Source organism: Hufsiella ginkgonis (assembly GCF_009834915.1).
Classification (GTDB): Bacteria; Bacteroidota; Bacteroidia; order Sphingobacteriales; family Sphingobacteriaceae; genus Hufsiella; species Hufsiella ginkgonis.
On sequence record NZ_WVHS01000001.1, the window covers coordinates 57,672 to 115,342 of the forward strand.

The following is a 57,671-nucleotide window of genomic DNA, read 5'->3' on the forward strand; positions in this document are numbered from 1 at the left end:
CGGGAATACCACCCAAAAACGGTACTCTTTCTAGGCGACCTGTTCCATAGCGACATGAACAACGACTGGGAGTGGCTCATCCTCTGGCGCGACCTGTTCCCCGGAGTACGCATGATCCTGGTAAGAGGCAATCACGATATCCTGCACGACCGTTATTACCATGCCGCACAATTCGAAGTGGTGGAAGATTATGTATCAGGCCCTTTCCTGTTCAGTCATGAACCGGTGGAGGACCCTGGAGACCTGTACGCCATCAGCGGGCATATTCACTCGGGGATCAGGTTATATGGCAAAGGCCGGCAGTCTGTGGTATTACCTTGCTTCTTCTTCGGGTTAACACAAGCCATCCTGCCAGCGTTCGGCAGGTTTACGGGCCACGTGGCGCTAAAACATACGGAGACCGACCACGTATTCGGTTTGCTTAAGCACAAAGTGATCCCCCTGTCTCTATAAGGTATTCAATTGGCGCAGGTACATGGGGATGGCGTTCCCGAGCCCGTAAACCAGCGCATCGCATACCAGGGCATGGCCGATGCTCACCTCGAGCAGTCCCGGAACACGGGAAGCAAAAAAATGCAGGTTATGCAGGTCGAGGTCGTGACCGGCATTAATACCCAGGTTAAGCTCCAGGGCTGTTTCTGCGGCGGCAATATAAGGAGCCACAGCATTTTCCTTACCTGCATGATACGCGGAAGCATATGCCTCGGTGTACAGCTCGATGCGGTTAGTACCGGTGGTGGCCGCGGCTTCCACCATTTCTTTCACCGGGTCCACGAAGATGGAAACACGGATTCCGGCCAGCTGGAACTCAGAAATGATCTCCTTTAAGTAGTCCTGGTGCTTGATCGTATCCCAGCCATGGTTTGAGGTGATCTGTCCCTCCGCATCGGGCACCAGCGTAACCTGCGCTGGCCGCGTCGATAACACAAGGTCGACGAAACGCGGTTCCGTAGGGTTGCCTTCGATGTTAAACTCGGTAGTGAGGACCTTTTTAAGGTCGTAAACATCCTGGTAACGGATATGCCGCTCATCAGGACGCGGGTGTACGGTGATGCCCTGTGCACCGTAGCGCTCCGCATCAAGCGCCACTTTTAACAGGTCGGGGTTATTGCCGCCCCTCGAGTTGCGCAGGGTAGCGATCTTATTGATATTGACGGATAATTTTGTACTCATCTTTTTTGCTATTGGCTAACGGCTGGTAGCAGCTATCCTCTCAGCCTGTCGGCGGAACGGACCAATTTCTGGTCGTTACGGATCCCTTTTGCCGCCAGTATCATAAAAATGACGGCTAAAGAGGGAAGTACCGCGCCGATCCCAAAGTTCTGGATCCCCGGCTCTACATTTCCGGCGACATTTTTCGCGGTTTGCGCCAGCCAGAAACTAAAAGCCAGGATCGCCACTATAGTTAAATAGCAAAATGCCATTTGCTGTTTCCGGTTCTTATAAAAAAAGATGAGCACCAGGGGGATCAGCGCAACAATTACCCCCACAACGGTAAGCAGGATAAAGCTCTGCGCCTGCACGACCTGTGCACCTGCGGTATCATATGCGCCGGTAAGCCTGATCGACCTCGCTACGCCATCGGTATTGGACAGTTGCAGCGTGGGCAGGAAAAACAGTCCGAATAATGCCACGGAAGCCAGGAACAACCAGATAGTTTGTATTCTTTGAATCATAAAAATCGATTTTGGACAAATATAACGCCCCTGTTAAAAGTTAGGTGATATTTTACAAATTCTGTACTTTCTTCCAGGCATCCTCGTTCACCGGGATACCTTCCGCCATGTTTTGTTCCCGTGTTTTCAGCATGTTCTCTCCGGGGTAAGTGATTGGTTTTCCTGTTCCGCCGGCGCCGGTTTGCGTATACCCGATAATACTGTTCATTAATGACAACCGTTCTGTCTCCTCCTCGCGGTAGATACAGATAAACACCTGTGAACAGCCTGTTTCATACTTTGCTTCGGTGATCTGCCCGGTAGATTGCCCTTTGCTCAGTATGCTTGCCAGCAAATCGAGCACCAGGGCAAGACCGGCGCCTTTCCACAACCCGATGGGAAGCGGGCGCCAGCTCTCCAGGATGGCCGCAGGATCTTTGGTGAGGTTACCCGCCGTATCGAACCCGCCATCGTACGGCAGCATCTCACCGGCTGCTTTATACATACCCATTTTCCCGTAGGAATATTGCGACATCGCCATATCCAGCAGTACATGCCCGTTGGGATAAGGCGCCGAAATAACCATCGGGTTATTTCCAAGGCGGGGAAGCGTACCTCCCCAGGGAGGCATGTTCGCCATGGTATTGGTAAAACAGATCGAGATACAACCGGCGTCGGCCGCCTGCAAGCCATACGTTCCGCCGCGCATCCAGTGGTTGGTATTGCGCAGGGCGACGCAACTGATGCCATGTATTTTGGCAAGTTCGATGGCACGGTTCATGCATGTTTCGGCATTCAAAACACCGGGGCCGGATCGGCCATCCCAGCATTCGATGGCGCCGTGGGCCTCAAAACAAAAGGGATCGGCGTGTATGTCCACCAATCCCTTTTCAATATAGTCTATAAAACCAGGGAACCTGTTGAGCCCGTGCGAGTAGATGCCATCCCGGCTGTTTCCTGCAAAGATGCGGGCGCAGCGTTCGGCCTTCTCAGCGGTAAATCCCACCTTGGTTAGTACTCTCAGAAACCCGGCCCTTAATTCCTCAAAAGCGATGCGCATCGGCAGTTATTTCCTGCTAAAGTACGGTTCCTACTTTAATTCGAAAACCGCACGTACCTGGTAGTTCAGTTTGATCTTTTGAAAATCGATCTCGGGCGAAGCCGCATCCGCAGCCATCATCTCGGTTTTCATCATCACGTTGGACTGGCGGTACACCGGCTGAGGATAATATTCGTTGTTTATTTCCTGCAGTTCCAGCGCGCTACCTACCTTTTCGCCTATGGCTTCGGCCATGTAAGCAGCTTTTTCTTTTGCTGCCTGTACCGCTTTTACCTTAAGTTCACGCTTGAGCGTCTGGATCTTCGAATAATCAAATTTCTCGATATTGGTTGACTCGATGCCTCTAGGATCCACTGCGCTAACAAGATCGTTAAACCTGGAAAGATCGGTTACCTTAATGGTATACTGCTTCCTTGCCAGGAAACCGGGATCTTTCTTCTTTACCTGGTAGCTGTAGCTGGAAACGTTGTTGATCATAAAATTCTCTTTCGGGATCCCCGCAGCGATCACTGCCGCCTGGAGCTGTTTCTCCAGTTCTTCGATCTCTACCTTCTTTTTGTTGCTGCTGTCTTTAAAATACTCTTTCAGCGAAATGCCGAAGTAAATGATGTCCGGTGTTACTTCCGCCTCCGCGTTGCCGTTCACTTCAATTTTACGGCGCAGGTCTGCGTTCTGCGAAAACGCCGTAAATGAGATAATGCTTAAACAAATTATTGCTGCTAATCTTTTCATGTTCTTTTTTGTTTAGTCCCGTTTCCCGGGCACGTGTTCGTATTAACTTTTTAATTAAGATGAATGTTTTTACCGCTTTCCATAACGGATATTAGTTATCCGTGACCAGTTGTCGGTTCTATAGCGGCCATGCCTGTAAATGATAGACGATCAAAACGACCGGATCGTAACTACCCTCCCGATTAATTCCGCTCATTAGCTATCACAACCAATAACTGACGACTGATCATTGACAACTAAAAATATTTCTTGCGAAACTCAATTATATCTCCTTTCTTTACGGCCACAAAAGAAACATGCATTTAAACCAGTCGATTATTACAACCATTATTACCACCATCGGGAAGAGCCCGGAGGAAGGATAGATCATGGTTAAATAAAGCATATAAAACCAGAAAAAGCCTTCCTCCGAAATGAGGAAGGCTTTTTTGTTAATCACTCACAGCTCAATGAAAGTTTTAAAATTTGGAGGCACTTCCGTCGGATCGGTTCAAAGCATACTCACCCTGGTCGACATCCTGAAAAAAGAATCCGCCAACGCCGAACCGCCGGTAGTCGTTTTATCGGCCATGAGCGGGGTTACCAACCTGCTGCTCGACATGGCCGAACGTGCCAGCCGCGGCGATGGTTTTAATGAACAACTGAAAGAGCTGGAGGAGCGCCATTTCGCTACCGTGAAGTCGTTACTCGATGTACAGCGTCAGAACCCCGTATTCACGAAATTAAAACTGTTTTTTAACGAGCTGGAGGACTTGCTGCAGGGAGTGTACAGCCTCCGCGAGCTCACCCTGCAAACCAAAGACCTGATCCTGAGCTTTGGCGAACGATGCTCCACATTCATGATCAGCAAAGTAGCCGAGCAGCGGTTGGGCGCAACGATATTTCTCGACGCTTCGGAAGTGATCAAAACCGACAGTTCTTTCGGCAATGCCCGTGTATTAACAGAAGAGACCGAGTTACTGATCCGGAACTTCTACCGCGAAAACCCCGGTAAGCTGATCTTCGTAACCGGCTTTATCGCCAGTAACCATGCCGGGCGTATAACTACGCTGGGTCGCGGCGGAAGTGATTATACGGCCGCCATCTTCGGCTCGGCGCTCAACAGCCGGGAGATCCAGATCTGGACCGATGTGAACGGTATGATGACCGCAGACCCGCGCCTGGTTAAAAAGGCATTTCCGCTGGAGGAGCTTTCGTATACCGAGGCCATGGAGCTTTCGTTCTTCGGTGCAAAAGTGATCTACCCTCCTACCATGATCCCGGCGTTCCTGAAAAAGATCCCGATCGTGATTAAAAACACCTTCCAGCCGGATTTCCCCGGGACGGTGATCCGCCATGATTGTCATTCATCGCACCTGCCCATCAAGGGGATTTCTTCGATCAACCAGATCAGCATCATCAATGTGCAAGGCAGCGGCATGGTGGGCAAATCGGGCTTCAGCGGCCGGTTGTTCTCTTTACTTGCCCGCGAGCAGATCAATGTGGTGCTCATCACGCAGTCGTCGTCAGAGCACAGCATCACGTTCGCCGTGCATCCCGCGGAAGCGGTAAAAGCACAAAAGATGATCGAAGCAGAATTTGAACTGGAACTCGAAGCCAGGAAGATCGACAGGCCGCAGATAGAAGAAGGTCTTTCAGTACTCGCCATCGTCGGCGAAAACATGAAACAAACGCCGGGGATATCCGGCAAGCTGTTCCACGCGCTGGGGCGTAACGGCATTAACGTGCGCGCCATCGCACAGGGCTCATCCGAGTATAATATCTCGGTGATCATCTCTACCGTCGATATGGCAAAAGCACTCAACGCGGTTCATGATGCGTTCTTTACGGAGCTCAAGAAAACCCTCAACGTGTTTTGCCTTGGCACGGGAAATATAGGGAGCACCCTTTTCCGGCAGCTTTCGGAACACAGCGAGTTCCTGAAGCAAAATAACGGCATCCTGGTGAAGATCGCAGGGATCAGCAACACCCGCAAGATGGTGTTCGACGAGAACGGGCTCTCCACCGAAAACTGGCGGGCGGCGCTCGAAGGCTCGGAACATACCGCCGACCTGGCTGGTTTTATTGCCAGGATCAAGGCCATGAACCTGCCCAACTGTGTGTTTGTAGACAATACCGCGAGCCCGAAACCGATCGATTTCTACGAAGAGCTGTTCCGTTCCAGCATTTCAGTGGTCACCTGTAACAAGATTGGCAACTCGGGCACCTACGAACAATATAAACGCTTTAAAGACACCGCCCACAGCCATGGCGCCGATTTCTTTTATGAGACCAACGTGGGGGCAGGCCTCCCGATCGTACGTACGCTGAAAGACCTGATGGTGAGCGGCGACCGGATCGTGCGCATCGAAGCGATCCTCTCGGGGACGATCTCCTTCATCTTTAACAACTTTAACGGCGACGCTTCCTTTTACGATGTGGTTAAGCTTGCCCAGGAAAAAGGGTACACAGAACCCGATCCGCGCGACGACCTGCGGGGAACTGACTTTATGCGCAAAATGCTGATCCTTGCACGTGATGCAGGACATGTGATCGAACCGGCGGATATCTCGATAGGCGCGATTTTGCCGCAGTCGTGCATCGATGCAAATACCGTCGACGATTTTTACGGGGAGCTTAAAAAAGCCGGGGAGTATTTCAATAACCTGAAAAAGGAGGCCGCCCGTTCCGGAAAAGTGCTCCGTTATATCGGGAAACTCGAAGACGGCAGGGTGGCGACCACGCTGCAGATGGTGGATGAAAACCACCCGTTTTACATGCTATCTGGCAGTGATAACATCATCTCCTTCACCACGGACAGGTATAAAGAACGGCCAATGGTGGTCAAAGGACCCGGGGCAGGCGCCGAAGTTACCGCTGCAGGCGTATTTGCGGATATTATTAATGTGGGGGCGCAGTAGAGGGGATGGGGAGAATAGAGAACAGAAAATAGAGAATAGAAAATAGATAGAGAGGAGCTGATGGCTGACAGCTGATAGCTAAACAAAATGAAAGATTCCATAAACGTTTTTGCCCCTGCCACGGTAGCCAATGTGGTATGCGGTTTTGATATACTCGGCTTCGCGGTGAACCAGCCGGGCGACGAAGTAGTGATGCGCAGGACGGAGAAACCCGGCATCACGATCAGTAAGATCACGGGCGACGACGGTCGTTTACCGCTCGATCCTGCACGGAACACGGTAAGCGCGAGCGTAAAGCATTTCCTCGATCACATCAACCGGCCTGATATCGGCGTCGACATCGAGCTTCATAAAAAAATGCCCATCGGCAGCGGGCTGGGATCCAGCTCTGCCAGCACGGTAGCAGGACTGTTCGCCATCAATTCGCTATTAGGCAATTTATTAACCCTTGAGCAGCTACTCCCTTTTGCTATGAAAGGCGAAGAACTTGCCTGCGGTTACGGGCATGCAGACAATGTGGCTCCTGCCCTATTCGGTGGTTTTGTGCTGGTGCGGAGCTACGAACCGCTCGACGTGATCAGGCTTCCTTTCCCTGAGTCGCTGTATTGCGCCATCGTATTCCCGGAGGTGGATGTACCCACCCGTGATGCGCGGCAGATGATCCGCAGCAAGGTGTTGCTAAAAGATGCCGTTATCCAATGGGGTAATATTGCCGGCCTGGTAAGCGGGCTGTTTATGCAGGATCCCGACCTGATCGGCCGCAGCATGAAAGATGTGCTGGTAGAGCCTGTGCGTTCCATCCTTATTCCTGATTTTTATAAGCTCCGCGAAATAGCGCTCGAAAACGGCGGAATCAGCTTCGGCATCTCCGGATCGGGGCCATCTGTGTTTTCCTTTACGAAAGACCGGGAGTCGGCAGGCAGGGTAACTCAAAAAGTTGCAGCGCACCTTGCCTCGCTGAATATCGGGAGCAAGACCTTCGTGTCGGCAATTAACAAAAACGGCCCGATCGTACTGGGATAATCCACCCGTTTTTTAGCAAGGAATGTTTTTATAACTTATAACAAGCTATCAGCCAACAGCTATTAGCCATTAGCCAAAACACAGTGAAATTATACAGCACCAACAACCCCATTCTTGAAGTCGACTTTAAAGAGGCCGTTTTTAACAGCTTACCCCAGGATAAAGGGCTTTATATGCCGCACGCGATCCCGAGGCTCGACGATGTGTTTATCAGCAATATCGGGCAGTACACGCTTCCTGAAATCGCCTTCATGGTGGCACGCAACGTGCTGCAGGGCGCTATTCCTGATTTCGACCTGCACACCATTATCAACGATGCCATTAATTTCCCGGCACCGGTGGTTGCGCTGGAGGACGGATCTTATGTACTGGAGCTCTTTCACGGCCCTTCACTGGCTTTTAAAGATTTCGGTGCACGGTTTATGAGCCGGGTAATGAGCTACTTCCTGGAGGAGGGCGAGAAAGAGCTGCATGTGCTGGTGGCCACTTCCGGTGATACCGGCGGTGCTGTAGCCCTTGGATTTCTCGGCGTTGCAGGCACCAAAGTAACCATCTTGTATCCCAAAGGGAAAGTGAGTCCCGTCCAGGAGCTGCAATTAACTACCAATGGACATAATATACATGCCATTGAAGTCGATGGCACGTTCGACGATTGCCAGGCATTGGTTAAACAGGCTTTCACCGATGCAACGCTGAACGAAAAGTTCCGGCTTACCTCGGCAAACTCCATTAACATTTCGCGCCTCATCCCGCAAACCTTTTACTATTTCAACGCCTGGTCGCAGTTGCGGAGGCTTGGCAAAACGGAAGTGATCTTTTCGGTACCGAGCGGAAATTTCGGCAATATCGGCGCAGGCTTGCTGGCATGGAAAATGGGCTTGCCGGTTAAGCAGTTCATCGCCGCCACCAATGCCAATGACACCGTCCCGGTATTCCTGGAAAGTGGGGTGTACCAGGCAAAACCCTCTGTACAGACCTGGTCGAACGCCATGGATGTCGGCAATCCAAGCAACTGGGTACGGATCATGAACCTGTTTAACAATGACAGGGATGCGTTAAAGGACCTCGTTACCGGGTATAAATTTGGGGACGATGAGACCGTTTCCGCTATTGAACAGATCTTTGCGGCGAACAATTATGTAGCCTGTCCGCATACTGCCATTGCGTGGCTTGGCGTACAAAGATGGAAAGAGACGTATGCAGGGGAGAATGCCGCCATGGTATTTCTTTCTACCGCGCATCCTTGTAAATTCCCGGACGTGTTTAAGGGCGAAATCGCATCCGCCGTCGAGATCCCCGAACAGGTTAAAGAACTGGAAGGCAAACCCAAACAAGCCATATCGCTACCGGCGGATTTTGAGGCCTTTAAACGGTACCTGCTGGAGAATTAGTCGGGCAGCCACCAGTTCCCCGATGCCACGATCATACACAAAAGTGTGATCGAGTCGCCGAAATAACTGCTGTGCCTGGCTACCCCGTTATCCCATAACTTGTTAAGCCATTCCTGGTTTCTTTTATCGGCCATGGCGCTCACCATAAATGACGACTGAAAGGTAAGGTCCTGGTAGTTTCTCCCGGGAAGAACGGAGCCGTCAAGCTTATACCCCGAGTATATTTTTGACGGGTTATCGTCTGCCGCCTTCCGGATCCAGCTGTTTAATACGGCAAGTTGACCATAAGCGCGTTTATCGCCATGCGTTACATAATCCGTTGCCAGGCGCCATGGGAAACGTGCGGAATTATACGAATAAGACCCATCTGCGGGAGCTTCCAGCAACTGACCGATAGCGGGGATAAAGTTACCGTCCTTCCGCTCTGCGAAATCGGGCATCAACCCCGTTGAAGCGCTGTAGTTCTTAAAAATATGGCCGATCACGCGGTAGGTGCTATCGGTTACTGTTTGCCAGGCAGCGTTCCCTGTTGCTTTTTGAAACGACCGGAGATGCTGCAGCATATAGTCCGAAGGCCTTGTGCCGTCATTTACGCGTGATCCTTCATGATTTGCCCAATCGCCCATTTTCAGGGTTTTGTACTTTGTGTGCACTACAGATTGCATCAGCGCGTCGATTACCAGCAGGGCCTCGGCTTTGTAATTGATCTCCCCATTACTCCCCCAGATCTTGTCTGCCAACAGGAAAGCGTAGGCGATATCCATGTCGCCATCCGTAGCTGCACTTCCTCCTACCGAAACGACTTTCCCATCGCGGATACCTTGCTGCCAGCACATCAAGTACTTATTGCTATTGCTGGGATGTGCTTTAAAAAAGCGCACCATGCCGTCGAAATACCGTTTCGCATCCTTGTCATACCACGACATATAAGCCAGCGAGACCATCCCATAGCCATGTGCTTCTGAAACTGTTACAGGTCCGTTATTTTGGTATCTGATGTAGTACCGGCCTTTAACACCAATATCTTCCATAAGGTAATTGGCTTTCCAGCGATCGTAAACGGCGCCTATTTCCGTATTGATCTGCTGCTGCGTTTTATGATTGGGCATAATCACGCCAGCTGCATATTTTGCTTTTACCGGTGCAGGCGACTGCCCGGCGCAGGTAACTGAATACAGGAAAGCGACCAGGGCAACCAGGAATTGTTTCGGCATAATCAAGGAATTTGATCCGTTGGCAAAGAGAATCAATTGCCGCCAACGGATCAAATAGCATGAGGGGAAGAGAGGAATTGTAGGGGTGAACCATCAATACCCCAGGTTTGGCGCCAGCCATCTTTCCACTTCCTCCAGTGGCATGTTTTTGCGTTGTGCATAGTCCGTCACCTGGTCCCGGTCTATTTTGCCAAGTCCAAAGTAACGGGATTGCGGATGTGCGAAGTAGAACCCGCTTACCGCAGCTGCGGGATACATGGCGAAGTTTTCGGTAAGGTGCAGGCCGGTATTCCTTTCCGCGTCGAGGAGGTCGAATAATGTACGTTTCTCTGTATGGTCCGGGCAGGCAGGGTAACCGGGCGCGGGACGGATACCCTCGTATTTCTCGCGGATCAGCTCTTCGCCGGTAAGATCTTCACCGGAGGCGTATCCCCAGAAATCTTTACGCACCATTTCGTGGAGCTTCTCGGCGAAGGCTTCCGCGAGGCGGTCGGCAATGGCTTTGGCCATGATACTGTTATAGTCGTCGTGATTACGCTCAAACCCGGCCACCAGTTCGTCGCAGCCCAATCCTGTCGTTACGGCAAAACCGCCCCAATAATCGGCTATACCGGTCTCTTTCTGTGCCACGAAATCCGCCAATGCGTAATAAGGCTCGTCTTTTGCTTTTTCTGCCTGCTGGCGAAGCGTGTGAATGGTGGTAAGTACGGTAGTGCGTGATTCGTCGGTATACAGCTCGATGTCATCGCCCACCGCGTTTGCCGGCCAGAAGCCGATCACGCCGTTGGCCGTCAGCAGTTTTTCGCTTACTACCCTATTTAACAGTTCCTGGGCGTCATCGAACAGTTTCTTTGCTTCAATGCCGACAAATTTATCGTCGAATATCTTCGGATAACTTCCCCGCAGTTCCCAGGTATGGAAAAACGGCGTCCAGTCGATGTACGGCACCAGCTCTTCCAGGGGGAAGCCGGTGATCACTTTCGTACCGGTAAACTTCGGCGCCGGCGGAACGGTACCGTCCAGGTTAATTTTAAACTTGTCCTGCCGGGCTGCCGCAATGGGTTTAAAGTGCTTGTCGACACGTTTATTCAGGTGTGCCTCGCGTGCCTTATCATATTCCTGGCGAATGTTCTGCTTAAACGCGTCTTTATTTTCGGCATTCAGCAGGTTGGTACAAACGCCTACGCTGCGGGAGGCGTCGAGCACGTGTACGGTAGCTCCCGAGTAGTTGGGGGATATCTTTACCGCGGCATGGATCCTCGAGGTGGTAGCCCCCCCGATAAGCAAAGGGATATCCAGCCCCTCGCGTTCCATTTCTTTGGCAAAATGCACCATTTCGTCAAGCGAAGGTGTGATCAGCCCGCTAAGGCCGATAATATCTACGTTATGTTTCTTTGCTTCCTCCAGGATCTTTTGTGCGGGTACCATCACCCCAAGATCTATCACCTCGAAGTTATTACAGGCCAGTACCACGCCGACGATGTTTTTACCAATGTCGTGCACATCCCCCTTTACCGTGGCCATCAGGATCTTCCCGGCGTTTTTCCGGCCATCGCCAGGGCCTTCGCCGGCGGCAACCACCCGTAATTTTTCCTCTTCAATGAACGGAAGCAGGTAAGCCACCGCCTTTTTCATTACCCGGGCAGATTTTACCACCTGCGGCAGGAACATCTTGCCGGCGCCAAAGAGGTCGCCCACAATGTTCATCCCATCCATAAGCGGACCTTCGATCACTTCCAGCGGCTTTGCATACATCTGCCGGGCCTCCTCCACGTCATCATCAAGGTATTCGATGATCCCCTTTACCAGGGCGTGCGACAACCGGTCCTGTACCGGGCCTTTGCGCCACTCCTCGTCGCGCACTATTTCCTTACCCTTGGCTTTTACGGTTTCGGCAAACTCTACCAACCTTTCGGTGGCGTCATCCCGCCGGTTCAGCAATACATCTTCCACCTTTTCGAGCAGTTCCTTCGGGATCTGTTCGTAAACTTCGAGCATTCCTGCGTTTACGATCCCCATGTCGAGCCCCGCCTGGATGGCGTGGTATAGGAAGGCCGAATGCATGGCTTCGCGTACCGTATTATTTCCGCGGAATGAAAAAGAGATGTTACTCACCCCGCCGCTTACTTTGGCCAGGGGCAGGTTCTCTTTGATCCAGCGGGTGGCGTTGATAAAATCGACGGCGTAATTATTATGCTCCTCGAGGCCGGTGGCCACGGTGAGGATGTTCGGATCGAAAATAATGTCCTGTGCGGGGAAACCCACCTCGTTCACCAGGATATCGTATGAGCGCTTGCAGATCTCGATGCGGCGTTCGTACGAGTCTGCCTGCCCGGTTTCATCAAACGCCATTACCACTACCGCTGCGCCGTACTGCCTGATCTTATTTGCCGATTCGCGGAACTTCTCCTCCCCTTCCTTCAGCGAGATCGAGTTTACGATACCTTTTCCCTGCAGGCACTTCAATCCCGTTTCGATCACGCTCCACTTGGAGGAGTCGACCATGATGGGCAGTTTGGCGATATCCGGTTCGGAGGCGATCAGGTTAAGGAAACGGGTCATGGCAGCTTCCGAATCGAGCATGCCTTCGTCCATGTTCACGTCTATCACCTGTGCGCCGCCTTCCACCTGCTGACGGGCAACGGTAAGTGCTTCTTCAAAGTTGCCGTTCAGGATCAGCTTAGAGAATTTCGGCGAGCCCGTAACGTTGGTACGCTCGCCAATATTCACGAAAAAGCTCTCCGGGGTAATGGTTACCGGCTCCAACCCGCTTAAACGCAGGTAGGGTTCCGGTTCGGGCACTTGCCTCGGGTTGTTTTTTGCCGCTTTTTCCGCGATACAGCGGATATGATCAGGCGTGGTACCGCAGCATCCGCCTACGATGTTTACGAAACCATGTTCCATAAAGTCCTCTACAAGGTGGGCGGTTTCGTGCGGCACCTCATCATAGGCACCAAATTCATTGGGCAGGCCGGCGTTCGGATAGGCGGAAATAAAACAGCCCGCTCTTTGGGAGAGCTCTTCGATATGCGGCCGCATTTCCTTCGCGCCCAATGCGCAATTTAGACCGATGCTGAGCAGGTTGGCATGGCTCATGGAGTTGAGGAACGCTTCCACGGTTTGCCCAGAAAGTGTTCGTCCGCTGGCATCCGTAATGGTGCCTGAGATCATGATCTCCAGTCTCCGGCCGATTTCGTTCCCGTATTTCTTGATGGCGAAGATCGCCGCCTTCGCGTTAAGCGTATCGAAAATAGTTTCTACCAGCAATACATCGGCGCCACCGTCTACGAGGCCGCGCACCTGCTCGTAATAAGCTTCTACCAGGTCGTCGAACGTAACGGCCCGGTAGCCGGGATCATTCACATCCGGCGACATGGAGGCCGTGCGGTTAGTGGGACCAACCGCGCCTGCCACAAAACGCGGTTTGGAGGGTTCCTGCCGTGTAAACTCCGTGGCTGCCTCTTTCGCAATGCGTGCTCCTTCGTAGCTAAGCTCGTAGGAAAGATCTTCCATCTGGTAGTCGGCCATGGAAATACGCTGTGTACTAAACGTATTTGTTTCAATGATATCGGCTCCGGCCCTGAGGTATTCCGCGTGAATGGCTTTGATCACATCCGGGCGGGTGATATTAAGCAGGTCGTTATTTCCTTTAACATCACATGGATGATCTTTAAAGCGTGCTCCCCGGAAATCGTCCTCAGTGAGCTCATACCGCTGGATCATGGTACCCATAGCGCCATCGATCACCAATATCCTTTTCTTTAATTCTTCTCTGATGTTCATCTGCATTACATAAAGACTTGTACAGGCATGCTATCCGCTTTATGCGATTCCATTTACCTTAATAAAGCCTATTAGAAAGTGGGAGACAGAACTGTCTTTTACTTATCTGTTCCCGGCCGCCCGGGATAGAATTTAGCACCTTGTAAGTACAGGTTGCTAAGACTTCGCAGGGTCTAATCCCTCCGTCTTTCTTAATAAGCGGGGCAAAGATCGGGAATTTGAATGAGAAACGCAAATGGGGGTGATCAGTAGTCAGTGGTCAGTGGTCAGTTTTTATGGCGCCTGAAGGAGCTGGTCACTGACAACTGAAACTCCCTACTTCCTGCTTCCGAACAACCTCAGCAGGTTTAGGAAGATATTGATAAAGTCGAGGTAAAGCGTGAGGGCGCCCATGATGACAAGCCTTTTAACCGACGCATCGTACCTGTTAACGCTGGCGCCTATTTGTTTTAGCTTCTGCATGTCATAGGCGGTTAAGCCGACGAATATAGCCACGCCTATAAAACTCAGGATATAGCTGAATTGCGGGCTCTGCAGAAAGAAGTTGACCACACCGGCAATAATAAGGCCGATAAGCGCCATCATAAGCAATGAGCCGAACTTAGTAAGGTCCTGGCTGGTGGTATACCCGGCGATCGCCATAACGCCGAATAGCAGCGAAGCGGTAATGAACACGCTCATGATCGACGAGGAGGTGTAAACGAGGAAAATAAAGCTCATGCTCATGCCAAATGCAGTGGCGAAAAGCACAAATAAAGTGGCAAGTACGGCAAATGAAAGCCTATGAAGGCCGAATGACATCACCAATACGAAAACCAGCGGAATGAACGTAACGATAGTACCCAGGCCGGTCCGGCGACCGGTAACGGGATTGATGAGATATGAAAGCAGCTGTGTATTGGCCGCAAAATACAAAGAAACCGCGGCAGAGATGGCCAGCCCGATGAACATCCATAGAAAAACATCAGCAATGAATCTCTTAGAAATGTCTATCGATTTGTCCTGGAACACGCTTTCGTACGTGTAGTTAGATCTTGAATTTTCCATGTTTGGTGATAAATAAGTTGAGATAAAGTTAACCTTAATTGAGCCTTTTTACGAGTTGCTCTTCTACTTTTTTAAATACCTGGACCGGTTTCAGGTTCCTCCAGCTGAGATCGTCGAGCTGTCCGCCGAAGTTAATGTAATAATCGATGTTACTATTTTTAAACTCGCTGATCACGTGCTCACGGAAGTTAACGCCTGCGATCCAGCCGTCTTCCACGTCCTGGAACCATTCTTCGTAGTAGCAATCGTCGGAAGCATGGAAGTTAAGCACATTTTCGCCGATGAGGATGAACTTTGTAATGCCATAATCGATCATCAGTTCGATGATCTCGCGTTTCAGCAGCATCACATCGTTATAAATGGCATCGTTCCACTCGCCGATGAGCTCGATAATGACATACCCCCGCTCGTAATCGGCGAAAAGCACCTTCAGGTACAGGGTGAGCGAGCCGAAAGAATCCCACTGAGGGTGAATGTAGTAATTATAGATCTTTTTATCGAATTCAAACTCGCTGTATTCTGTGGCGTAGAAAGGCGATTGCGGATCCTCCGCAGCTATATAATCATCGCGCCAGCGGTAATATGGCTCTATTTCGTGCATTAAACCTTCTTTGTATACTCCTCTACCGCCTTCCGCACGCTGCCGAACTCGTCGAGCAGGCGCTGGGCGGTATGCTCATCGAGCCCCGTTTCTTTTATTACCATATCAACGGCGCGGTTCACCAGTTTATGATTGGTGAGCTGCATATCGAACATTTTATTTCCTTTTACACGACCCAGCTGGATCATCACGCTGGTAGTGATCATGTTGAGCACCATCTTTTGGGCGGTTCCCGACTTCATTCTCGTAGAACCTGTCACAAACTCCGGGCCTACCACTACCTCTATCGGGTAACGCGCCTCGGCGGCCACGGGGCTGCCTTCATTACATACGATACAGCCGGTAACCACGCCTTCCTCGTTGGCCCGCCTAAGTCCGCCGATCACATAAGGGGTGGTGCCTGAAGCGGCAATGCCGACGAGTACGTCACGGTTGGTGATATCATATTCCTGCAGGTCCAGCCAGGCTTGCCCGCTATCATCTTCGGCAAATTCCACCGCACGGCGGATGGCGCCATCGCCACCGGCAATGATCCCGATCACCATATCGAATGGGACACCATAAGTTGGGGGACATTCGGAAGCGTCGAGAATACCCAAGCGACCGCTGGTACCGGCGCCGATGTAAAAGAGCCGGCCACCGTCCCGCATTTTCAGGACTATCTGCGTTACCAGCCGTTCGATGGCGGGAATGGCTTGCTCAACCGCATTGGGGACCGTTTTATCTTCGTGATTAATTCCCCTAAGCAGCTCACCAACCTCCATTTTCTCCAGATCATTATATATTGAATCCTGCTCGGTGGTCCTTTTCATTTGATTTTCTTTAAAACCCGGTGTGCAACGGGAGCAAGTAAAATTCGGAATAATCTTTTAATGGTAAAAATTTAGTGCAAGTAAAAGACAAATTGATGATATATGCGCTAAAAGGCAGAAATAAACGCCGGAAGTTCTTATTTTAGCCTCTTGTTAGATATGGGGCCGGGAACGAAAAAAAATCTTTTAATTGCCGCTTGCTATGCAGCAGTTTTTGCAGCAGGAATGGCCATCGGGCCAAAATTCGCGAAAGAAAATACCAGTACACGTAATGGGTCATTTATGCCGTTCGGTGCTGGCGACCGATCGGGAAAACTTGAGAAGATCCTCGGCATTATCCGCGATAACTACGTGGACCCGGTAAAGCTCGACACGCTGCAGCACCTGGCCATTAAAGATATCCTCAAAAAGCTGGACCCGCATTCCGCTTACCTGCCTCCCGAAGATAAACAGCAGCAGGATGAAGACCTCGACGGGAGTTTTACCGGCATCGGCATAGAATATTACGTATTGCAGGATACCCTGCTGGTTACCTCCGTTACCCCGGGAGGACCTGCCTCCCATTCCGCTTTGCGGCAGGGCGACCGCATTATCGCCATCGACCAGACACCGGTAGCCGGTAATAATATCGCTACGTCAGAAATTTCACGGCTCATTCGCGGGGCAAACGGCTCTACGGTCGATCTCGTCGTTAAAAATGCCCGTTACCCCGACGGGCGAAAAGTGACCATCACCCGCGGCAACATCGACGTAAGCAGCATCGACGTGGCTTATATGCTCGACCGGCAAACCGGTTACGTAAAGATCACCCGCTTTGGCGCACAAACCGACCGGGATTTTACCACCGCCATTAAGAAATTACAAAAGAGCGGCATGAAAAACCTCGTGCTCGACCTTCGCGACAACGGCGGGGGCTACCTGAGCGCCGCTACGGCATTGGCCGACGAGTTTTTAAGCGACAAAAAGCTGATCGTTTACACAGAAGGGGAACACGAGCCCCGCACCGATTACCTCGCTACTTCCGAAGGCAGCTTCGAGGAAGGCGGCCTGGTGGTGCTCATCAATGAAAATTCGGCCTCGGCCAGCGAGATCGTTGCCGGCGCTATCCAGGACCTCGACCGCGGGACCATCATCGGCCGGCGCTCTTTTGGCAAAGGTCTCGTACAGGAACAATTCCCGTTTGGCGACGGCTCAGCACTAAACCTCACCATCGCCAGGTATTATACACCGCTTGGCCGCTCCATCCAGCGCTCTTACAAAAAAGGCAGCGATGCTTATTACGAAGAAGTTGGTAACCGTTTCCGCAACGGCGAAGTAAATTCGGACGGGCACCACTACCAGGACAGCACTTACAGCAAGGAGAAATCCTTTAAAACCGCTTCGGGAAGGATCATGTATGGCGGGGGCGGTATCATGCCCGACATCTACGTGCCGCTCGATACCGCCGGTTACACCGATTTCTACAGCGAAATAGCCATCAAGGGATTTTTAAACGACTTTATCTATCGTAACCTGCTCCGGTCGGCAACTACACCGGTATCGCTCGAAGAGTTTGTTCACAACTACCAGGTGGACGAACGGGATTACCAGCACCTGCTCAGCTATGCCGGCGAAAAGGGCGTCAAAACCACCGAAAACATTTCTAAGGCTTCCAAACCGGTGATCATCAGCGAGATGAAAGCTATCCTCGCCCGTTATTTCTTTGGGGAAGACGGTTATTATCGTGTCATCAACTCCGGCGATAAGGCGCTCGTCCGCTCGCTGGAACTGATGAATAAAGACAAAAAACTCGTTTCTTACCGGGATAAATAGCCGCTATTTCGTGCTGTCTGCGGCCAGCGAGTCTGTTTTGGCAGCGTCGGCCGCGGTACTGTCGGCAGCGACCGCATTCAACAGGGAGTCGGCGGTTTTCGACGCTGCAATAGAATCCTGCTTTTCTTTTTCTTCGGCAGATGGGCCGCCGTTGCAGGCTCCAAGGAAGAAACCGGCGACCGCTAAAAGGGCGAATAACTTTTTCATGGCATTTTACGTTAGCTATTTCTGTCTGAAATAAATCTGGATAGGCACCCCCGCGAAATCAAAATTTTCCCGCAGCTTGTTCTCGATAAACCGTTTGTACGATTCTTTTACGTACTGCGGCAAGTTACAAAAGAAGGCGAACATCGGCGATGCGCCGTTAATCTGCGTGATAAATTTAATCTTTACAAATTTCCCTTTCAAGGATGGCGGCGGATTGTTTTCAATGATCGGCAGCATGATCTCGTTCAATTTCGATGTCGGGATCTTCTTCATCTTGTTGGTATATACGTGTTTTGCTACGTCGAGCGTTTTAAAGATCCGCTGTTTTTCTATCACCGAGGTAAATACCACCGGCACATCTACAAATGGCGCAAGCTTTTCGCGGATCTTTACTTCAAACTCCTTGGTGGTTTTGTGGTCCTTTTCGATCAGGTCCCATTTATTCACCACGATCATCACGCCTTTCTTATTCTTCTCCGCGAGGTGAAAGATGTTGATGTCCTGCGATTCCAGCCCTTCTAAGGCATCGATCATGAGGATGATCACGTCGGCCTCTTCGAGCGCTTTAATGGTGCGCATTACCGAATAGAACTCGATATTCTCCTTTACTTTCGTTTTTTTACGAAGACCCGCAGTATCGATCAGCATAAATTCGTGGCCGAACTGGTTGTAATGAATGTGTATAGAATCCCTGGTAGTACCTGCTACGGGTGTTACGATATTCCGCTCTGAGCCGATCAGCGCATTGATCAGGCTGGATTTGCCTACGTTCGGGCGACCAACGATGGCATATTTAGGCAGCGCATTTTCTTCTTCCGGTATTTCCACGAAATGGGTTACCACCTCATCCAGCAACTCGCCGGTTCCGGACCCCGTCATAGACGAGATCAGGTGCAGCTCACCCAGCCCGAATCCATAAAATACGCTCGCATCGTTGCGCTGGCTGTTATTATCGACTTTATTGGCCACGACGAAAACCGGCTTCCTGCTCCTGCGGAGGATGGCCGCGATAGAATCGTCGAGGTCGGTGATCCCGGTATTCACATCTACCATAAAGAGGATTACGGATGCCTCCTCGATCGCGATAAGCACCTGCTCGTTGATGGCCGACTCGAACACATCGTCCGAATTAGCCACGTAACCGCCCGTGTCCACCACGGTGAAGGGTTTGTTGATCCATTCGGCCATGCCATAGTGGCGATCGCGCGTAACGCCGCTCATGTCGTCCACGATCGCTTTGCGCGATTCCGTTAACCTGTTAAATAATGTTGATTTGCCGACATTGGGGCGGCCTACTATTGCGACGATGTTGCTCATGCTTGTATGATGTAGTGTCAGGCGTTAGTTGTAAGCTATTAGCGGTCAGCTATCAGCCTGAATTTACTTAATTATATAATAATTCATCCTTTAGGATGATATACTCTTGGTTACTCTTTATGAATTACTCTCGATATTGATCCGCTCCAAACTGATTGCTGATGGCTGATCGCTGACTGCTGATCGCTAAACCGCTGATCGCTAATCTTCATACCCGAACCGTTTCAGGTAATTTTTCTTGTTTCTCCAGTCAGGGATCACTTTCACGAACATTTCCAGGAACACTTTCTTCTGAAGGAACTCTTCCATGTCTTTACGGGCGTAGGTTCCTACCTTCTTCAGCATTTCGCCTGCTTTGCCGATGATGATGTTCTTTTGCGAATCGCGTTCCACAATGATCTCCGCGCTGATGCGGTTAATGTTCGGCTCCTCTTTAAACGAAGTGATCACCACCTCGGTGCTATACGGAATTTCCTTGTCATAAAGTTTCAGTATCTTTTCGCGAATGATCTCCGACACAAAGAAGCGTTCCGTTTTATCCGTCAGGGTGTCTTTATCGTAATACGCCGGGTGCTCGGGCAGTTCATCCAGTATAAATTGCATCACCGCTTGCACATTGTGGCCGTGCAGTGCCGAAACAGCGAAGATCGCCTTTGGCTGAAGCAGGTTTTGCCAGTATTCAATTTTGGCTTTTACGTACTCTTCGAGCGATTTATCGATCTTATTAATGATCACTGCTACGGGCGATACGGTACTTTTTAATTTTTCGATCACATCGCTTTCATCGTGTTTTTCGTTGATGTCGGTCACAAAAATAATGATGTCGGCGTCTACCAGCGAGCCGTTTACGAAGCTCATCATTGATTCCTGCATAGCATACACCGGTTTAATGATACCGGGGGTATCTGAGAAAACCACCTGGTAATCAGGTTCGTTCACGATCCCTAAAATCCGGTGGCGCGTAGTTTGCGCCTTTGGCGTGATGATCGACATTTTCTCGCCAACGAGTGCATTCATTAATGTCGATTTCCCGACATTCGGCTTTCCGACCAGGCTCACAAATCCGGCTTTATGCGGCATAAATATTTTTTTAAATTTTATTTGGACTGCAAAGAAACGAAATATATCTTTGCAGTCCAATTCGGGGGATAAGGAAATCAGTTCCTGGCTACTGAAACCCCGATTTGACAGGAGTGCGATACTCATGGCGGGACAAAACCCGGATAAAAAATGTACGAGAGTGCGGGGTGGAGCAGTTGGTAGCTCGTCGGGCTCATAACCCGAAGGTCATCAGTTCGAGTCTGGTCCCCGCTACCTGAGAGTAAGTTGAAAGTTGCAGGTTGGTTACCGCTTCAGGTTTCCAGGTTTAACGATAAGTACTTCGTTAGATATCTTCATAACCGCAACTTCAACCGAAGCTCACTCGGCCCGTTCGTCTAGGGGTTAGGACATCAGATTTTCATTCTGGCAACAGGGGTTCGATTCCCCTACGGGCTACGACAACATTAAAAAAGCCGCTAAGTATTTGATTACTAGCGGCTTTTTTGGTGTTAAAAAAAAATCTTCGGCAGGATAGCTGTCAAATCATGCCTCATTAAATGCTGAAAAAAGACACTTAACCCGTTTCTGCGTATTCAATCCCTATTCCCCTGAAAAAATCGAAAAATTAGCTGTCTGGAGGCTCGGAGGGGGCAATCTCCGGCTTTGGATTTTTGCCTGGTAAAAACGTGTGCTTTTTTCACGTTTTTAAGCTAAATATTTATAAACTGATTCTCAATTCCGTGGCCTTTTATACGTTTAGCAACAAGCTTATGAAGTTCATGGTGAATTGCTTAATCTTCTACCAAGGAGGAGTTTTTGCATTTGTTATGTCTCCAAAAATCTCCAAGAGCATCAGTGTTCTAAAGTTCTGGCAGAAAAAGCCAACTATGTTGAACACCTTTTGAATTAAAGATTACTTTAGTGGAGGTCGCTAAACCTGGATATTTAGGATGTGAATTTAACATCTGCGCTAATCGCCATACTATCTGTTAAGATCAAGCCTCTCTTATAACCTATCTTGCTCTTCTATTTCCTGCATCCGCCCGCGATTAAGCTTACCGCCCACATGCATCGTCAACGTCAGATTGACCCGTCTGCTATCCGGTTTGTTATAGTAACGATTGAGCACCAAACTACGGACCGTCATTGCACTATAATTCATCTGGTGGAAGATATCTGAAAAGGCAACCCGGGCGTCAACCTTCTTTTTCATAAATGATTTCCGGAACCCGGCATCAACCGATCCGTAGGCCCGGTAACGATACATACCATTGAGTGTGGGCGAAGCATAATGGCCGGTAAGCTCCATAGCAATACCTGAAGGAAGATCGATGGAATTATTGACAAGCAGGTCTACGGCAGCCTGTGCAATTCTTCGTGCCCCCGGAACGGGATAACTGGTATGGCTTAGGCCTACTGTAGAATTGACCTTCCAGGAGGATAGTATACGGAATGGCTTCACCAGCAGGAGATCATACCGGTCCTGGTGGGAGAAATTCGCACTGGAAGTAACTAAAACGTCCGGAACAGGACCTACCTGGACCGTCTGTGCGATAAAGTTTCCTGTACGGTTAACCGTTAACGTCACGATTATATCTTTATTGATAGTTCCCGTCAGTGTATAGATCCAGGCCCGTTCGGGCAGCAGATCAGGATTTCCCTGGCTGTACGCAAACTTGTCGGAGAAATACCGCACCGGGTTCAGCTTAAAGTAGGTAGGGCGGTTAATACGCCGGCTCACCGCGAGGTCCAGCCGGAACGATCCGCTTAATTCATGGCCGAGTGACAGGCTCGGAAAGAGATCCGTATAATTCCTCAGCGTCCGTACTGCACCACTGATCGAATTACCGTCCGAATAGGTGCGCTCTATCCGGAGCCCGAGATCAACGTGCGTATTCTTCCAGCGCTTACCGGCCGACAGGTAAGCTGCCGCGATTCGCTCCGTGTACACGAAATGGTCACTCAACGTCGGTGCCGGCACGAAACCGGAAGCCTGTAAGGAATCGTACCGAAAATCATTGTCGATCGTGACCGACGAGTATTTAAGCCCGGCTTTTACTTTTAACTGATGGTACGGCAGCTCCATATCCGTCTTGACCGACCGGATACCGATCAGGCTTGGCTGGTGGAAGTTGAGCTGCTGGTAAGGCAGCATCTCGTAGCCGGCCGCATCGGTCCAGGTATTCCCCAGGTAACCGTCGGAATGATTGCGGTACGAAATATAATCGGCGTTCGCCGTGATAAACCTCCCATTCGTATCAAGTTGCAGCTTGTAATTAAGGTTAAATCCGTCGTTGTAATAAGGTTCCAGCTGCACATAGCGATTCCTGACTTCCGAATTACTGGTACCGGTTACTATCGTAGGCCCGCTGGCATCGCGGCTCCAATCGTCGGTGTAGCCGGTATAAAGAAACCCAACTTCCTGGTTGCCGCCTACGTTAAGCTCTATTCCGCCGCGATAAGTATAATACTTGCTTTTAATCACGTCGTTTAACCGGCGGTTAATTATAGCACCCCCGGGATTTTCCTGTTCGCCCGTCCGCTTCGCTAAAGTATGCCGGTATTCGTAACCCAGGTTACCGAAAACGTTAAAACGATCCGTTCGGATGTTGCCGGCCGTGCTTTCGCGATGCTGAAAATACCGGCCGCTACCCGCACCGCCGGTCAGATCGAGTGCATAGCCTTTGGCCGTATTTTTCTTCAATACGATATTGATGATCCCGGCATTCCCCGCGGCATCGAACTCAGCAGATGGTGTGCTGATCATCTCTATCTTGCTGATCTGCGATGCACCCATCCCCTTTAACCTGTTGGCCAGCTGGGAACCGGAAAGGTAGGTCATCTTTCCATCAACCAGGACAGTTACAGCCGAAGAGCCTTTCAACTGCAGGTTGTCATCCTGGTCGGCAGTAACGCCCGGCGCCCGCAACAAGATGTCGAACGCCGAACTACCGGAAGCCACGGGGCTTTGCTGCACATCGAAAATGAGTTTTCCATCCTGCATTTTTAATGCCGGCGGCTTCCTGCTGATCGCTACCTCCCGGAGCTGCGCGGCTTCCGGGTGCACGATCAACGGCGGCAGCTTCATGGCAGAAACAACGCTGATTTTGGATGTCTGCATTGTTTTAAAACCTATCCCGGCTGCAGTAATGATGTAAGTACCCGCCTGAACTGAATTAAACTGGAAGCTACCGGTCTGTGAAGTTACCGTGCGTTGAATGATGGCGCTGTCTGAACGAAGCGATATGGTGAGGGAGGGAACAGGCCTGCCTGCAGGGTTAACAACCGAACCGTTAAGCGTTACCGTGTTAGTGGTTTGGGCCTGGCTATTAACCGTATTGTGAAGGAAGAAACTGTAAAAGATCAGGAAAAAAACGATGATAGTTCGCACGGTAAATTATTAAAACGTTTTTGTACAAGAGATTACTTAGGGACTGAACCAGGCAGGATCTTCAGATAGTTTCTAAATACAGTTTTTGCAGATCGTTCGCGCTGATCTCCGGGGCGCTTAGCGTATGTACCAATTCTCCCTGCCGCATAATACCCACATGGGTGCCTACGTTCACGGCGTTGAAAATATCGTGGGTAGCCATCAGCACCGATTTACCGGCCTCACCGAGGCTTTTCACAATCCCGGTGAATTCGTCGGTAGCTTTAGGATCCAGGCCGCTGGTAGGCTCATCCATAAAGATCACCTCGGCGTTCCTGGCCAGGGCGATGGCGATGCCGACCTTTTGACGCATACCTTTGCTATGGTCGGCAAGTCGCTTGCTGATCGCGTCACGCTGCAATCCCGACCGGGTGAGAAATTCTTCCAGTTGTGCCCTGTTGTACCGGAACCCTGCGAGCCTGCTGAAGAAATCAAGGTTTTCTAACGATGTGAGATTAGGATATAACGTCACTACTTCCGGGATATAGGCGATGAGTTTTTTTGTCGCCGGGTCATTCACCTTTACTTCGATACCGTTAATCAGTGCCTTGCCCGAGGTAGCGGCTATGAACCCGAGAAAAAGGTTGATCGTGGTCGTTTTACCGGCGCCGTTCTGGCCGAGCAGGCAAAACACTTCTCCTTTGCCTACGCTCAGGTTCAGTCTATTCAGCGCGGTGTGCTGCTGATAGGTTTTGGTAAGGTTGATTGCTTGTAACATGAGTCAAATTATTTAGTGCGTGTTTGATGAAGAAATTCGACGAAAGAGAGGCGATGCAGCAGTTCGTCGTCCGTCATCCAGGCATCGGCGAACACCTTGGCGGTCAGCGATTCTTTCAGTACCTGTACATAAGCCCTGGCGCTTTTTACGTAGGCGATGTAGCTTTCCAGGTCGGTACCTACTACCGCGTTCAGCTCTCGCTGGCACATGATCACAGGGTTAAAAAAATTACCCCAGGCCAGGAAGGCTTCACGCAACCGCATTTCATGGATATATCGTTCAAGCAGAGGGTCGGCGCTGCGGTCGCTCAGGTTACCGTAAACTACGTAAAGCTTGTTTGCTATGGCAGGCATACTTGTGTCGGTATCCGCGTATTGGGGATAGTAACGGAAGAATTCCCGGAGCTTGGCTGCCTTTACGGCCGGATCATCGGGCATCTGGACACGCCGGATGTAATTGCTGAAAATTTCAGCTGTAACGGGATATTTTGTCGTGGCAACGGTGTTGAATATGGCAGGGAGTGCGATAGTAAGCAGTATCCAGCAGGCCGTAAGCGCAATAGCATTCACCACGGATGTCTTTCTAAGCCTGCAAACCACGTAACAAAGCAAGAACCAGCTCGCCAAGTACGCATTGCATGACCCTACGATCCTAAGCCAATCTATGATCCGGGGATGATCGGCCACGATTAAGGCAACGACCAATATACCGTTCAGGACCACCGACACAATAACCCAATTGAACAGGAATTTCCCAGTAACAAGCGTTACGGCCGATCTTGCAAGGCTAACAATAGCCAGGGTACCCGATTCCTTTTCCGACGACCAGGCATCAAACGTCAGGGCGATGATCCATAGCGGGAACAGGAGCACGATCACGAACGCCAGGTCAAAGTTCCCGTACAGCTGCCGCAGCGGGCTGCTGACCTCGTTTTTAAAGAAACGCATGTAGAAGCTGTAAGGCTCCAGCTCATGGTAATACGGATACACGTCGCGATTACCTGCCGAAAGAAATGCGAAGCTGCCCGGTTCCCAATAGGAAGTCCATCGCTTATAGGGCGACGTGATGGTGGAAGTGGCGCTGGCCAGGCGGCGCAGGGCGATCTTTCCGTCCGCCGATGCAGTATCCGTTGTGTGTATTTGTGCGACCACGCTGCGGAATACCGAATCTTCGCTGGCAAGCGCGCGATCGATATTCCGGCGTTGGTCGCGGATGAGCGAGCTGCCGTTAAATATAGCGTATAGAGAAACGGCGAGCAGGCCCAACAGGCTCAGGCGGAACGCCCGGGTAGGCCACGCTTTCTTCCATTCGAAGTGAAAGATGGTTATAATCGTGTTCATCAAACTTTACGGGCTATGAGGTAAATGCAAGACCAGGACAATACGGCCAGGACCGCCAGGCAAAACAGGTCGACAACATATCCGCTAAGCGATTCGAGCGGCCCCGATGGACGGAAGCGGAACGGTGCTACCCGGTCGAAGACCTCACGACCTACCTTATAGATCCCGAATTCGTTCTCTTTCGAATGTTCTGCCATATCGGTGTTCATTAATTGCACGAAATTCATCCGGTAAGCCTCGGCAGCCTGGCGAAACAACCGGTCGTTAACCGGATCAGTATTGCAGATGGCCATGGAAAGATTTTTGACGCTCAGCAGCGGATCAAGGATGCCGGCGAAGGACAGCAGGTGCTGTTGCTGCCGTAAAATTTCATCTACCCTGCGGAAATGCTCCCGGTAAACCCTGCTGCTGTACTTCTCCCCCTCTACCATTACAACGCCTTCGATATTCACTGGCAACTGGCTGGTCGTGGTGGCGCCGTATTTTTTTAAAAATGAATCGATGAGCATTTTTGCACGCTGATCGCTGGTATTGTGTCCGTCGAGCCCGTTCAGAATGTCCTCCCGGATCGCGTTCTTCACCAGTGTATTCGACGGCAGCGGATGCAGGACGCCGGAAATATTTCCCAGCAGCTTTGGCCAAACCACACAGGCGAAAATCCAGATACCGGTGAGCGCCAGCAGGCTTTGTTTGAGCGAGCGGCTGCGGGCGGAAACGCCGACGGCGATAACCAGCAGCACCAGGTAATACAGGAGATGAAAAAGAAGCATCAGCCCGAGTTTTACCAAGTCTGGGATACCAAACGGTATGCTGCTCGCTGTCAATAGAATCACCGAAATAAGAGAAAGTACCGCAAGGGCCGCCGAAACCAATAACAACGGGGCGAGCACTTTCCCCCTGATCATCGTCGCCGGCTTGATCCCGCTGCTTTTCATCAGCGCCAGGGTACCGGCATTGCGTTCTGCAAGTACTGTATTGAACGTAAGTGCGAACAGGAACAAAGGAATGACCACCTGCAGCAGCAGGGCGATGTTGAAGCTGCCAAAACGCACCAGGCTCGAAGAACTTTGCGCCGGTGAAAACAGCACATCGTTCTGCCGGTGCGCCTCCAGGTATACGTACGTCCCTGTGTACATATCGGTACCGTTATCGAAAATCGACAGGGGATTTACGTGCTTAAAGGCAAAGTTGCCGAAATGGGCTGCGATATGCGGATGCTTTCGCTCCTGGCCCAGCCAGTTCTCCCGGCTTTGGCTGGCGGCTCCTTCCCGTATACGGGCGGTAGAATGGTACCACACTATTCCTGCGTATAGCGCAAAGACCCACAACACTACCAATATCGCGATAAACCCGTGGACCAGCCGGTTGCGCTTCCATTCGCGAAACTGGTGGCCGATGATCAATCCCAGGGTATCCATATTTTTCTGGTTATAGGTGACTAATTGATCTTCGCAAAACCGTTGCAGCCGCCGGAAGCGAGGTCGAACTCCTTTTTCACGGCGCCGCCGCTGATTGTGTAAGAGTATACCGAGTTCGACGAGGCACCCGCAGCATTGAAATAGATCTTTCCGTCGCCGAACGAAGTAGCGAACGCATCGTTCCCAAAGAATTTAGGGATGGCGGCAGAAATATTGCCGGAAGTTGTTTTTGCCGCCAGGTCAATCTTATAATACGAGCACGTAGCTACCGAATTGTAATTCGCGTCCAGGTCGAACGGATAGGCTACGGCGTCATCAAACCGCACGGTGAATACGTTACCGCTGCCAAAATATAAGATCCCGAAACATGGCTTTCCGGTCGCTGTATTCAGGTCAAAGAAATACGACGCATCGAAATCCGTAGTACCGCTTTTTATTCGCAGGATGCCGCTCGGTTTGCTACCGAAGGCGTATCCCATTACATAAATATCGCCGGAGGCATCTTTCACCAGGCTATTGGGTTGGAAGGATGCTTCCGAACCGCCATTCCAGATCATCGTGCTGCGTGTGTCCGACACTTGTTTGAGCACTTTCCCGGTGCTGAGCTCGATGATGGTCACGTAGAGCTTACTTTCCAGCGGATCGCCAGCCTTATTCAGATAAGTGGTGCCCATATACAGGTACCCATCCCGGTGTACAAGGCCCTGGTAGTATAATTCTGCCGCATCGGTCCGCTGGATAGTTGCCAGGTCGATGGTCGAAGTAACGGTCATCGCGGTGGGGTTGAATTTGATCAGTTTTGGCACAGAACCGTACCCTGCCACCGTCGCGTATGCCTCGGTATCACTGATAAAATCCACCGAACCAATGGTCTTCAAGCCTGCTACCGCGAATGACCCAAGCTCTTTGGGTTTTCCGGTTTCATCAAACCCGAATTTTTTCAGGGTAGCCGGCGCCCCGAAGTTGTTCTGGAAAATGTATTTCCCGTATTTAAAAATGATTCCCGAACTGGCTGATTCGTTGGCATTCGCCGTACCGAGCGTACCCGTCGGGAAATCGTGCGTACCGAACAGGTAAGTGGTTTGATTCGGGTAGGTTCCGCCGGTCACGCTCAAGGCGTAATTGACCTGGTTGGGGTTAACCGGTTCGTCGGTTTTGCTTTTCTTACAGGCCTGGAAAATAATCATAGATAATGCGAGGATGGATAGGATAATTCGTTTCATGTGCATGTTTATTGATTCGTTTATTTTTTTTGATTGAGGTAAAGCCTGGTCTTCAGGCTGAATGAACGCCCGGGAAGCTGCGACCGGAAATTGTCGTAGGTCCTGGCATCAGCCAGGTTGTAGGATTCGAAGGAAAAAGTGAGTTTCGGAAAAGAAAGCGATACGCCGGCGTTCTGCAGCAGTTGCTGTGGGATCACGTGCTTTTGCGCCGGATCGCCATCGATCTCCCAATAGAGGAAATAGTCGTGGGTATAGTTTAAGGCGTACCACGCGGAGAGCCCGGCTTTTTTACCGGCTCCGTGACGGTTAAACGATAGCCCGGTATTGCCCAGCAGGTAAGGAATGTTCGGGATTCTTTGGTCCTTATAGCGTTCGTTCGGGATGCCTTCGTTCTCGATGGTCGATTGGTTGCGCAGGTCCTGGTAAGTGGCGTTTGCATTCAGCACAAATCCTTTTGGCAGCCGGTAGTTCGCTGATATTTCCACACCCTGTACACGGGCTCGTAGCAAGTTATAGGTTTTCGCACTTCCCTGGCTGTTGGGTACGAGAAAGATCAGGTGGTCCACATCGCGCAGGAAACCGCCGGCCTCGGCATCGAAGTGATCGCCGCGGTACAGCACGTTCAGGTTTAGATTGTTGCTTTCCTCGGCTTTTAGAGACGGATTGGGGTTCAGCAGCATCAGATCGCCGAAGGCTTCTTCCACGTCGGGCAAGCGAATAGCATGTTCGAACGATGCTTTCAAGAGGAACCCTTTCCCGGCGTCGAAAGCCGTTGCGGCGCTGTAACCCCAATAAGAATTATGCTGTATGATCGTTGTGCGCTTATCAAACTGGATACTGAAACCGTCCATCCGCGCATAGAAATTCTTAACGCCCGCGCTCCATTTGAGCCGCTCTCCGCTGTTATCCTCGAAACCCGCGCCAAGCACGTTCTTTAATTGTGAGGAGGGGGCGCTGTAAAGGTCATCGCCGGTTAGCCGGGCGGCTAGTTCGTCTTTCCCGGTCCGGCGGTACCGGTTGAGCGTCGAGCTGGCGATAAACCTGGATTGTTTACTGAGCCACCAGCTTGCGCTGAGCCGTGCTGCGTAGGCATCGGTATAGGTGTTGCGCATGGCGGCCGGGCCAAGTTCAGCGCCTTTAAGCCTGCGGTCGGCGATGCGGCCGTCCCAGGTGATCACGTTTGCACTAGTGTCGGTGAAGGTGCCGTGCACCCGGCTTGCTGATAGAAAACCAGATAAGCTAAGGTGGCTAAATAAACCACTCTTTTGGTACTTCAAAGTGCCGGCGGTTAGCCCTTCGGCATAAGTGGCATGGGCATAGGGCTGCGACATGGTCAGGTTGTTCTGCAGTTCACGGTCGAGACCGTTGCGCGAAAGACTAAAGGAAAGCTCATCCGCCCATGGCAGCATGCGCAACCCGGCTTCCGCCTTTACTACGTAATTTTTATAGCGATCATGAAAACGCTTCACCCGGATGGTCTCCAGTTGACTGGACGCATTTATATTGGCGGCATCAACCTGGTAATTATTCCTGGCGTAACCGGAATAAGCACGAACAACCGTATAAAGTCTATCCGACCAGTTTTTCCTGCCGGAAAGGTTCACCTTGTGCGTGCCGAATGAGCTCAGGCCGTACGAGGCATCGAAATAATCATCACGATCCTTCCGGGTCACGATATTTATGGCGCCCCCCAATATGTCCGCACCGAGATCAACCGGGATCACGCCTTTATAGATTTCGACCCGTTCGATCTGTTCTACAGGAAGGTTATTAATACCCGTAGTTTCGCCGAGGTTATCCAGCGGGAGACCATCGAGAAAGAACTTGAGCTGCTTACCGGTGCTTCCGTTGATAAAGAAGTCGACTCGTGAGCCGTAGCCGCCGTCCTGCTTTACTTTAACGCCCGGTGTACTGCGTAAAAGCTGTACCGGTGTGGTATTGGTGCTGTAATAAGGCTTCAGGTCGATTACGGTCACGTTGCCGGGACTCTGCCTCAGCAAACGTGCAGCATTACCGGTCAGCGAGACTTCGCTCAGCTTCCGCGTAGTATCGGGAAGGCGGTCCGCAGCATCACCCTTCACTTGTGCGCAAACGGGTATGGCGAACAGCATGAGCAATCCTTGAATTGCTTTTCGCATGTTAAAAATGAGTAAGAAATAAATGAAGATGATGCCGCATCCGTGAACGGAGCGGTTTACGCCCGACAAGCGATCCTCAGCCGTTTGCGGCTAAGCGAACAGGTTGTTACCGGCCGGCGGCCCCTTATTGGTAAAAGAAGGAAGGGAGGGTTTAAGAAGAAATGGCTGAAACGGCTGTTGATAGATAACGATACCATTTGGTGGTACAGCTATCGAAAACTGTGGGCTTGTAAAGGATTGATACGGCTGTTTATGCAGCAGGAAATCGCAAATACTACAGGCTTTTGAGGAAGCTCCTTTGGTATACGACAACCCATCCGGCGTTTTACAACCCGCATGATGGTGAACGGCCTGCACGACCATCATGCCCGCGAAAACGAAAAGCAAGCCGAATGCGCACATTCGTTTAAGAAGAGGGTAAGCCTTATTCGATATTTTCACAATTACATCAAAGTTGCATTTAAAAATTCACACTTACAAACTGCCGGATAAACAAAATGTAATAATCGAGTGACGAACATTAAATTGTAAGACTACTCTTGATGACAAGTCCAAAGGTAAGCGACACCTAAGAGGACACTTTATCTTCAGCCGCTTTATAGGCTGCGGCCTTTTTTGAGCAGTCGCCGCAAATGCCATACACGATCAAATTGACCGTTCCCGCTTCAAACCCATGCGGCATTGATAATTTGGGTATGGCCAGGTGATCAAGGCAGTATACACGAAAACAAACGGTACAATTAAAATGCACGTGCTCGTCATAATGACTATGCTCACTGCAAGCGGGGCCGCACATGGCGTAATTTGCCGTACCGTTCACATCCAGGATCTTGTGAATGATCCCCTTCTCTTCAAACGTCTTCAGCACCCGGTAAAGGGTCACCCGGTCTACTTCGTTGCCAAGCACTTCTTCCAGGTCGGGCTGGGACGTAGCTGCCTGCCTTTTTGAAAGTATATTTAGCACACTTAATCGTGGCCTGGTTTTTTTCAGGTCATGCCTTTCAAGCATGTCTTCAAATCCGGTAATCGACATATCCGGTAAAATATAAAATTAAATAATAAGACATCGTCAGAAAAATGTGCGCATGAATGAAAAGCGTTATGCTTTGGTTTTAAAAGCATCTTAGTTGCATTTATTTTTAAATCGGCACAATAACTGTTTCGCTTTAAAAGTTACCTGTACAGCCAGGATCATTTCATTCGTAAACTTCGGCCATCCTTACTCATGACTAAGCTTTTCACTATGCTATTATTTTTATTGCTGATCGTTCCCGTCGTTACGCAGCGACCGCATCGCCCGGGAGACGCCATCGGCTCTATTAACTGGGATATTGTAGGTACTGTTCGTTTCCGGCAGGTGAGCGAAAAGGAATTTTACCCATTTACGGGGAAACGCTCCGGCGCTTCGAGGGCGACGTGCTGGATTTAAAAGGATACATGATCCCAATCAGGAGCGGGAAAAAACAAACCGAATTTTTACTTTCAACGCTCCCTATTAATCAATGCTTTTTCTGCGGAAAGAACGGGAATCCGATCATGATCCTGGTGAAAATGCGTTCGCCGGTCCAATTCAAAGTTCTCCCGATCCATATGAAGGGCAAATTAATGCTTGATAACCAAAATGCGGCCGTTTCACCCCCGGTTTCCCTGCAAAACGCACAGATGGTGGAATAATAACTCATATCAACTCATGATTAAGCATCGCCCCGGCTTTGCTTCCTGCGGCAACCGCCCCCGCCACGGATCGCATCGGATGCGTATTATCCCCTGCCGCATAAACTCCGGGTATAGTAGTTTGCTGAAAGTCGTTCACCTCGATATGCCCCAACGTTGTTAGTGCACATCCCATCTCCATTGGGATGGGGCAGTGCTGCGCAAATGCCGGTCGTGCATACAACGCCGTTAATGGAAGGCTGGCTCCATCTTTAAATTCAGCGGATGTAAGATACCCGTTTTCATGCCGGATGGCTTCGACTTCCCTCTCATTTACCGCAATTTGCATAGCTTCAAGCTTCTCCCGCCTCGCGGCATCGATCATTGATGGCCCGTTCGTCAATATGGTTAAATGCCCGGTTAAATTACGGACAAGCGGTGCAAAGTCTGCCGCCATATCACCGTTCATTAAAATACCGGTCGGCTGATCCCGGAATTCATAACCATGACAATAGGGGCACTGTACCACCGAGGTGCCCCAGCATTCCGCGAAACCGGGAATATCGGGCATCAGGTCTTTAATGCCTGTTGCAAAAAGGAGTTTGCGGGTGTGAAATTGCGCTCCTGCCGTCGTTTCAACCAAATAGTGGTTATCCTTACCAATGGCCCTGGCCGCTAACCCTTCCAGGAAACGCACCGTCGGGTAAGCCATTACCTGCCTGCGGGCGGCTAACGTGATTGCTGCCGGGGAATTACCATCGTGGGTTAAAAAATTATGAGAGTATTTGGCGAAGCGGTTACAGGGCTCCCCGCTGTCGATGATCAGTACTTTACGGCGCGATCTTCCTAAAGCGAGGGCTGCGGATAATCCGGCATAACTCCCGCCTATAATAATTACATCGAGAATATCTCTGGTTGTGTCGTAGTCCTTTTTCATGATTAATGAACGCATTGTTTGGTTAATTTCAGGTTAATTACATGGGCCAGCAGGATGCATACGCCTCCCAACGGCAAAAGCACCGGTTCAAGATGCTGGAGGACGGCATCATGTGCCGCAGCGATCAGTAAAAATCCACCCAGTAAAAGCATTGCGGGCCGCGCATTCCGGTGATGGCGGCAGTAAGAAACACCCAACGAAAAGCCGGCTATAGCCATTGAGATCCCAATGATGCTCCATTCTACCCAACCTTCGGCGAGGAAGGCCAGCCCCCATAGCGGAAGCGATGGAATGACCAGCGGCATTGCCGCGCAGTGAATGGTACAAAGCGCTGAAGTCGTTATTCCGAACCTATCTGCCCTGACCGTTAATTTAACTGTTTTCATACCGCAAATATAAATGCAATATTGTTGCATTTAATAATTGATCCTATTAATGACATACGGTCGACAAATACACCCTTTTACTAGGGCTGCACACGGCGATGTCTATCGCACAATTGGATCTCTCTTTGAATTTTGTTACAACTAAGTTGCTAAAAAGCTTTACTTTTGAATGGGATATAAAAGAGCACACAGCATGCTGCTTTCGCCAAAACTGAGAAGTTTTGCGGGAGGCATTCTATTGATATTCTTTTTTATTCCGTTGTCGGTACAGATGATTCATGCGCATACCGATTCCGTCTTCACCTATAAAAAAGACAGCCATGCGCCGGTGGTCCATAAGCATCAGGCTGCCTGCCGGATTTGCGATTATTATGTTCACAAACAACCCAAAGGCCTCACCTGGGCGCCGCCAGCTTCTCCATATCCTTGCGGGCTTGTTGAAACCAACTTCCGGTGAAGTTAATATGAACGAAACAGTAATTAACCGCATGCAGGAGAGAAGTCTCGACGCTTTTCGCGGCCAGTTGAAACTGCCCAAAGACGAAAAAAGAGCACTCAAAGCGCTCTTTCCTGTTTTTAAATGGGTAGATAGAAGTATATGTGGGGTAGAATGTGCGGTGTTAAGCGGCCTTCGTCTGCGATTGCATTTGCGCCGCCTTGAAAACCTTAAGATCCCGTTTTAACAGCATCAGCAATTGCTTATCAAAGCTGGACATCATTTTATCGGCAGTGGTTTTTGCAGTCGAGATTTTCATGGCAGGTTGTTTTAGTTGAATAGATCATAACCAAAATGATGCCATCGCTACTTTGAAGCTGATTCTCGTAAAAAACGTTTAAGGTGCTATACAGGCGGACAATACATTGTACAGGATTTGAAGCATGTATCCCGAACAAATCATTTCCGGTAAGTGTTAAGCTGTTAACATTTATACCATGGAAGAGAAATCAAGCATAGAGAATTTAAACGGGGCGGCGGCCGTTCAGAAGATCAGGGACCTCGCCGAAAACTCGATGAGTTGCGTGATGCAAACCGCACTGACCGACCGGCCGATACCCAGCAGACCGATGGGAGTTAACAGATCTGACGAAAGTGGCAGGCTGTACTTCCTCAGCCATCGCGGCTCGGGCAAAAATGCCGACATCTTAAAGTCACCCGAGATGCAGATCACGATTAACAACGACAAAGACCTGGAATATCTCTCCCTTTTCGGATCGGCGGAAGTGTATCGCGAACAAGCACTTATTGACGAAATGTACTCACCGTTCGCCGACAACTGGTTTGATGGTAAAGAAGATCCGGCAATAACCATCAACAGGTTCACACCCAAGTCAGGGCATTATTGGAACGCCAAACATGGAAAGCTTGTGCAATTTGCACACATCCTGGTAGGCGCGATCACCGGGAAGAAAAGTGACGACGGAGTTGAAGGTGAAATTTTATTATGAAATCCGGTTCGGAATGAACAAAATTATAAGGATAGATTCCCAGGTTAAAGCGAGGCAACGCTTTCGTCGTCCCGGTCTTCTGCATTTGCAAACGATGATAACTCCGATGAAAATTGCCTGCTGTCTGACGAATAGCTTGAAAATAGGCTTATTTGGAAGAGAGGAGGATAAATAGTAAACTTGCCAGTTTGCCGCAGTTTAGAGTCCTGCAACAAAGTGCTTTCGCGTTTGGAGCTAGGGAAGCTGAATAACCAGCCTGTTAATGTTCTTTTTTTGTTTTCTTCACGCAATTCGGCACTGTCTTTCCATCTTTCTTTTTAGTTCCCAACTGTTTGTAGCCTGACCAGCAGGGATCTTTTTCCTTTTTAGTTGCCATGATGATAAGTTTTTATAATCCAGGCAAGATTTATACCAAGATCGGTATCTAACTGTTTATATATTTTATGACCTTAATCTGCGGTTCACTTTTTACTGTAATCGTGTCCCCAATTTTTGAGTGAATAGTCCCAATTGGAGTCTTTGGGATTTTCAGGCTGTTGCGCCAAATGCCTGCTGATATATCCGTGGACCTTTTGCATATGTTGATAATCCGGGGCATTAAGCTCGCTTTTCTTTTTGTTGAGGATTTTGATGATGTGTTTACCTGATTTATGCCCAATTGATTCCCCATCAGCCGATTACCCGAAATTTCCGGTGTCCTCACAGTATCTTCTAAAGGGGGGTTAAATGGGGTTAATTTAGGTCGTTAAACCTGGAAGAACTAAAAATGAAAAGCTGGTACTATGCTTAATAAAAACAAAAGTGGCTCAGACGTGCTGATCTGACCCACTAAATGTAACCCAAGACAACGAATAGTATGTTTATTTACAAAGCGTAATGGCATTCAGCACATCCTGTGTTGCGGCAAAGGTGCTGTTAGCAGTTAACGTTAGCGCCGGTACATATTTGGTCATGTATACATCTACAATCCGGGTTTCCGCCCGGTAAGAATATTGCGGCAAAGCGCTTAACCTTTTTACCTGTGCTTTAAGCGGGCAAAAATCATTTAAGACTGCGTTGTCGGTAACACGCATTACCGGGCAGGTTTCCAGGTTTGTCAGCGCCGCCAAAGAATTTAGTTTGCCGTTACCGGTAATATACAATCCATTGATCGTGGCTGAGCTAAATGCAAGGGAAAGTGCCGGTAAGGTAAGGCTGGTTAAAAGATCTAAACCACGAAGGCTGGTCAATGCCTGATTGTTAACAATCGATAACGAGCCTGCACTTTGCAGCGAAGTGAACTTGCTGAAATCGGGAGCTGCCGTGCCGGAAATGTAAATAGCCTGTGTACATGATCTTAGCGCACTGAAGTCCAGGTCTGTCAACTGTTCACAGACACTGATCCTTAGACCTCCCAGGAGCACGTTGCCATTGATATTTGTCAGCCCTTTAAAACTTAAGCTTCGAAGTTTAGGGCACGAACTAACGACTATAGAACCCGTAGTTCCGGCCAGCTTATCCATGAACACATTCGTTACCGATAAATCGCTGAGCTGGACAGCGCCCGCAGACGTTACACTGTTTAAAAATGAAACATCTGTTAATAATGGGCATGACCTGATGATAAGCATATTACTTACCGAGTTGATGTTAGCCAGACCGGAAAGCGAGGTGATATCCTTTCCGCTGATGGTTAATGATCCTGAAATCTGTAATTGTTTCCCCATATTTTGCACCACAAACTCATCTACTAATGCCTGGGTACTTAAATTTACATTACCGCCGGTGTATGGGACATTGGTGGGCGTGATGTACGAAAACATACCGGCATTGACACTCAGACCGTCTTTGAGCACAGTCACATATCCACTGGTACAAGTGGGGGTTATTACCTTGATCTCGGTTTCAGTAACCGATTGAACGATCGCAGGTACGCCATTGAACATTACCTGCACATCAGGTAACGAAACGCCGAAGTGTAAACCGCTAAGGGTTACGATTGTCCCAGCCGGGCCTGAGTTGGGTGTAACCCGCGAAACCAAGGCAGGATCAGTGTAGGTAAACGTCGGGCCGCTGATTACCCCGCTATTCGTGGCAATTGAGATATTGCCGGTAGTTGTAACAGGCACAATTACCTTTATTTCGGTTGAAGAGAATGATTGAATGACTGCACTAACGCCGTTGAACATCACTTTGCCCGGTGTGCCTGCGTCCCGCAGGTTGGTCCCGGTGATTATGGCCGTTGCGCCTGCCGTTACAACAGAAGGCGACAAACCGGTAATGGTTGGTCCTTGTACCGGTTTAGGGACCGGCACCGTATTGCCAGGGGAAAGCTTTTTATCCTTTTCACAGGCACTGATCACTATTATTATGACGAATAATGCAGATAAAATCCTTTTCATATGAATTGTAAATTATACTGCAAGGTACCTGTCGACCGCGCTGCCGTCAATCCTGCAAATTGGGGGATTTTAGTCTAGCCACTTGTTACTACCGGCAACCTTTAGCGCTTCGGCCTTGCTGTTGACAGCCAGTTTTTGATAAATGTTCTTGATATGGCTCCGGACAGTTTCTTTGCTGATAAACAGGTCGAGCGCGATTTTGCTATAGCTTTTGCCTTCGGAAATCCCTTTGAGCACTTCCCGTTCACGATCCGACAGCGGCGAATCAAGTGCACGCCCAAAGGACTGCACGACCATTTTGGCAATCTGCAGGCTCATCGGCGCACCGCCGGAAAAGGCTTCCGCAATATTTTTAAGGATATTGTCGCCGTCAGAGTTTTTGACAATATAGCCGCCGGCACCGGCACAAAGCGACTGGAATACCTTACTGCTGTCTTCCAGTACCGTAATAATCAGCACGATGCATTCCGGCAGTTGTTTTTTGATCCGAAAGGTTCCCTCGATGCCACTGATGCCTGGCAGATCGATGTCCATCAGCACGAGATCAGGCTGATCAGTTACCAATTTTTTGAGGGCATCTTCGCAGCTGCCGTATTGCCCGATAAGGTTGTATTCGTCCGTGGTATTTATTACCGCAGCAAAGCCCTCCCTGATCTTGCTGTTATCTTCTATGATCGCGATCCTTTTTTTCATTTTGAACAATTTGTTTTTTTAACGGCCCTGACGCTTGCATGTGTTTACTTATTTTGATTTTTGAGCGGCAAGCTCATGCAGGTTTCATGATAATCCATTTAACCGGTGTACCGGCACAGCGATAGAGATTTGCGTTCCGGTGGTTTCTTTGCTGATTGTATAACCGAAATTGTTTTTACAGCAACGGCGTTCCATGTTAGTCAGGCCATAATGGTCGCTTGATTGATCGGCCTCTTTCCAGGAGCCATTATCTTCCAGCAGGTAGGTCACCTGGTCTGCTCCGCAGCTCAGCGTCAGCCCGACCTCGGTGGCCCCGGCATGTTTGACTACGTTAGTCATTGCCTCTTTAAAGATAAAGATAAGGTTGAGTGCGGCGGATGGGTCGAGCTTTAAGCCTTCACATGCGACGGCCTCGGCGGAAAAGGCAATGTCGAATTGGTTGTAATATAGCTGCCCGTAACTGGTTAAATAATCGAAAAGTTCATTGGGGTCGTCGCCGTTATGGTTGAGCTGCCACAAAAAGTCTTTGCTGCTGGCGTACAAGCTATTACTGTTCTCAACGATACTCTGGATTATGGGTTGCAATTCATGTTCCCTGTTGAGTTTCAGCTTCAGCAGCCCCGCCTGGCGGGTAATTGCTGACAACATATTACCCGTCTGGTCATGAAAATCGGTAGCGATGGTCTCACGCATGCTGTTCAGTTGTTCCGTCCGCAGCCTGAGCGATCCGGTCATTTTATTGAAGTTTTGCGAGAGCCTGCCCACCTCGTCATTGACCTCTACCTCCACCTGCGTGTTCAAATCACCCGAAATGACCTGCTGTACACCCTTAACAATTTTATTTAAATGTCTCAGCAAGGTAAGCCGGAGCAACATGGGCAGGAAAATAGCGATGAGTAAAGTGCTCACCGGAATGATCCATACAAACATTTTGATATAAGGCGCCGTGGCAGCGGTAGTGAGCGGTCCAAATAAAATAATCACTATAATACTGATCACGGTTAAAGTGAGAAAAAGGGTGATACCTACCAGCTTGGTCTCAAAAGAAGTTTGTTCGTGCGCGTAATTAAAATAGGCGAAAGCGACTAATAAAGTAAGGGAAACGGAAAACAGGTAGCTCAATAAAAAATATAACGTCACCGGTATAATCCCGAATATGACCAGGATATTGTCCACTTGAATAAGCGTGAGCAAAACAAGGCTTAAGGCAAAGCCGCCGAATACAGCTACTTCACGCGTCGAAGGGTGAAGCAACTCTCCAATGAAAGAAAAAGGGCCGCGCCCTTGCAAAAAGAATTTAATCTTTCTCAAATAATTAATCGCGGCCAGTAAGGTAGACACGCTGATAATGACCTGGAAAGCCAGGATATAATCGAGGTTGACATCATTGTCGGGCGCAAAATCTTTTAGCCACAAATAACTGGCTGATCCGTAAAGAACGATAAAGACAGTCATGATCACTTTCGACTCCCGCGGATAGCTGGGCTTGTAAAAGTGGTAAGAACACCAGATCACGGACAAAATATGTACCCCAAAAAGAAAAAATGAAACACCATATAAAATAGTTGGAGCCACCGTCATAAAGTCGATGAAAACACTTGCCAACGCGGCAGGAACGGCTGTCAAATACAGCAGGATGACCATGTAGCAATCCCTGGTCTTATTTCTAAGCCGAAGTAAATAGACCAGGAAAACCAGGTCGATGCAGGTGATTGATAAGTTCGGAATAGAACTTACTTCAGGCTGAAACCAGTTCATGTTAACATCAAGGAGTAATATGATCGAATCGCTATCTAAGACAAGGTAAGTGAATTCATGAGGTTTTAATGGCGCCGGGTTTAAAATCACCCAATTTGGGTGATAACGACTTTAACTTACGTTTCACGATGATAGTCACCAGGTCACTTTCCAGGACAGGGAAGAATTATGGGAAATTGACGATCATCCTGCAGAGGCGTTCTCAGAATTCGAATTCAGCGACTAACCCGGTTCGCACAGGCATGTACGGAGAGCCTTTTCTAATTAGCTATACCGGCTTCATCTTCGATAATGGAGTAGTGAAAGAATTTTCATTGCGTAGCAAAAATGAACCGATTATAATATCCCAATTAGTCAAACAATAACTGCTATTTATGCTTCTTCTTTCGACGCTGCCTGGGAATTTCTCAGATTGAAATCATATAATGAAGGAAAAAGATAGAGACAACGCGAAGTCGGTGCTCGTTGTGGAAGATGACCGGGATATTTCTGAAGTGGTTTCGTTTATTCTCGAAAATGAAGGTTACCACGTGCAGACCAATTGCGACGGGCATTTATTTCCAGAGGATTGGAAAGATCGACCGAGCCTGATCTTGCTTGACATATGGATACTGGATGTTAACGGGGGAGATATCTGTGATAGGTTCAAGCACGATCCAACCTTAAAAGATATTCCGATTATCATGATGTCTGCTAACCGTGACCTAAGTGTTATCGCATATAATTGTAAGGCTGATGATTTTCTTTCCAAGCCTTTCGATATCCAACTGCTGATCGATAAAGTCGCCAGGCTTATCGCTTAAATGCAAACGTCTCTGAATCAACTTCAACTAACAGCATTCGCCGGTGCGAACAGAGGCATAATGGCGAAAGCGACCCAGGGATGAAGCGCAAAGCCAGCTATTAATTATAGAACCGCTACACTATTTGTTTAATATTTTCAAAATTATTTGCGTAACCCAAACGTTACGATTATTATTGCGTAATCTTTAGGTTACACGTTTATGAAACGAGATCTTACCATTAAATGGGCTTTGCCTTACCCGGTTGAAGAAGTCTGGCATTGCCTTACCGACCCGGAGATAATCAGCCAATGGCTGATGCAGAACGACTTTAAGGCGGAGGTCGGCCACCAATTCCGCTTCCATACACGGCCTATTCCCAAAATGGGGTTTGATGGCATCGTTTATTGTGAAGTGAAAGAGGTGGTTCCTTTGCAGAAGCTGGTGTATACCTGGAAGGGCGGCCCGAAGCCCGGCGTGATCGAACTGGACACCCTGGTGACCTGGACGCTTAAGACCACCGCCGATGGAACCGAAGTGACGCTGGTACAGGCAGGTTTCCAGGGCTTCAAGAACTATATATCCAGCTTGTTCATGGGCAGCGGCTGGCGTAAAAAGATCCGCAACCGCTTCGCAGAACTATTAACCAGCTACGCCGATGCTCATACCGAATCCTGATCCCTTCCAGGCCATTGCCGATCGCAGCAGGCGGGAAATATTGATGCTCATATCGAAAGAAAGATTGCCGATCAACCAGGTAGCTGAGAACTTCGAGATCAGCCGCCCCGCGATATCCAAGCACATTAAAGTGTTGTGTGAGGCGAGGCTTGTTACCATCACCACCTATGGCCGCGAACGGTATTGTGAACTGAATGAGCAAGGATTTAACGAGATCCGCGAATGGCTAAGCTATTACGACCAGTTCTGGCAAGAGAAACTGCAGGGATTGGAAGACTTACTGAAACAACGATCAAAAAATAAAAACAATGAAAGCAATTGAGATTATCTCCATCCCCGTTACCGACCAGCAAAAAGCTAAACAATTTTACGTCGACCTGGGATTCACCGTATTGGTAGAAGCGCCTTTCGAAGGCGATAAACAATGGATCCAGCTGGGTTTCCCTGGCAGCGATTTATCAATCACCTTGGTGACCTGGTTTGAGAATATGTCGCCGGGCTGTATCAACGGATTGGTGATCAAAACCGATGACCTGGAAAAAGACAGGGAAGCACTGACTGCCAAAGGGATCTCCGTAGGGCAAACGGATCAAACGCCCTGGGGACTTTTTGCCGCGGTTAACGATCCGGACGGTAACAGGCTCAGTTTGCACCAGGATATTAAACCGAGATAACCTGTTTAATCTATTGTCGTCGACTTGGCGGGAGTGATTAGGCTTATTCTGGGGTAATTGTTCCGAATGTAAACCAGCATCAGGATAAGGAAAAACTCTATGACGAGCGGCTATCAGAAACCGCACAGGTGAACCGGTAAGACTGCTTAGTGAGGATGTGCTTACGACACCATCCTGATGATACTTGTTACCTGCACTATTAGCTCCTTTGCGGTTGAAAAGTTTTGCGGGCAATTACATTAAAACAGTCCGGCTAACAAGCGGACGCATCATTCGGTGAAGACAATGCGCTAAACAGGGCGAACGGTCTTTTTAAAAAGTTGTTCAAATAGCACGACATACACCAAATATTACGCATAGCTAACCTGTTTTTTTATTTTCCATGGCAACCTGTCGTTGTTCCTCCTTCTCCAAATCCCTTATATACTGGTGCTTCAAATGATCGTAAAATGAATGGCCCTTCGCGTCCAATCGCGCCGCCGCCGGCCGCCATCATTAAACTGGATATCACTTTTACGATCAGTATGCGCAGTCCGAGCAGCTTATCCACCCAAGATGCCGTCCTTGGTGCCGACAATTCGATGGCAGCCATCACCTGCGGGATCCCGCTTCCTTTGGCATAGGGCGCGAATCGTTTTACGATATACCAGGAAGCGATAAAGCAAACAGGCATCAAAATGAATAGCAGCCAGCTGTGAAAGTTAAACGCTTTGATCGCCAGGCCCTCAGCCAGGAGAAATAACCTGGAATATGCAACCGCCACCAGTCCTGTTATTACCGAGGCTAACCAGAACGGAATGGCCTGCAATAAATTCTTTTTAATTTCTTCGTTTCGAATCCTGTCGAACGCGCGTTTCAATGGGAGCCGTATACTATCGGGAATGCTCATCAATGGAATTTATAAGGCAAAATTACTTGTTTAGGACGAGCGTCCCATTTAATAATGTTCCACTTAATTTTATGTAACATCATCGACGATGACGATTTGGAGCAAGCTCTTGGGAAACGCCTCAAAATATATGCGAGAAATAAGGATTTGAAGGACAGGCCCGGATCGTGGTGGATTTATTAACTAATTGTTAACCTGTTGATTAAGTGTGCGATCGTCGTAACGTAGGTATTGTTGAGTTATTTTTGCAGGAAGAACATCTGAAACGCTGCAGTCAAATATCAGCACATTTGTGTTTGTTGCGTAATAGTTAATTTACCACTAATGTGGCATCTCTTAGCGAACTTTTATATTTTTGTTAAGCCCGCAGTTCCGGGTTTGTGATGCAGGATGAGTAACCTACCTTTTAATTTCGACAGCGATACACTGCTGTCAATTCTCCGGCGCTCCAAAGATGCCACCGCTATTTATTCAGATGAGAATTTAACCATCGCCTTTGCCAATGAGGCCATGATGCGGCTTTGGGGAAAAGCGAACGATCTTACCGGGAGTACGCTCGAACAGGCGCTGCCCGAATTGGAAGGTCAGCCCTTCGTTAATTTGCTGAAGGAAGTATGGAGAACGGGACAAACTTACCGGGCTACCAACACCCCTGCCGACATGGTGATCGATGGTGAGCTTCGACGGGGACATTACGATTTCATTTATGAAGCCTTGCCAGGCAACCAGGGCAAAACCCTGTGCATACTACATACCGCCACCGAAGTGAGCGATCGGGTAGCGGCATGGAAAGAAATAGAGGAACGGCACCTGAAGGAGCAGGAACTCAACGAAGAGCTTACCGCTGCGATGGAGGAATACCGGGCAACGGGCGAGGAACTTCAACAGTTAAACGAGCAATACCAGGTAGTGAACGAAGAGTTCCAGGCCGCCAATGAACAGCTTGAAAGTTACCAGGCGGAACTGGAAGAAGCCAACCTGCTGCTTACCCGCAGGAATACGTTGCTCGTTGACGAGAAAACCGCACTCAGCGATGCCGAACGCAAAGCGCTGAGCCTGATGGCGGACGCCCCGGTAGCCATCGCAGTACTTTCCGGTCCTGAGATGATCGTTGAATCGGCCAACCCGATGATCCTGAAGCTGTGGTCAAAAAAGGTTGACGTGATCGGCATGCCGCTGGCCCCGGCGTTTCCTGAACTGGAAGGACAGTCTTTTTTTGAAATCCTCGGCGAAGTATACCGTTCGGGCGAACCGTACCGCGGTAACGAGGTCAAAGCTGTCATCAATGATGGAGGAAAATTGACCGACCGGTTTTTCAACTTCGTTTACCAGCCTATTCATGACCCTTCGGGAGGAATCCGCTCCATAATGGTGGTGGCTACCGATGTAACCGCCCAGGTGGATGCGCGAAAAGAAGCGCACGACCTGAACGAACGTTTCCGGCTGGCGCTGAGCGCCGGCATGCTTGGCTCTTACGAACTGGATATCCGAACCGGGAAAATGATCTGCTCGGACCAATGCAAAAGGAACTTCGGGCTGAAGCCTAAAGACCGGCTCGATTTTCCGGACCTGCTTCACGCGATTCTGCCGGAGCACCGTTCTTACGTGGAAGAGCGGGTAAACGAGGCGATTCAAACAAAAGGCGTTTATACGGCGGAATACCAGATCACCTGGCCCGATGGCTCACGGCATTGGATCACTGCCTCTGGTCGCCCCCGGTACGACGAATCCGGGAACCCGGTCATGATGGTGGGCGTTACGCTTGATATCACGGAAAGAAGGTTATTTGAGCAGCAAAAAGACGATTTCCTCAGTATCGCCAGTCACGAGCTGAAAACACCGATCACCAGCCTGAAAGCCAACTACCAGTTATTGGAACGTTTGAAGGATCAGCCCGGTAACCCGATAGTCCCCAAATTGCTCGGTATGATGGGTAAAAGTATCCATAAGCTGGCAGCCCTTACTGATGAATTACTTAACGTGAAGCGATTGGACGAGGGGAGGATCATGCTTCACAAGACCACGTTCGCGCTCAATGAATTAATGGAGAACTGCTGCACGCATGTCCGCACGGAAGGTGAATACGAGCTGGCGGTTTCCGTAAGCCCTCACCTATGGGTTTTTGCCGACGAACACCGTGTGGACCAGGTGATCACCAACTTTGTGAACAATGCGGTGAAGTATGCGCCCGGTTCAAAAAAAATCTTCCTGTCTGCGGAAAAAATAGCAGGCGAGATCAAAATATCCGTTCGGGACACCGGCCCCGGTATTCCCAAGGACCAGGTCCCGCATTTATTCGATCGTTTTTGGCGCGCCAGCCATTCCGGTTCCGAGTATACGGGGCTGGGGCTCGGTCTTTACATCTGTGCGGAAATAGTACGTGCACATGGGGGTGAAATCGGTGTGGAAACTGAGATCGGCAATGGAAGTACGTTTTGGTTCACCTTGCCGAATTGATGCATGGCATCTCATTTTTTATACCGGGGTATTTAAGCCGGGTGAAATTAATCCCCTCGTGGTTCAGTTACCCTCTTTTTCCATGTTCAACTGTTAAATTCAAAAATTTAAGCAGTTTTCCAGTGAATCTCATAAATGCATAGCCATAGCCGGGTCACTGACCCCGGCTTTGCCTGTCTCCAGCCTTCCCGCGAAACGATGCGAGAAGCCCTGTGCCGTGCTCACCGTGAAATCATACCAGTTGCTGCTTTTCGCTAAATTTACCGCTATCACGCGTTTCCTGCCTGCAACCAGCACCACCGGCTCAAATTCCGGGTAGCCGTAGGCCCCGGCCTTAATTTCCGCGCTTATGGGGCCCCTGTTTTTATTTCCCAGCACGATCGCAATACTATCCGCGTCGTGATCATACTGTAATTGCACCTCCGGTTCCGCCTGCCTGATGCTTCCCGTAAACCTGTGAAAATAACCGTTAGGGCCGTAGACCTCCAGGTCGTAAGCGCTATCAGGCCCCGTCACATCCCACTCATCTTTTAGCGACTTCCCCGCTTCCACCGTATATCGGCGCGGGATTTTTTGCAGTCGTTTCATATCGTACACATGGTACACCGAGCCTTTCTTGCCCTCGTTATCAAAGACCAGCTGCACCTGCCCTTTAGCTTTCAAACGTACGAGCGTACAGTGCAGGCGGTAAGGGAGCGCCCTTGAAGGACGGCTGCCTTTTTCCTGGTATAAGCCGGGCGGCTCAGCCGGGGCCGAGGCTTTCGGCAGCTTTTTAGACGCCGCGTCGGTCTGCTCAAATCCGCTGGTATCCGGCATTGCCGGAACCCTGGGGTCATTCGGTGTTACAAAGTCGAAGGCCGATGTAAGATCACTGCTGACGGCCCTGTGCCAGGGCGAAATAGCGGAAATGTGTATGCCGAAACGCTTCTCGATAAATTGTCCAACCGAGGTATGGTCCGCTACTTCCGAGTGTACCCACCCGCCCTTGCTCCAGGGGGAGATAATGTACATAGGTACGCGCGGGCCCATGCCCCAGGGACGTATCTTACCCGAAATGGTATCCCGCTTATCAATGTATTTGCGCGGCCCGATTGCATCCCCGAGGTCGTCTTTATCATTATCAAAATACATACCCGCAACATCCAGGCTGGACTTCCCTGCAAGCGTTCCGTCCAGGTTATAAGAGGGCACTGCGGGAGCCGGAAGGTGGTCGAAAAGACCGTCGTTCTCATCAAAGGTCAGGAAAAACACGGTTTTGCTCCACACTTCCGGGTTGGACGTAATGGCCGACAGCACATCATGCGTAAAATCAGACGCCCGGTAAGGGCTGGACGGAGCGCCCGGGTGCTCCGAATTACGCTGGGATGGAAGAACCCAGCTGACCTGCGGCAAACGATCATTCTTAACATCGTTCGTTAAATCGTCTAATGACCAGTGCCGCATGCCGTTCTCGTAGACAGGGGACCCGGGCTTTGCGTTCCTGAAACTTTCAAAAGCCAGGCAACCGTTCATGGCCCCCGTCCAGTTATCGTTCGGGTCCTGGTAGATGCGCCAGCTGATCCCGGCTTGCTGCAGCACATCCGGAATGGTCGGCCATTTGAAAGCGCTTCCCTGGTAAACATAGCCCGGCTCAGGCATTTTTCCCTTTATCCAGCAGCGCAGGTTGACCGGTTCCGAATCCGCATCCGTACAGTTGATCCCGGCCGCCCGTTTTTTTGGATCACATACCGAGCCCGACCAGAATACGACCCGGTTCGGGTCGGTTCCCGTAGCAACGGAACAGTGATAGGCATCGCAGATCGTAAAATACTCCGCCATCGCATACTGGAAAGGGATCTCCTCCCTGGTATAGTAAGCCATCGAGTAGGGAGTCTTAAACAGCGGCCAAAACCCATACTTCCCCTGGTTCCAGGCCGCCTGTGTATCCGGGAAGTTGTGCGGTGTCCCGTTAACGAAAGCTGCATTGGTCACCTTCCCGTCGGCGCGGTAAGGCGGAACGATATTTTTTCCGTCCGACTGGTAGAACGCCCGCTTACCGCTTTCCAGCGGGATTGGGAAACGGTCGCCGAATCCCCTTACGCCTTTCATCGCACCGAAATAATGGTCGAATGAGCGGTTTTCCTGCATCAGGACCACGATATGCTCAACATCCTTAATGGAACGGGTGATATTGTTTGCCTCAACCGCCAGCGCTTTTTTAAGCAACGGGTCCCAAACCGCAACGGTCAGCCCCAACGTCGCCGAGAGCTTGATAAAATCCCTTCTGTTCAGCTTAGACATCTTCGTAAGTTTTCATCGTGCAAGTTTTAATACCTATGCCGGATTAACAAGAAAATAAGATTAACAAATTGTTAAGCCATGTTTTTAATTCATCAGGCGTAAAGGAACAGAAAAAAGTTCGACGATATCTCCTTTTGAGCGGAGATCGACCACCATGCGCCGGATAACACGGTCATGCTATCAAATTCACCGATAGACACTTTAAAACTATATTTCAGAGATCCGCGAGATAACCCGAATGTTAAATCTGGCTTAAGAATAATGCAGTTTATAGTGCTTTGCAGAATTGGGAGTATATTGTACCGCAATCAAATTAAACAGCCATTCAATGGATGCACGCACTTCGTTATCACGGTATTTTACCCGGGGAGGTTATGCCTGTTTGGCGTTCGCCGGCATGTTGATGGCTTCGTGCGGTGCCGGCGAAAAACCGGTATCCAAACATTCCGCCGATTCTGCGGTGACGGCAGAAAGTGTTCAGGTGGCCGGTGTCCCGCGTCACCCGAATGCGCCTTCTATGCCTAAAGCGTCCTGTTGTAAGGGTGCTCCATCACGCGTCAGGGCGCTGGCGGCAAAAAAATAATTCATGAAACCTCGATAAGCTGCCGCTTACAAACAAGATGAATAAGAGCTTATCGAAGCTTCATTGCCGTTAAAACAACCTGAGAAGCAAGCATGAGTGCCAAAAAAACAAACAGTAGCGAATAATTATTCTAATGAAACCGTTAAATACCTTTTTCCTATTTGCAGGGCTGGCTGCAATTGCGTCGTCTTGTGTGCAGCGGTCATCTTCACCCGATGGTAGCGCTCCCAAACCAACCGACACCGTGCCTTCCAAAATGGTGCTGATCCCGGCTGGAACTTTTAAGATGGGGACAAATGATCCGGCCTATACTGATGCGATCCCGATTCATACCGTGTCTCTTGATAGTTTCTGGATGGATGAGCACGAAGTTACCAATGCGGAGTATGAGCGATTTGTGGCTGCTACAGGGTATAAAACCGTGGCTGAGCAGCCGCTGAACCCAGCTGATTTTCCAGGCGCACCGGCAGAGAGCCTTGTCCCTGGTTCCGGTGTTTTCACCCCGCCTTCACACCCGGTCGCACTCGATGACCCCATGCAATGGTGGAAATATGTGGCAGGTGCAAACTGGCGCCATCCGCACGGCCCGCAAAGCTCCGTTAAAGATCGCCAGAACGATCCTGCGGTACATATTAGTTATACCGACGCCGCTGCTTACGCTGCCTGGGCAGGAAAACGGCTCCCGACAGAAGCGGAATGGGAATATGCTGCCAGGGCCGGCAAAGAGCAACAGCCCTTTTATTGGGGAACGGAGCTGAAGCCAGGCGGAAAATGGATGGCGAATATCTATCAGGGAAACTTTCCCGACGGTAACACCGGCGAAGATGGTTTCCTGGAACTGGCCCCTGTTAAAACTTTCCCGGCCAATGCCTATGGATTGTATGATATGGATGGCAATGTATGGGAATGGTGTGGTGACTTTTATCGTCCCGATTATTATAAGGTTAGCCCATCCAGGAACCCAAAGGGACCGACCGACAGCTTCGACCCCGAAGAACCTGGTGCGATTAAACGTGTACAGCGCGGTGGTTCTTTTCTATGCAGCGACCAGTATTGTATACGCTACCGCCCTGGAAGCCGTGGGAAAGGAGAAATAAACAGCGCCTCGAACAACCTCGGTTTCAGGTGTGTAAAAGATATTGCTGCCATTTCTCAAACCCGTTGAGCTAGTAGGTCCCACGGTCAATCCATACCGGTGCAAGCCAGGCGACGGGCTTCTGCGGATCGGCGGGGGCTTTCCCGTTGACGACATCGCCGCCCCCGGCGTTCCATACGCGGATAAAAAAATACTTCGCTGAGGCGTTTTTCACCGTTGGCTTCCAAACTACGGCATGTGAGGGCGATGAGGGAACATACGTATCCGCAACCGTACCGTTATCTTTCATGATCTCGATCTTTGTGATCCAGTCCTGCGGTTTGTTCGTATCCGGGTCGCTTATGGAAATGTCGAATTTAAACGTATCGCCGCCTTTCAGCGTAGCGCCCATCATAGCGCCGTTTACAGTATACCTGCATTGAATATTCTGTTCCAAAGAGGCATAGGTTCGTCGTGCAGCCATGGCTTCGAGGATGGCTTTCTGCGTTTTTTCAGTGGCAAGTACAAACGTGCGTGAAGTCTGCTGGGAGATGCCCGCGGTACCATGATTGTCGTTACCGCAAACCGGTGAAACTTTCCATCCTGCGTCGAGGGCGTTCACGAAGGCTTCGTAATGAATATTGGCGTTCGAGTTGATCACCTCCAGCATCGTGAATACATCGGTTACTTTTTCGTCGCGATACGCCCATTTATCCCAGGCATCGGCTGCCGGATGGTTAAATGTAGCCACTACCGGGCCCGGACCATAAGATGATACCGTATCCACCCATTTGTAGAGCGACTTGATATCGATGCCTGGAAACAATGCATTAAGATACGAACGGCTGTTGATCACGTTGAGGTGGCCTTTAGGTCCGGGACCGTCGTTCTCGGAATGTTCATAACCTACGATCGCCACGAAATTCTTGTCGGTGGCTTTCATTGCCTGTTCATGCGTAGATATCCATTGAGGGTTTCCCGGGCTAGGCGGCGCGAACCCCGCTTCCTGTGAGTGGTCGGTGACGATGTAAAAATCGTAGCCTTTTGCTTTCGCTAATGCGAAGTGTTCGGATGGCGGGCCCTGTACCTTCCGCCAATCGGGGTTGATGGTGGTATTGATGGCGCGCTGTACGCCCATTGAGTCGACCTCCTGGTATTTTTTGGCGCCCGCAATTTGTGTCATCTGCGAGCCGTGCGACTCTGTATAAGAGGTGTGTGCATGGGTGCTGCCTGAATAGATGTGATACACAGGAAGCTTTTGCGCATGGACGGCGGTGGCAACCAGCATCACGGACAGGGAAAGTGCATGTTTGAAAAGAGATCTCATAATATCGGCTATTTACATTAGGGAGACTAAATGAGAGAAAATGTACTAAGGCCCCGAATTTTTATTCTTAACGCCGGTGCTTATTCATTTTATTTTTGCGCTAACCTAAACTAAGGGAAAAGGCCGCCGCTTTGAGCATAAAAAAGTGAACAGGCTTTAACGCATTTAGTACAACCGGGCAAAAATGGTATCTTAATTATCAGAATGGTACAATCGCGCGCGTAATGGCACCATGATAAACGCCCGATACACGGTCCATTAATTTCGGAACAGTAAGACAACATGAAATTTAAAACTTGTTTATTCATAGTAATCTCTTCTCTTAGCGTATGGACCCGATCCTCCTATGCGCAAACAAAAACACGGACAAATGTGATCTTTATCCTCGCCGACGATCTTGGATATGGCGACCTTGGTTCCTTTGGGCAAAAGCTTATCCGGACACCCCATCTCGACGCGCTCACAGCTTCGGGGATGAAGTTCACCTCGTTCTATTCCGGCACTTCGGTTTGCGCACCATCGCGCTCCGCCCTGATGACGGGACAGCACACAGGCCACACGCCAATTCGAGGCAATAAAGGAATGAAGCCCGAAGGACAGTTTCCACTCAAAAACCCGGCTTACACCGTTGCGGAGCTTTTCCGCGATGCAGGATACGTCACCGGCGATTTCGGTAAGTGGGGACTTGGCTTCCCGGGCTCGGAGGGAGAGCCTTTGAAGCAGGGCTTTTCCGAATTTTTCGGGTACAACTGTCAAAGCATTGCCCACGACTATTTCCCGGACCATCTGTGGGAAAATAACAAACGCGTGGAATTGCCGAATACGCAAACGGACAAGAAAGTTTATACAGGCGATCTCATCCAGTCAAAAGCGCTTGCCTTTATCGAAAAAAACAAGGCGAAACCTTTCTTCGCTTTCTTATCCTATACGCTTCCTCATGCAGAATTGCAGCTTCCCGCAAACGATCCGGTGATGAAGCAATACATCGAAGCGTTCCATGAGCAAGCCCGACCCGTTAAGCCTCAACCGGGGGATGCCGATCCGGGCGTTTATGAACCACAAGCATATCCCCATGCGGCTTATGCGGCAATGGTGACCCGATTGGATACCTATGTAGGAGAAGTCGTAGCGAAGCTGAAAGCGTTGGGGATCGATAAAAACACGCTGATCATTTTCTCCAGTGACAACGGTCCGCACCGCGAAGGCGGAAACGAGCCCGAGTTCTTTAACAGCAGCGGCGGCTTTCGCGGCATCAAGCGCGATCTTTACGAAGGCGGTATACGGGAACCGACGATCATGAGCTGGCCCGCCGTCATCAAACCGGGGTCTACTTCGGCCTTCACCGGCGCGTTTTGGGATATGATGCCCACCTTCGCAGAGATCATCGGCGTAAAAGCCCCTGCATCGATAGACGGGATATCGATCCTTCCCACGCTTAAAGGACAGCCAACGGTACAAAAACAACACGAATTCCTGTATTGGGAATTCCACGAGAACGGCGGCCGGCAAGCCGTTCGGATGGGAAACTGGAAGGGTATACGCCTTAATGCCATGTCTGATCCTGATAGACCGATCGAACTTTACGACCTCGCTGCCGATCCGGCAGAGACGAACGACCTCGCCAGGTCGAATCCCGAAATCGTGAAAAAACTTTCCGCCATACTCAAGCGGGAACATACTGAAAACCCCGATTTTCCCTTTTTCAGCAAGAAAAAATGACACGATATTACCTCTTTATCCTCCCGGTATTCTTCCGCTTACAACTTAGTTCCCACCGCATGCTTTTGGGGATTACAGTTACCCGTTCAAACGCAATCCTATAACAGAAAATAGTCATGAAAACCTTACTGACCCTCCTATTGGCCGCCGCCTGTACCACCGCGGGCGCCCAGGTAACGAAGAAGCCGAATATCATTTACATTATGGCCGACGACATGGGTTACGGTGATGTCGGCTTTAACGGTCAAAAAAAGATCAAAACACCGAACATCGACCAACTCGCCGCCGAGGGCATAATTTTCACCGCACATTATGCAGGGACTTCCGTTTGCGCACCCTCGCGGGCAGCTCTTATGACGGGCGTGAATACCGCCCACGGGCATATTCGTGAGCTCTCCGCCTGGACCGCCAGCGGCAACGCCATAGATTTGCTCGACGAGGAGATCACCGTGGCTGAAGAGCTGAAGCGTGCCGGCTATTCGACCGCCGTGATCGGCAAATGGGGTATGGACGAAAGCAATACTACCGGGAAGGCAAATAAACAGGGATTCGATTATTTCTACGGATATAAAACCCATACCGAGGCGCATCACTATTACCCGGAATACATCTGGGAAAACGACACGAAGCTGGTGCTGGCTGGAAACGTTACTGCCGAGAAAAAAGGCGAATACTCTAATGACGCGTTTACCCGCAAGGCGCTCGATTTCATACGCAACCATAAATCCAGCCCATTCTTCCTTTATTTACCGTATACCGTACCGCACAACGAAATTACTGCGCCCGCCGATTCGAAAGCGCCTTATGAGAACCTGGACTGGCCGAAACGCCCGATGCAGGCGGGACACTACTACCACGATGCGGAAGGAAACACGGCATACGCGGGGATGGTGAGCCGGTTAGACCGGTACGTGGGCGAGATCATGGCTGAACTGAAAAAGCAGGGCCTCGATGAAAATACGTTCGTGATTTTTACCAGTGATAATGGCCCCGCGTTCGACAATGGCTTTTTCGATAGCAACGGGCCTTATCGCGGAAGGAAATTAACCTTGTATGAAGCCGGCGTTCGTGAGCCTTTCGCCGCCCGCTGGCCAGGTAAGATCAAGCCGGGCCAGGTAACCGCACAGCCCGCAGCCTTTTGGGATTTTCTTCCTACAGCGTGCGAAATGGCCGGCATAAAACCGTCAAAAAAAATCGACGGGATCTCCTACCTGCCGACCCTGCTTGGGAAAACCCAGCCTCAGCATGACTTTTTCTATTGGGAGATAAACGAAACGCAAGGCCCCGTCCAAGCCATCCGCATGGGTAAATGGAAGGGCATAAACGCCTACCAGAAACCTTTCGAGCTATACGACCTGGAGGCCGATCCGGCCGAAACGACCAACCTGGCTGAGAAAAATCCGGGCATCGTAGCAAAGATCCGCAAAACCATGTTCGAAACGCGGACTGAAAACCCGGAATTTCCGCTGACCAAACGTACGGCACATTATGGTAACGACGGAAGCGGGGTCAACGAAAAAAACGAGTAATATCCGCATATGCTACTGGTCACCAACCCGGATTTTGCCTGATGCTGGGATTGAGGTTCAGTTCTGTAATGGGAATCGGGAATAAATAGAGGTTGTCCTTAAAATATCGTGTCCGTATATTGATCGGCTGGTAGGTGTATTTAGAGCCCGATAAGCTTATCGACATACCATGCACAAACCTGCCGTCGAGCTGGGCGCCTGCCTTCCATCTCCGCAGGTCCCAAAACCGGTGGCCTTCGAAAGCCAGCTCGATGGCCCGCTCGTTCTGTATGAGTTGCCGAAGTTGGTCGGTGGAAGGCGCTGCAGGCAGGCCGAAAAGCCCATCGTTACCGCGTTGGATGCCTGCACGCTCCCGGATAGACCGCAACACGGCAAGGGCGTTTGCCGGCTGCCCCGACTCATTGCAGGCTTCTGCATAGTCTAGCAGCACTTCCGCGTAACGGATCAGCGGTACCGCGCGGTCGACATTATTTCCCCCGCTTACCGCGGCGTACTCGTCGCACATTTTGCGGTGGAAATAACCGGTCACCGTCCCAGTGTTACTCGATATCGCTACGATCCCGTCCGACCCACCCGAATAGGTATACACGGGCGCCAGGGCCTTCGTCGTGTTCAGAAAATACAAGCTACCGTTATACATCACGGTAAAACCGAAGCGCGGATCACGATCGCGATAAGGTTCTGCCGGATCATAACCCGACAAGGGATCAACGATCGGCCGGCCGTTCGCCATCGGGAACATGTCGACAAGCTCCTGGGTCGGGTAATCGAAATACCATGCGCCACCGCGCGATTTAGGATTATGCGAAATCTCCATGATCTTTCCGGATGGATATTGCCTGGAAAAAATAAATTCGCTGTTTACCCGGGTAAGGAAAAGCTTGTAAAAACCGTTTCCCGGGCGAGTGGCGTTATCACTCATCAATTCGTAACGTCCAAGGTCTATCACTTCTTTGGCTGCCTCACGCGCAATTACCCAACGGTTAGCATCCACGGTAGGATACGCTGTAAGTTTCGCCAGGTCAGGGTCGGCACTGATGCTGCCACCGTTAAACAAGGGGCTGGCCGCCATGACCAGGATTCGCGATTTCAACGCCAGCACTGCGCCGCGCGTCACCCGGCCATAGTCATCGCCCGCATACGCTAGCGGCAGGTCGCTTTTGATGGCATCCAGTTCCGAAACAAGGTAGCTCATACACGATCCGAACGTGCTGCGCGAAAGATCGGCCTGGTCTTCGATCGCATACACCCGGTCTCCGAGCAGGGGAACGCCGCCGAAATAGCGAATAAGGTAATGATAGTACCAGGCGCGCAGAAATCGAGCTTCGGCACGCAGGCGTATTTTTAAGGGCACAGACAGCGGCCAACGCTCAGCATTGTGAAGGAAAATGTTAACGTTCCGAATTTTGGCGTACAGGAAGTTCCATTCCGTGGCCATCTTGCTGTAGAAATTCGGCCCGAATACACCTTGCGTAACCTGTTTATCAAAATTCCCGGTAGCGGGATAACGTCCTTCCGCCAGGTCGGTAAGCCTCTCGAAATCGCTGGTATTATGAACGGCGCCTGATTGAATGTTAAAATCAGCTCCGATGTAAATGCCGGTAAGAAAATCCATCGTCAGCGCACTGTCGGCGAAAACGACCTGTTCGTTCAGCGGCGCATCGCCTTTGCGGTCAAGAAAGCCTGATTGCTTTTTACAAGCCCAGGATGTTAAAATAAGGATCAGCATTACAACTGCGCCGCCGGGGAGATTCAGCCGTCTACGAAGGTGTTTATGCCGTCCCGTCATAACTGTATCGCAATTCCGGTATTGAACAGACGCTGCTGCGGATACGTGCCGGTCACGCTCCCCCGCGCAACCTCAGGATCAACCTGGTACCTGCTGAAAGATCTCGACCAGGAAAAAAGGTTATACCCATTGGCGAAAAGGCGCGCCTGTTTCAGCCTTACTTTTCGCAACAAAGCCGGCGGAATTTGCCAGCCTGCTTCCACGGACCTTACACGTAGGTAATCGCCCGGAATTACCCAAAAGGTAGATGGGTCGGCAGACGTCATGTAGGTACCTACGAAGTCGGAAACCAGGCGCGGAAAGCGGGCGTTGCCGGCCGTTTCGGGCGTCCAGCGCTGCAAGTGGAACTCCTGGAGATTCGCTTTCCACGGTGACGATATGTCTTGCGAAAGCTGGAAATCGAAGTTAAGATCGGCCTGCAACAAAATACGAAACGAAAGTTTACGGTAAGTGAACCCGAGATTTAGTCCCAGCCGGTCGGCGGGCAGGTCTGAATTCCCGATGTACGCACGATCGTCTAAATCGATCTTGCCGTCGGTATTGAGGTCGCGGTATTTTAAGAATCCCGTACCCACCAAACCAGCGGGTTTGGCAACGTTGGGATCGTCGATTTCTTTTTGGGTGTAAAACCCGTCGAATATCCATTGCTGCACCATCCCAACGGAATTCCCGGTTAGCTGCTGCCATGGATACTTCGCCTGGGGCTCGTCAATTTCGAGAATTTGGTTACGTGCATGAGAATAAATACCCTGCACCTCAAACCCGAACTTACCCGTGCGCTTACTCAGATTTATTTCCAGCTCCATACCGCGGTTGGCGACCTTGCCGATATTTACCGGGGGAATAGACGACAACCCGAAATAGGGCGCGATAGTATTCCGGGGGGTAAGAATATTGAATCGCATATTTGAAAACCACTCGAAAGTGGCCGATAACGAACCGTGGAACAGGCTCACGTCCAGCCCCATGTCCGCTTTTCGTTCCTTTTGCCAGGTGACTTCTTCGTTCCCGATCGAGCCTTCGGCGATTCCCGAATAGGTTTTACCGGATTCTCCGAACGAATAGGTGCCATTTCGCACATACGTTTGATCGTATATGTAGTAATTCCCGGTGCCCGGATCGTCGGAACCGGTGAGGCCCAGGGAACCGCGTATTTTAAACAGATCGACAAAGGTGAAATTGTCATGGAAAAACGATTCCCGGGCTATGTTCCATCCAATCGCCATCGCCGGAAAGAACCCGAGTCGACGGGATCCTACGAATCGGCTACTGCCATTGTACGCGCCTGAAAATTCGAGAAGATAACGCTCATCATAGTCGTAGGTCCCCCGAAAAGTAACTCCGCGAAAGTTCGCAGGGATATAATTATTCGATGCGTTGGCATCTGCCCGGCTTACGGTCGTTTGGTTAAATAGCGCCAGTGCGCCGAAATTATGTTTACCGTATTGCCTGCTGAAGGCCGTGTTTACCTGGAAATTGAATTGCCGGGAAGGCGATCCTGCATTATAGATAAGCTGCCATGGGTCGACACGTGAAACTGCGGCATCGCGTGGTGTATAAAGGTCGTTCGCCTGGTCATAATACCAGGAGGGAAAATTGCGGCGGACCAACTGCCGCTGAGCCGACGAAACGTTGAGCGCTGAAATTTTGACTGTGGCGAGAAGACCGGGCAAGAGCGCATCGAGTTTTTGAGTAGCCGACAGATTGAGGTTGATGGTATTTTCCTGCACCCTGGTATATCCCCCATAGCCGATGCGACCTACGATATTCGGT

General features: G+C 50.1%; 49 protein-coding genes, 2 tRNA genes and 1 riboswitch (2 of these 52 cut by a window edge). Of the genes, 21 read left to right on the top strand and 30 right to left on the bottom strand.

The window, feature by feature from the left end:
- On the top strand, nt 1–453 hold the 3' portion of the coding sequence (gene pdeM, locus GS398_RS00255) for a ligase-associated DNA damage response endonuclease PdeM (protein ID WP_160904753.1). The gene continues 207 nt to the left of window position 1, outside the view; 453 of the gene's 660 nt are visible here — the last part of the coding sequence; its start codon lies beyond the left edge, outside the window; the stop codon is at nt 451–453.
- Here the strand turns inward: pdeM and GS398_RS00260 are convergent.
- The 4 genes from GS398_RS00260 to GS398_RS00275 are packed head-to-tail and all read right to left on the bottom strand — an operon-like array spanning nt 448 to nt 3,447.
- Complete coding sequence (locus tag GS398_RS00260) at nt 448–1,173, bottom strand: pyridoxine 5'-phosphate synthase (RefSeq protein ID WP_160904754.1); 726 nt, start codon at nt 1,171–1,173, stop codon at nt 448–450. The two genes, pdeM and GS398_RS00260, sit on opposite strands and share 6 nt — an antisense overlap.
- A gap of 32 nt (nt 1,174–1,205) precedes the next feature.
- Nucleotides 1,206–1,676, bottom strand: coding sequence for a DUF4293 domain-containing protein (locus GS398_RS00265; RefSeq protein ID WP_160904755.1), 471 nt, complete (start codon nt 1,674–1,676; stop codon nt 1,206–1,208).
- A gap of 52 nt (nt 1,677–1,728) precedes the next feature.
- Nucleotides 1,729–2,715, bottom strand: a complete 987-nt coding sequence (yiaK, locus tag GS398_RS00270) for a 3-dehydro-L-gulonate 2-dehydrogenase (RefSeq protein ID WP_160904756.1) — start codon at nt 2,713–2,715, stop codon at nt 1,729–1,731.
- Between the two features lie 30 nt (nt 2,716–2,745).
- Nucleotides 2,746–3,447 carry an SIMPL domain-containing protein gene (locus tag GS398_RS00275; RefSeq protein WP_160904757.1) on the bottom strand — a complete coding sequence of 234 codons (702 nt, stop codon included), beginning with the start codon at nt 3,445–3,447 and terminating at the stop codon, nt 2,746–2,748.
- A 449-nt stretch (nt 3,448–3,896) separates the two neighbouring features.
- Between GS398_RS00275 and thrA the strand changes: the two genes are divergently transcribed.
- The 3 genes from thrA to thrC all read left to right on the top strand — a co-directional run bounded on the left by thrA (nt 3,897) and on the right by thrC (nt 8,761).
- Nucleotides 3,897–6,347 carry a bifunctional aspartate kinase/homoserine dehydrogenase I gene (gene thrA / locus GS398_RS00280; protein WP_160904758.1) on the top strand — a complete coding sequence of 817 codons (2,451 nt, stop codon included), beginning with the start codon at nt 3,897–3,899 and terminating at the stop codon, nt 6,345–6,347.
- 87 nt (nt 6,348–6,434) lie between these two features.
- Nucleotides 6,435–7,370, top strand: coding sequence for a homoserine kinase (locus GS398_RS00285; RefSeq protein WP_160904759.1), 936 nt, complete (start codon nt 6,435–6,437; stop codon nt 7,368–7,370).
- 83 nt (nt 7,371–7,453) lie between these two features.
- The gene (gene thrC / locus GS398_RS00290; protein WP_160904760.1) at nt 7,454–8,761 is read left to right on the top strand and encodes a threonine synthase; all 1,308 of its coding nucleotides are present in this window, start codon (nt 7,454–7,456) and stop codon (nt 8,759–8,761) included.
- Here thrC and GS398_RS00295 read toward each other — a convergent pair.
- From GS398_RS00295 to murQ, 5 genes are all read right to left on the bottom strand, one after another.
- Nucleotides 8,758–9,975: a family 8 glycosyl hydrolase gene (locus GS398_RS00295; RefSeq protein WP_160904761.1), complete on the bottom strand. Its 1,218-nt coding sequence runs from the start codon at nt 9,973–9,975 to the stop codon at nt 8,758–8,760. The genes thrC and GS398_RS00295 overlap by 4 nt on opposite strands.
- A 93-nt stretch (nt 9,976–10,068) precedes the next feature.
- A complete protein-coding gene (metH, locus tag GS398_RS00300; protein WP_160904762.1) occupies nt 10,069–13,758 on the bottom strand; it encodes a methionine synthase in 3,690 nt (1,229 codons plus the stop codon).
- Between the two features lie 99 nt (nt 13,759–13,857).
- A riboswitch (SAM riboswitch) is annotated at nt 13,858–13,959 on the bottom strand.
- A 114-nt stretch (nt 13,960–14,073) separates the two neighbouring features.
- Nucleotides 14,074–14,805, bottom strand: coding sequence for a Bax inhibitor-1/YccA family protein (locus GS398_RS00305; RefSeq protein ID WP_160904763.1), 732 nt, complete (start codon nt 14,803–14,805; stop codon nt 14,074–14,076).
- A gap of 34 nt (nt 14,806–14,839) precedes the next feature.
- On the bottom strand, nt 14,840–15,406 hold the full coding sequence (locus GS398_RS00310; protein ID WP_160904764.1) for a hypothetical protein: 567 nt from the start codon (nt 15,404–15,406) through the stop codon (nt 14,840–14,842).
- Complete coding sequence (gene murQ / locus GS398_RS00315) at nt 15,406–16,218, bottom strand: N-acetylmuramic acid 6-phosphate etherase (protein WP_160904765.1); 813 nt, start codon at nt 16,216–16,218, stop codon at nt 15,406–15,408. The genes GS398_RS00310 and murQ overlap by 1 nt, the downstream gene beginning before the upstream one ends.
- 225 nt (nt 16,219–16,443) lie before the next feature.
- On the opposite strand from murQ, the gene GS398_RS00320 reads away from it, so the two are divergent.
- Nucleotides 16,444–18,030, top strand: a complete 1,587-nt coding sequence (locus GS398_RS00320) for a S41 family peptidase (RefSeq protein ID WP_237488056.1) — start codon at nt 16,444–16,446, stop codon at nt 18,028–18,030.
- Nucleotides 18,031–18,033: 3 nt separating this feature from the next.
- Here GS398_RS00320 and GS398_RS00325 read toward each other — a convergent pair whose 3' ends face one another.
- From GS398_RS00325 to era, 3 genes are all read right to left on the bottom strand, one after another.
- Nucleotides 18,034–18,237: a hypothetical protein gene (locus GS398_RS00325; RefSeq protein WP_160904767.1), complete on the bottom strand. Its 204-nt coding sequence runs from the start codon at nt 18,235–18,237 to the stop codon at nt 18,034–18,036.
- Between the two features lie 15 nt (nt 18,238–18,252).
- Nucleotides 18,253–19,554: a ribosome biogenesis GTPase Der gene (gene der, locus GS398_RS00330; protein WP_160904768.1), complete on the bottom strand. Its 1,302-nt coding sequence runs from the start codon at nt 19,552–19,554 to the stop codon at nt 18,253–18,255.
- A gap of 201 nt (nt 19,555–19,755) precedes the next feature.
- On the bottom strand, nt 19,756–20,634 hold the full coding sequence (gene era, locus GS398_RS00335) for a GTPase Era (RefSeq protein WP_160904769.1): 879 nt from the start codon (nt 20,632–20,634) through the stop codon (nt 19,756–19,758).
- 161 nt (nt 20,635–20,795) lie between these two features.
- Between era and GS398_RS00340 the strand changes: the two genes are divergently transcribed.
- Together GS398_RS00340 and GS398_RS00345 are read left to right on the top strand one after the other, a co-directional pair.
- A tRNA-Met gene (locus GS398_RS00340) sits at nt 20,796–20,868 on the top strand.
- A 111-nt stretch (nt 20,869–20,979) separates the two neighbouring features.
- A tRNA-Glu gene (locus GS398_RS00345) sits at nt 20,980–21,051 on the top strand.
- Nucleotides 21,052–21,601: 550 nt separating this feature from the next.
- On the opposite strand, the gene GS398_RS00350 is transcribed toward GS398_RS00345, so the two are convergent.
- The 7 genes from GS398_RS00350 to GS398_RS00380 form a co-directional block, all read right to left on the bottom strand.
- Nucleotides 21,602–23,986 (bottom strand): outer membrane beta-barrel protein, encoded by a 2,385-nt coding sequence (locus GS398_RS00350; RefSeq protein WP_160904770.1) that lies wholly within the window; start codon nt 23,984–23,986, stop codon nt 21,602–21,604.
- A gap of 61 nt (nt 23,987–24,047) precedes the next feature.
- Nucleotides 24,048–24,743, bottom strand: coding sequence for an ABC transporter ATP-binding protein (locus GS398_RS00355; protein ID WP_160904771.1), 696 nt, complete (start codon nt 24,741–24,743; stop codon nt 24,048–24,050).
- Nucleotides 24,744–24,751: 8 nt separating this feature from the next.
- Nucleotides 24,752–26,083: a DUF3526 domain-containing protein gene (locus tag GS398_RS00360; protein WP_160904772.1), complete on the bottom strand. Its 1,332-nt coding sequence runs from the start codon at nt 26,081–26,083 to the stop codon at nt 24,752–24,754.
- Nucleotides 26,083–27,501 (bottom strand): DUF3526 domain-containing protein, encoded by a 1,419-nt coding sequence (locus tag GS398_RS00365; protein WP_160904773.1) that lies wholly within the window; start codon nt 27,499–27,501, stop codon nt 26,083–26,085. The genes GS398_RS00360 and GS398_RS00365 overlap by 1 nt, the downstream gene beginning before the upstream one ends.
- Nucleotides 27,502–27,521: 20 nt before the next feature.
- A complete protein-coding gene (locus GS398_RS00370; RefSeq protein WP_160904774.1) occupies nt 27,522–28,724 on the bottom strand; it encodes a DUF4374 domain-containing protein in 1,203 nt (400 codons plus the stop codon).
- A 20-nt stretch (nt 28,725–28,744) separates the two neighbouring features.
- Nucleotides 28,745–30,862: a TonB-dependent receptor plug domain-containing protein gene (locus tag GS398_RS00375; RefSeq protein ID WP_160904775.1), complete on the bottom strand. Its 2,118-nt coding sequence runs from the start codon at nt 30,860–30,862 to the stop codon at nt 28,745–28,747.
- Between the two features lie 568 nt (nt 30,863–31,430).
- The gene (locus tag GS398_RS00380) at nt 31,431–31,895 is read right to left on the bottom strand and encodes a Fur family transcriptional regulator (protein ID WP_160904776.1); all 465 of its coding nucleotides are present in this window, start codon (nt 31,893–31,895) and stop codon (nt 31,431–31,433) included.
- Nucleotides 31,896–32,105: 210 nt separating this feature from the next.
- Here GS398_RS00380 and GS398_RS00385 point away from each other — a divergent pair, with 210 nt between their 5' ends.
- Together GS398_RS00385 and GS398_RS00390 are read left to right on the top strand one after the other, a co-directional pair.
- Nucleotides 32,106–32,291 (top strand): hypothetical protein, encoded by a 186-nt coding sequence (locus GS398_RS00385; protein WP_160904777.1) that lies wholly within the window; start codon nt 32,106–32,108, stop codon nt 32,289–32,291.
- A gap of 8 nt (nt 32,292–32,299) precedes the next feature.
- Entirely contained in the window at nt 32,300–32,536 is a 237-nt protein-coding gene (locus GS398_RS00390) for a hypothetical protein (protein ID WP_160904778.1), read from the top strand.
- 4 nt (nt 32,537–32,540) lie between these two features.
- On the opposite strand, the gene GS398_RS00395 is transcribed toward GS398_RS00390, so the two are convergent.
- Nucleotides 32,541–33,467, bottom strand: a complete 927-nt coding sequence (locus tag GS398_RS00395; protein ID WP_237488057.1) for an NAD(P)/FAD-dependent oxidoreductase — start codon at nt 33,465–33,467, stop codon at nt 32,541–32,543.
- Entirely contained in the window at nt 33,455–33,838 is a 384-nt protein-coding gene (locus GS398_RS00400; RefSeq protein WP_160904779.1) for a MerC domain-containing protein, read from the bottom strand. The genes GS398_RS00395 and GS398_RS00400 overlap by 13 nt, the downstream gene beginning before the upstream one ends.
- Before the next feature lie 169 nt (nt 33,839–34,007).
- Here GS398_RS00400 and GS398_RS00405 point away from each other — a divergent pair, with 169 nt between their 5' ends.
- From GS398_RS00405 to GS398_RS00415, 3 genes are all read left to right on the top strand, one after another.
- On the top strand, nt 34,008–34,295 hold the full coding sequence (locus tag GS398_RS00405) for a hypothetical protein (RefSeq protein WP_160904780.1): 288 nt from the start codon (nt 34,008–34,010) through the stop codon (nt 34,293–34,295).
- Nucleotides 34,296–34,302: 7 nt separating this feature from the next.
- Nucleotides 34,303–34,521 (top strand): hypothetical protein, encoded by a 219-nt coding sequence (locus GS398_RS00410; RefSeq protein ID WP_160904781.1) that lies wholly within the window; start codon nt 34,303–34,305, stop codon nt 34,519–34,521.
- A 250-nt stretch (nt 34,522–34,771) separates the two neighbouring features.
- Entirely contained in the window at nt 34,772–35,284 is a 513-nt protein-coding gene (locus GS398_RS00415) for a pyridoxamine 5'-phosphate oxidase family protein (RefSeq protein ID WP_160904782.1), read from the top strand.
- A 461-nt stretch (nt 35,285–35,745) separates the two neighbouring features.
- On the opposite strand, the gene GS398_RS00420 is transcribed toward GS398_RS00415, so the two are convergent.
- The 4 genes from GS398_RS00420 to GS398_RS00435 form a co-directional block, all read right to left on the bottom strand.
- Entirely contained in the window at nt 35,746–35,943 is a 198-nt protein-coding gene (locus GS398_RS00420; RefSeq protein WP_160905930.1) for a DUF3140 domain-containing protein, read from the bottom strand.
- A 201-nt stretch (nt 35,944–36,144) separates the two neighbouring features.
- Nucleotides 36,145–37,665, bottom strand: coding sequence for an IPT/TIG domain-containing protein (locus GS398_RS00425; RefSeq protein WP_160904783.1), 1,521 nt, complete (start codon nt 37,663–37,665; stop codon nt 36,145–36,147).
- Between the two features lie 69 nt (nt 37,666–37,734).
- Complete coding sequence (locus GS398_RS00430; protein WP_160904784.1) at nt 37,735–38,358, bottom strand: response regulator transcription factor; 624 nt, start codon at nt 38,356–38,358, stop codon at nt 37,735–37,737.
- 84 nt (nt 38,359–38,442) lie between these two features.
- A complete protein-coding gene (locus GS398_RS00435) occupies nt 38,443–40,116 on the bottom strand; it encodes a sensor histidine kinase (protein WP_160904785.1) in 1,674 nt (557 codons plus the stop codon).
- 425 nt (nt 40,117–40,541) lie between these two features.
- Between GS398_RS00435 and GS398_RS00440 the strand changes: the two genes are divergently transcribed.
- The 4 genes from GS398_RS00440 to GS398_RS00455 all read left to right on the top strand — a co-directional run bounded on the left by GS398_RS00440 (nt 40,542) and on the right by GS398_RS00455 (nt 42,250).
- Nucleotides 40,542–40,919 (top strand): response regulator, encoded by a 378-nt coding sequence (locus GS398_RS00440; protein WP_160904786.1) that lies wholly within the window; start codon nt 40,542–40,544, stop codon nt 40,917–40,919.
- Nucleotides 40,920–41,120: 201 nt separating this feature from the next.
- Nucleotides 41,121–41,576: an SRPBCC family protein gene (locus GS398_RS00445; RefSeq protein ID WP_160904787.1), complete on the top strand. Its 456-nt coding sequence runs from the start codon at nt 41,121–41,123 to the stop codon at nt 41,574–41,576.
- Entirely contained in the window at nt 41,557–41,898 is a 342-nt protein-coding gene (locus GS398_RS00450) for an ArsR/SmtB family transcription factor (RefSeq protein WP_160904788.1), read from the top strand. Before GS398_RS00445 ends, GS398_RS00450 begins: the two co-directional genes overlap by 20 nt.
- Nucleotides 41,885–42,250, top strand: coding sequence for a VOC family protein (locus GS398_RS00455; RefSeq protein ID WP_160904789.1), 366 nt, complete (start codon nt 41,885–41,887; stop codon nt 42,248–42,250). Before GS398_RS00450 ends, GS398_RS00455 begins: the two co-directional genes overlap by 14 nt.
- 373 nt (nt 42,251–42,623) lie before the next feature.
- Here the strand turns inward: GS398_RS00455 and GS398_RS00460 are convergent, their stop codons facing one another.
- Entirely contained in the window at nt 42,624–43,139 is a 516-nt protein-coding gene (locus tag GS398_RS00460; RefSeq protein ID WP_160904790.1) for a chloride channel protein, read from the bottom strand.
- Nucleotides 43,140–43,529: 390 nt separating this feature from the next.
- On the opposite strand from GS398_RS00460, the gene GS398_RS00465 reads away from it, so the two are divergent.
- Entirely contained in the window at nt 43,530–45,596 is a 2,067-nt protein-coding gene (locus GS398_RS00465; RefSeq protein ID WP_160904791.1) for an ATP-binding protein, read from the top strand.
- Between the two features lie 129 nt (nt 45,597–45,725).
- On the opposite strand, the gene GS398_RS00470 is transcribed toward GS398_RS00465, so the two are convergent.
- On the bottom strand, nt 45,726–47,876 hold the full coding sequence (locus GS398_RS00470) for a phosphocholine-specific phospholipase C (RefSeq protein WP_160904792.1): 2,151 nt from the start codon (nt 47,874–47,876) through the stop codon (nt 45,726–45,728).
- 328 nt (nt 47,877–48,204) lie between these two features.
- Here GS398_RS00470 and GS398_RS00475 point away from each other — a divergent pair, with 328 nt between their 5' ends.
- Both GS398_RS00475 and GS398_RS00480 read left to right on the top strand, forming a co-directional pair.
- Nucleotides 48,205–48,459, top strand: coding sequence for a hypothetical protein (locus tag GS398_RS00475; protein WP_160904793.1), 255 nt, complete (start codon nt 48,205–48,207; stop codon nt 48,457–48,459).
- A 133-nt stretch (nt 48,460–48,592) separates the two neighbouring features.
- On the top strand, nt 48,593–49,624 hold the full coding sequence (locus tag GS398_RS00480; protein WP_160904794.1) for a formylglycine-generating enzyme family protein: 1,032 nt from the start codon (nt 48,593–48,595) through the stop codon (nt 49,622–49,624).
- 1 nt (nt 49,625) lies between these two features.
- Here GS398_RS00480 and GS398_RS00485 read toward each other — a convergent pair whose 3' ends face one another.
- Nucleotides 49,626–50,861 (bottom strand): CehA/McbA family metallohydrolase, encoded by a 1,236-nt coding sequence (locus GS398_RS00485; protein WP_160904795.1) that lies wholly within the window; start codon nt 50,859–50,861, stop codon nt 49,626–49,628.
- A gap of 372 nt (nt 50,862–51,233) precedes the next feature.
- Between GS398_RS00485 and GS398_RS00490 the strand changes: the two genes are divergently transcribed.
- Nucleotides 51,234–52,580, top strand: coding sequence for an arylsulfatase (locus GS398_RS00490; protein WP_369410189.1), 1,347 nt, complete (start codon nt 51,234–51,236; stop codon nt 52,578–52,580).
- A gap of 116 nt (nt 52,581–52,696) precedes the next feature.
- A complete protein-coding gene (locus GS398_RS00495; RefSeq protein WP_160904797.1) occupies nt 52,697–54,109 on the top strand; it encodes an arylsulfatase in 1,413 nt (470 codons plus the stop codon).
- Between the two features lie 19 nt (nt 54,110–54,128).
- Here the strand turns inward: GS398_RS00495 and GS398_RS00500 are convergent, their stop codons facing one another.
- The gene (locus GS398_RS00500) at nt 54,129–55,898 is read right to left on the bottom strand and encodes a RagB/SusD family nutrient uptake outer membrane protein (protein WP_160904798.1); all 1,770 of its coding nucleotides are present in this window, start codon (nt 55,896–55,898) and stop codon (nt 54,129–54,131) included.
- On the bottom strand, nt 55,895–57,671 hold the 3' portion of the coding sequence (locus tag GS398_RS00505) for a TonB-dependent receptor (protein WP_160904799.1). 1,586 nt of this gene lie beyond the right edge of the window; the window shows 1,777 of its 3,363 coding nt (coding positions 1,587–3,363); its start codon lies off the right edge, out of view — the gene reads right to left on this strand; the stop codon is at nt 55,895–55,897. Before GS398_RS00505 ends, GS398_RS00500 begins: the two co-directional genes overlap by 4 nt.

Bases quoted from the DNA above. Each gene is read 5' to 3' on its own strand.
- GS398_RS00260 (WP_160904754.1), bottom strand. From the start codon at position 1,173: ATGAGTACAAAATTATCCGTCAATATCAATAAGATCGCTACCCTGCGC.
- GS398_RS00265 (WP_160904755.1), bottom strand. From the start codon at position 1,676: ATGATTCAAAGAATACAAACTATCTGGTTGTTCCTGGCTTCCGTGGCA.
- yiaK (WP_160904756.1), bottom strand. From the start codon at position 2,715: ATGCGCATCGCTTTTGAGGAATTAAGGGCCGGGTTTCTGAGAGTACTA.
- GS398_RS00275 (WP_160904757.1), bottom strand. From the start codon at position 3,447: ATGAAAAGATTAGCAGCAATAATTTGTTTAAGCATTATCTCATTTACG.
- thrA (WP_160904758.1), top strand. From the start codon at position 3,897: ATGAAAGTTTTAAAATTTGGAGGCACTTCCGTCGGATCGGTTCAAAGC.
- GS398_RS00285 (WP_160904759.1), top strand. From the start codon at position 6,435: ATGAAAGATTCCATAAACGTTTTTGCCCCTGCCACGGTAGCCAATGTG.
- GS398_RS00295 (WP_160904761.1), bottom strand. From the start codon at position 9,975: ATGCCGAAACAATTCCTGGTTGCCCTGGTCGCTTTCCTGTATTCAGTT.
- metH (WP_160904762.1), bottom strand. From the start codon at position 13,758: ATGAACATCAGAGAAGAATTAAAGAAAAGGATATTGGTGATCGATGGC.
- GS398_RS00305 (WP_160904763.1), bottom strand. From the start codon at position 14,805: ATGGAAAATTCAAGATCTAACTACACGTACGAAAGCGTGTTCCAGGAC.
- GS398_RS00310 (WP_160904764.1), bottom strand. From the start codon at position 15,406: ATGCACGAAATAGAGCCATATTACCGCTGGCGCGATGATTATATAGCT.
- murQ (WP_160904765.1), bottom strand. From the start codon at position 16,218: ATGAAAAGGACCACCGAGCAGGATTCAATATATAATGATCTGGAGAAA.
- GS398_RS00320 (WP_237488056.1), top strand. From the start codon at position 16,444: ATGGCCATCGGGCCAAAATTCGCGAAAGAAAATACCAGTACACGTAAT.
- GS398_RS00325 (WP_160904767.1), bottom strand. From the start codon at position 18,237: ATGAAAAAGTTATTCGCCCTTTTAGCGGTCGCCGGTTTCTTCCTTGGA.
- der (WP_160904768.1), bottom strand. From the start codon at position 19,554: ATGAGCAACATCGTCGCAATAGTAGGCCGCCCCAATGTCGGCAAATCA.
- era (WP_160904769.1), bottom strand. From the start codon at position 20,634: ATGCCGCATAAAGCCGGATTTGTGAGCCTGGTCGGAAAGCCGAATGTC.
- GS398_RS00355 (WP_160904771.1), bottom strand. From the start codon at position 24,743: ATGTTACAAGCAATCAACCTTACCAAAACCTATCAGCAGCACACCGCG.
- GS398_RS00360 (WP_160904772.1), bottom strand. From the start codon at position 26,083: ATGAACACGATTATAACCATCTTTCACTTCGAATGGAAGAAAGCGTGG.
- GS398_RS00365 (WP_160904773.1), bottom strand. From the start codon at position 27,501: ATGGATACCCTGGGATTGATCATCGGCCACCAGTTTCGCGAATGGAAG.
- GS398_RS00370 (WP_160904774.1), bottom strand. From the start codon at position 28,724: ATGAAACGAATTATCCTATCCATCCTCGCATTATCTATGATTATTTTC.
- GS398_RS00375 (WP_160904775.1), bottom strand. From the start codon at position 30,862: ATGCGAAAAGCAATTCAAGGATTGCTCATGCTGTTCGCCATACCCGTT.
- GS398_RS00380 (WP_160904776.1), bottom strand. From the start codon at position 31,895: ATGTCGATTACCGGATTTGAAGACATGCTTGAAAGGCATGACCTGAAA.
- GS398_RS00385 (WP_160904777.1), top strand. From the start codon at position 32,106: ATGCTATTATTTTTATTGCTGATCGTTCCCGTCGTTACGCAGCGACCG.
- GS398_RS00390 (WP_160904778.1), top strand. From the start codon at position 32,300: ATGATCCCAATCAGGAGCGGGAAAAAACAAACCGAATTTTTACTTTCA.
- GS398_RS00395 (WP_237488057.1), bottom strand. From the start codon at position 33,467: ATGCGTTCATTAATCATGAAAAAGGACTACGACACAACCAGAGATATT.
- GS398_RS00400 (WP_160904779.1), bottom strand. From the start codon at position 33,838: ATGAAAACAGTTAAATTAACGGTCAGGGCAGATAGGTTCGGAATAACG.
- GS398_RS00405 (WP_160904780.1), top strand. From the start codon at position 34,008: ATGGGATATAAAAGAGCACACAGCATGCTGCTTTCGCCAAAACTGAGA.
- GS398_RS00410 (WP_160904781.1), top strand. From the start codon at position 34,303: ATGAACGAAACAGTAATTAACCGCATGCAGGAGAGAAGTCTCGACGCT.
- GS398_RS00415 (WP_160904782.1), top strand. From the start codon at position 34,772: ATGGAAGAGAAATCAAGCATAGAGAATTTAAACGGGGCGGCGGCCGTT.
- GS398_RS00425 (WP_160904783.1), bottom strand. From the start codon at position 37,665: ATGAAAAGGATTTTATCTGCATTATTCGTCATAATAATAGTGATCAGT.
- GS398_RS00430 (WP_160904784.1), bottom strand. From the start codon at position 38,358: ATGAAAAAAAGGATCGCGATCATAGAAGATAACAGCAAGATCAGGGAG.
- GS398_RS00435 (WP_160904785.1), bottom strand. From the start codon at position 40,116: ATGAACTGGTTTCAGCCTGAAGTAAGTTCTATTCCGAACTTATCAATC.
- GS398_RS00440 (WP_160904786.1), top strand. From the start codon at position 40,542: ATGAAGGAAAAAGATAGAGACAACGCGAAGTCGGTGCTCGTTGTGGAA.
- GS398_RS00445 (WP_160904787.1), top strand. From the start codon at position 41,121: ATGAAACGAGATCTTACCATTAAATGGGCTTTGCCTTACCCGGTTGAA.
- GS398_RS00450 (WP_160904788.1), top strand. From the start codon at position 41,557: ATGCTCATACCGAATCCTGATCCCTTCCAGGCCATTGCCGATCGCAGC.
- GS398_RS00455 (WP_160904789.1), top strand. From the start codon at position 41,885: ATGAAAGCAATTGAGATTATCTCCATCCCCGTTACCGACCAGCAAAAA.
- GS398_RS00460 (WP_160904790.1), bottom strand. From the start codon at position 43,139: ATGAGCATTCCCGATAGTATACGGCTCCCATTGAAACGCGCGTTCGAC.
- GS398_RS00465 (WP_160904791.1), top strand. From the start codon at position 43,530: ATGAGTAACCTACCTTTTAATTTCGACAGCGATACACTGCTGTCAATT.
- GS398_RS00470 (WP_160904792.1), bottom strand. From the start codon at position 47,876: ATGTCTAAGCTGAACAGAAGGGATTTTATCAAGCTCTCGGCGACGTTG.
- GS398_RS00475 (WP_160904793.1), top strand. From the start codon at position 48,205: ATGGATGCACGCACTTCGTTATCACGGTATTTTACCCGGGGAGGTTAT.
- GS398_RS00480 (WP_160904794.1), top strand. From the start codon at position 48,593: ATGAAACCGTTAAATACCTTTTTCCTATTTGCAGGGCTGGCTGCAATT.
- GS398_RS00485 (WP_160904795.1), bottom strand. From the start codon at position 50,861: ATGAGATCTCTTTTCAAACATGCACTTTCCCTGTCCGTGATGCTGGTT.
- GS398_RS00495 (WP_160904797.1), top strand. From the start codon at position 52,697: ATGAAAACCTTACTGACCCTCCTATTGGCCGCCGCCTGTACCACCGCG.
- GS398_RS00500 (WP_160904798.1), bottom strand. From the start codon at position 55,898: ATGACGGGACGGCATAAACACCTTCGTAGACGGCTGAATCTCCCCGGC.